The sequence below is a fragment of the Paenibacillus sp. Soil787 genome (assembly GCF_001429545.1).
Lineage (GTDB): Bacteria > Bacillota > Bacilli > Paenibacillales > NBRC-103111 > Paenibacillus_E.
Window position 1 is genome coordinate 1 of sequence record NZ_LMSP01000006.1, and the last position, 57671, is coordinate 57671.

Genomic DNA, 57671 nt, shown 5'->3' on the forward strand with positions numbered 1-57671 from the left:
ATGGGCTATTAAGGGCATTGACCCGTTGCAACCCCATCGTACAGGAGACGCTCCTTTTATTTCAAAGGCCAAATATTAGCGTCTACAGGAATGTTCTTATTGGCAATCGATCGGTAAGCCTACAAAAAAAGCAGCCGGTAGCAAAACGCTACCAACTGCTGCTGTTTCTTATTGCTGAGGCTTTTTCATGGTCAAGCCAACGCGACCTTTTTTCTCGTCTACGTTAAGCACCCAGACTTGGACGATGTCCCCAACGGACACCACATCCATGGGGTGTTTCACGAAGCCGTTCTTGAGCTGGGAGATGTGCACCAGCCCATCGTTCTTAATGCCGATATCGACGAAGGCACCGAAGTCGATAACGTTGCGCACCGTGCCGGTCAATTCCATGCCCGGCACAAGGTCTTCAAGCTGCAGCACGTCGGTGCGGAAGATCGGCGCGGGAACTTCGTCCCGCGGATCTCGCCCAGGCCGCTGCAGGCTGTCTAAGATGTCCCGCATCGTCGGGACACCCACGCCCAGCTTCGGAGCCAGTTCCTCTGGCTCCAGCGTCTGCAGCAGCGCTAGCAGCTGCTGCGAGCCAAGCTGCGCCAATTCCAGGCGCAGCTCCTTGAACAGCCGATCCACCACGTCGTAAGACTCCGGATGGATCGGGGTGTTGTCGAGCGGGTTCCGCCCGCCCGGAATCCGCATGAACCCGACACACTGCTCGAAGGTTTTCGCGCCAAGGCGCGGAACCTTCGACAGCTCCTGTCGGGAGCTGAACTTGCCGTTCTCCTCGCGATACTTGACGATGTTCTTCGCCAGTGTCGCGTTCACGCCCGACACGTACGAGAGCAAGGACGGGGACGCCGTGTTCAAGTCCACGCCGACATGGTTAACGGCCGACTCTACGACGGCCTTCAAGTTCTCGTCCAGTCGTTTCTGCGAAACGTCATGCTGGTACTGCCCGACGCCGATCGCCTTCGGCTCGATCTTCACAAGCTCCGCGAGCGGGTCCTGCAGCCTCCGCGCGATCGAGATCGCGCTGCGCTCGGCTACGTCGAGCTCCGGGAACTCCGTCTGCGCCAGCTTCGACGCGGAGTACACGCTCGCCCCCGCTTCGCTTACGATCAAGTACTTGAGCTTCTGCTCCTTGATCTCCGCAATCAGCTCCGCAACAAACTGCTCCGTTTCACGGGAAGCCGTCCCATTACCGATCACGATCAGCTCGACATCGTGCTTGCTGATCAACTGCTTGAACTTCGCCTTCGCTTCTGCCACCTTATTATTCGGTGGTGTCGGGTAGGTGACGGCGATTTCAAGCATTTTACCGGTGTCGTCGATGACGGCCAGCTTACAGCCTGTCCGGTAAGCTGGATCGACACCCAGCACCACGTGCCCTTTGACTGGGGCTTGGAGCAGCAGATTCCGCAGATTTTCCGCGAAAATCTTAATCGCTTGCTCCTCCCCCATCTCGGTCATCTCACCGCGCACTTCTCGCTCAATAGAAGGTGCTAACAGTCTTTTATATGCGTCTTCAACAACAGCGCGCAGCACATCCCGAACAACAGAATCGCCTCTAATAACATGCCGCGACATATAATCATGAATTTTATCAACGGCAATATCCAAGCCAACCTTCAGGATCTCCTCCCGCTCTCCGCGATTAATCGCGAGAATGCGGTGAGGCGGCAAGCGTTTGACAGGTTCTTGATACGCATAATACATCTCATATACGGATTCAGCTTTCGCATCTTTGGCCTCGGTACGCAAAATCCCCTGATCATGCGTATATCTACGCACCCAAGCTCGAATCTTAGCATCATCCGCGATATTTTCCGCAAGAATATCCATTGCGCCTTGAATCGCATCTCCGGCGCTTCCTACCTGCTTGTCCGCGTTCACATAACGCGCTGCTTCTTGCTCCAACGAGCCTTGACGAGGCTGCTTCCAGATCCATTCCGCTAGCGGCTCTAGACCGCGCTCTTTGGCAACGCTCGCTCTCGTTTTACGCTTTTGACGGAACGGTCTGTACAAATCTTCGATTTCCTGCAGCTTCGCAGCGCCTTCAATCGATTTGCGCAGTTCATCCGTCAACTTGCCCTGATCATCAATCAAACGAACAACCTCGATCTTACGATCCTCTAGGTTACGCAAGTATTGTAACCGTTCCTCGATATCTCGCAGCTGGTTCTCATCTAGCTCCCCGGTCATCTCTTTTCGGTAACGAGCGATGAACGGAATCGTGTTGCCCTCATCAAGAAGCCCCATCGTAGTCTTCACTTTGACAGCGGGCAGCTGCAATTCAGCAGAGATCTGCTTCAGGATACGCTCCTGGATCTCTGCTTTCTTTTCTTCAGAGACCTGAATTTTCTCCCTCGGCTCTTCATACTCACTAGCCTTTGTCTTCGTTCCTTCAGTATCGTTCACCTTTTGCTCTTCCATTTCATTCGCCTTTATCTTCAACTCTTCCGTATTTGCCACAATCAGTTCCCCCACTTCTATTCATTTCTATTCCTATGTATGTATACAAACCAAAAAACGAGGGAACCAATCACCCTCGTCCGTTCCTGATCCTATTCAAAATTCTATCAGTCCCACACTAATTTGCAAAGCGTCGTCCACCTTGCGCATCGTTTCTTCATCCAAATGCGTAATTTTGTCCGTCAGCCGTTGCTTATCGATCGTTCTGATTTGTTCAAGCAGAATCACCGAATCTCGGTCGAAACCATGCGTTTCCGCATCGATTTCCACATGCGTGGGAAGCTTCGCCTTCTGGATTTGAGCTGTAATCGCTGCAACAATCACGGTTGGGCTAAAGCGGTTGCCGATATCATTTTGGATCACTAGAACAGGACGAACCCCTCCCTGCTCCGACCCTACTACCGGCGAAAGATCTGCGAAAAATACATCACCACGTTTCACAATCACTGCTTACACCCCGCTTACTAAGCGATCAAGCGTACCGTCCGCTTCTTCCTCCGCTTGAAAAGCTTCAGATGCCATGCTGAGATTTATTTTCGCCATCTCCATATACCCACGCTGCATGGATTCGCGTAGACTGCGCTTTTTACGTTCAATTAAATACAGCTTCATTGCCTGGCGAATAAATTCGCTGCGATTAGAATTCTCCTTCTCGACAATACCGTCCACTTCTTGCAACAGATTGTCAGGCAAGCTAATCATGATCCTTTTCGTATTATGCGCATTGCTCACACTTTCGCACCCCCAGAAACGATACAAAGACAATATTACCAGTATGTCATTCCAAAAACCAATTTATACAATAGATATATGCAATCAGTATATCAAATATGTTACACACTTGGATATAAGAATTCTACTTACATAGTATTCGATAGCCTATTTTGAAAATCCTCTCCATGTACGACAAAAATTAAATGGTAAATTTTTAATAACGATGCCGCATGAGAGGATTAATGGCATCTATACGTTTGCCGTCACGCACATACACACGCGCAACACGATGTGAAATCATACAAATGATTTCATAGTTAACAGTACCGAGCTGACGAGCCACATCTTCAACCGTAATGCGCTCTCCGTCTTGCTCACCGATCACCACAACCTCGTCCAGAGACTGAACATCCGGCACATCCGATACATTGATCATACATTGATCCATACAGATTTTACCGACGATCGGCACTCTTTTGCCCCGAACAAGAACCTCAGCCTTACCCGAAAGCATCCGAGAATACCCATCCGCATAGCCAATCGGCAGCGTCCCAATTTGTTCTTCGCCCTTGGTGTGATAAATCGTACCATAACTAACTCCAGAGCCCGGAGGCAGCGTTTTAAGATGAACAATCGCTGTTTTTAGACTTAGCACCGGCTTTAAATTAATTTTCGTTTGATCGACATCCTCGGAAGGATACAAACCATACATCGAAATCCCCAAACGCACCATCGAATACGTCAAACCTGGCAAATCTATGGCCGCTGCACTATTGCCTGCATGTATATAAGGAAACGTAACATCTTTATCCGTAAAATAGCTCACAATTCGCTCAAAACGGCGATACTGCTCCATCGTATAGCTCTTATCTACTTCATCTGCATTCGCGTAATGCGTGAATAAACCCTCAACTTCCACATTCGGCAGCGTCAACGCTTCCTCAATGAATGGAATAGCATCCGCTTCCGTGTGCAAACCAAGTCTGCCCATGCCAGTATCCAGCTTAATATGGATCTTTAGCTTCTTTTGGAGTGTTCTGTCTTCCATTTGCCCCTGAAAACAAAGCTTTTCGAGAACATCTCTACTATAGACCGCAATCGTCACATCGAGTTCACGCGCTCTATCAACCCCTTCTGGAGGCGTATAGCCTAGTACCAGAATAGGTGCGGTGATCCCTGCATTCCTTAGCTCTAGCGCCTCATCAAAAAACGCCACACCCAAGTAATCCACACCCGCGGCGAGAACCTCTTTGGATACTTCAACAGCCCCGTGTCCGTACGCATCAGCTTTAACGACTGCCATCTGTTTCATTCCTGCCGGCAGTACCTTCTGAAAACCTTCAATGTTGCTTCGCAGTGCATCTAACGAAATTTCTACCCACGTGGGACGATAAAAAGCATCCACCAGCGTTCACCTCATTTATCCATTACAAGTAAACCTATGTTAAGCCTAATCGCGAAAAACTGTCAACACTACTTTTCCGGATGGACAGCTGCACTATCGCAGACTACAAACAGCATCTTTTAAATTTCTTGCCACTTCCGCACGGACATGGCTCATTGCGACCGGGCCGACTTTCAACCTGAATTGGCACCTGGCCATTCATACTGATAAAAAGATCACTAATTGGATCTAATCGCTTTTTACCACTTGATACTACTGCATGATTTCTCTGGTTTTGGAAATAACGAAACACACGTATTCCAGAATCCGTAACCGCCATTTGAGTCGGCGTTCTTTCAAACGTATATGTGATTTCTGTTTGTGGCTTAAACTGAGCTCGAACTAGCCCAAAACGCTCCAACACAGGAATTACAGAATGAAGAAACACGTCGGTACTACCGTTAAAGAGCTCCCCCTTTAATTTATTACGCATCCAATCACTATGGTTGTCTTGAGGTTCATCCACAGGCCATGAGCCAAGAACCTGGGCTATCCGAGCTCTGGAAGCTTGAGTGACTTCAGGTCGGCCTCCCTCATTGGTTTCCTGAAGCTTTTCCCAACCAATTTTGTTCCATAACATATCCAACATAACAACTGCTTGTTCCTTATCCGTTAGAGCAAGAAACCCGTCTGCTTGTTGCGTAATGATGCACTGCTGCTTAATTCCTGCTATTAATCCCAGTTGCTGAGCTGTATAGAAAAAAAACTGAAATAAAGGAACGTTATCTTGGTTTAAGGTCGGCTTATAAAAAAGCTCCCAGCCAAGCTTCTCATCAAGCTCTTTCCAAAACTTCCGCGGCAAATGTTGCCTGGACGGCGTCAGCTTGAGGCTCTTGGCATCCTGCAACGAAGCCAGAAACTTTTGAAAATCAGCAACGATTTGAGGTACAGCTGTTCTGTCATCCACCCACTGCTCAAGCAGCTTTTTATCTGCCAAAATAGGTCTCATCTCAACCATGATAGGTGCGGATTCAGACGCTTGAGCAGCCAAATAAGCCTCCATATCATTTGTGTAATGCCAATCTTCCAAAGACTCTTCGTAATCTGCATCCATATATTGTTCGAAACGCTCCATGAAAAACTCTTTATGTTTACATACCTCTAATACCTCAGCACACTGATTAGCCGAAATCTTTTCTGATTGCAGAAGAAACTGCACCCACTTTTTAATAGAAGGTAAATAAGCACTTATGTCGGATTTAGTACTACTCAACACCTTGCTGATGTAAAAACGACCAAGAAAATCTACGATCGTCTCGCCCTGCAGCTGTTCATAATCAATTTCGTAATTGATAAAATAAACCGTCGTCATAAATTGCATGCGATCCACATGCTTCTCAATTGTGTCAGCTTTTAATTTACCTTCCTCTGCAAGATACTTGCCGAACAAGACAATTTCATTTTCCCAGTATTGTTGCTGTTCTTCCATTGTTAATTCACCAGTTGTTTTCATCAATGACACTCCAATAACTATTTACTCCAAAGTTGCATTATACCAAAAAAACTCCCTTTCGGGGGAGTTGGTTAAATCTTCTTGCTTAAATATTTGCAAAAAAAGGGAAAACACCTACACAAATCGTGCAGGGCTTCCCTTTTTCAGCTTATATTTGACACTATATATTCATTCTTACTTCCCAGACTGCCCCTCAGTCGCCATAGCGACTTTGATCATTTCATTCGTAGGCAAATCGCCTGTCGCCAATCTGAACTCTACGCCGTCATTCGTCCAAGTGAGCGTCTTCTTCTCATCCCCCGTGAGCACGCCGATCGTGAATCCAAGATCAACAATCGTACCCGGCTGCAAGGATACTGATTTGGCCTGTGGTCTCACCTCGATGAGGCTGAAGTTGTACTTCCCTTTATATCTCAAAAGGACCGCTGCGTCCTCACTAAGCTTCATATCCGTTATATCCTGCTTCACCACATCTTTTGGCAGGTAGGACGGCTCGATGATACCGATACTCTGCGCTTTGCTTGCCGCGGCAGTCGGCTTCGTTGTATCCGTACCTGGTTTAGCCGCTGTTGCCTTTTGCCCATCTTGAGCTTGGCCTGCAGCTTGATCGGATTGGCCGCCTGTCGCTGACAGATTCTTATCTGTCACAGACTTGCCACCCGCTGCTGGGTGATCGGCATCCGCTGCTTCAGCCATCGTAGGTAAAGTCTTCAAATTCCAGCTGGTCATATTGCGCTCCATTTGGAAAAAATCCTTGTCGAACTTAGCATCGAATTCAAAGCTAGTAAAATTCACCTGAACCAACACATTGTGATTCGCATCCGACACCTGGACCTGCTTAGGCGCCAGCGTCTTCTTATTCAGCCAAATTTTTTGGCGTGACAGCTGCTCATTTTGATAATTGGCGGCAACATCGAACACATACGTATCATTATCCGTTGTAAACTGACGATCCTTATCGGCAATTATGCTCTTCGCAAGAGACTGGAACAGATACACCTGCCCCTGATTCTCCGGCCAATCACTTTGGAAGCGGAAGCTCTTCTTGAGATGCGGCGTCAGCACGAATACGCCCTCCTCATTACGCAGCACGATCTGCGTTACGTCCTTCCCTGCATTCGTAAGCGAAATACGGTAGAAATGATCCGGCGAGTAAGCCACCTCCACCTGATACTCCTGCGGCTGCTGCCCCGTGTTCAGAATCATGCTCCCCGAAGCCTGATAACTGCCCGACTTGCTGATCACATGATCCAAATCCTTTACGATAGATCCTGCATCCTTCTTGCCCATCCCGCATCCTGCGAGAACCAATGCTAAGCACATCACCACTGCTACCACCCATGTGACCCGGCGCATTCGATCATCCCCTCACTCATGATTAACATCAACATAGTACATGCATATGAGGGGACTTGGACGATTATGCAGACGAGTTGGGGCTTGGCCGTGAAAAAGGTTTTATAAAGGAATTATTAAACATATCAGCAGCCATTCAGAATGTATACATAATTTATTCATAATCTTCTGGCATGATGGTTTGTAGGATCAATACCATGAACCGGAGGGTTATTATTGAATAACAATCAAAGAATCGTGCTTCAAGCTTCACGAGGAGCGGCAGCATTTTTTGTGCTGCTGTTTCATACATCAGCCATGTCCTTCAAGTACTTTCAATACGACTTACTAGGGATTAGCAGCATAGGACGATCGGGTGGTGTAGATTTCTTTTTCATACTTACTGGTTTTCTACTGTACCATACATACGGCCATAAAATCGGAACCAAAATGAGTGTTCTTCCCTATCTATCGAATCGGCTAATACGTATCTACCCTTTCTACTGGCTAATTACACTCGTTGTACTGCCCGTTTATTTTCTGGTCCCGAGCTTTGGCTACGGATATGAGACCCATAAAGATACCATCATCAAATCATTCCTGCTGCTGCCTCAAGCTCATGGTCCAGTTCTCCCAGTCGCCTGGTCGTTAAGTTACTTTGTACTCTTTTACTTGGTTTTCAGCCTTCTCATGGCTCTAGGCAAAAAGCCAGCCTATCTCTTCCTTTCCATTTGGGTAACATTAACTCTTTGCCATTTTCTGCATGTACCTCTGATTGGTGCTGATATTGACCGTCATTTCTATCTAAACTTCCTCTTCAGTGATGTAAATTTAGAATTTATCACAGGCTGTTTATTGGCCAAATGGGCGGAGCATCATAGAAATAAACACTACAAATTGTTGATTGTAATCGGTGTGATTGGCTTTGCGCTAATATGGATGAACAACAAATATCTTTTTACCCCATATCACAATTACCTGCTTTACATCATTCCAGCTACATTTGCACTCATAGGCGCTTCTTCTGTTCCTGAACAACTTCGATTGCCTCATTGGGTGAAAATCCTGAGCAAGCTTGGGAATGCTTCCTATACGATTTTGCTAACGCATCTTCTATTTATTTCAATCTTAATGAAGTTGAGTGTGGCGACACATGTGGTCAACCATCTTGGATTTCTACTTACTGATCTCATTATTGTGGCGATGGTCGTGCCCCTATGCTACTTGGCTTATAAGCTTGGTGAGAAACCGCTTGTTACTGGGCTCAAAAGCACAATGAAATTTAGTCCTTCCAAATCAACTAATCCTGTTTCTTAGGTAAAAAGGCTGCATTGGCTTTAATTAGCCCATGCAGCCTCTTTATGTGTTAACAAAAGCAAATGTAAATTAGTTGCTCTCGTCTTGTAGTAGTGTAGAGAACTGAAATTTCTTTACGAGCGCGTAAACGAAAAAAAAGCAAGATTAGGTTAGCTAATCTTACTCATTTATTTGACCAATTTAAGTTTGCGTATACTTGCCGGATGCTCCATCATCTGAACAGCAATACCAGCAATCTGCTCACCTTGTTGTATTTGAACTTTTTTGATATATTGTAAAGTTTCTTCAATTTTTATCAAGTGATTTTCCACACCTGAGAGACAATCCTCTATACCAGTGAGATGATTCTCCACGCCAGTGAGCCGATCCTCAACATTGCCCAATCGTCTGTCAATACTGTCAACCCGATCTTTAATGGCCGTTACATCTGCGCCTATCTCATTAATTCTCCTGAGTATCACACTTAGAAATTCACGGTCTATCATTTCACTCATCAAGGTTAACCTCCACACCAGAAGCTATATACATTTCATTATACCCGAGAATTAATTCAAACGATATCCTTTCTTCCTTCTTCAAAACCATCCATAAACAGACTTCAATATTTTTAAAAATTGATCTCCGCATCATTAAGCAACGGGTGCTTCTGATCCTTATCCGATAAAATAGGATTAGCTGTCGGCCAATCAATGCCAATAGCCGGGTCACTCCATAAGATTCCCCTGTCATGTACGGGAGAGTAATACTCATCCACCTTATATAACACTTGAGTTTGGGGCTCAGTCGTACAAAACCCGTGAGCAAAACCTTGAGGAACAAGCAGCTGGCGCTTATTTGCCGCACTAAGAGTGACACCCACCCATTCACCGAAGGTAGGAGATTTTTCACGTATATCAACAGCCACATCATAAATAGCACCTGAAACAACTCTAACTAGCTTCGTTTGTGCTTTTGGATTCAACTGGTAATGAAGCCCTCGCAAAACTCCGGTTTCTACAGATAAAGAATGATTATCTTGAACAAAAGGAATATCTATTCCTTGCTCCACCAATTTCGCATGATGGTAACTTTCCATAAAAAAACCCCGATGATCTCCATGAACATCAGGCTCAATAATAAATAATCCTGGCAGCTTTGTGGTAATAACATTCATCAGCTAGATCACCTCTATAACTAACGTATGCATGATTATTGAGAATTGTCTCTATCTTGCGCTATCAATGGATATACGCCGTCAGCACTTCAACTTCCAGGTTCCGATATTTTTTAAACAAAAAAAGAGACTGCTTGGGGCTATAATAGCCTCAGCAGCCTCTTCATTTATGAGTTACGTCTACCACATATACACAACACCGGCAATAATGGCCGCCCAGATCAGGGAGCCGAACACAACACCAACAATCAACCCTTTGCCAACCGACAAATGTTCATCCTGGTAAGCGTCTTCATGATCGATCATACAATAACCTCCCCGCATATTAAGTATATGCATAGTATGGGGAAGATGTTGACGAATCATGCGGTTAATATGAAAAAATTTTTAATACGCATTTTTATTAATAAAACCATTAATAATCGTTCTCCAAATAATTTTAATATCGAATAAAAAAGTCCAATTTTCAATATAGAAAATGTCGTGCTTGATGCGTTCTTCGATCGAAGTATCCCCACGTAAGCCGTTACTCTGCGCCCAGCCAGTAATCCCAGGACGAATATGATGCTTCACCATATACTTCGGAACTTCTTCCTTGAATTGATCCACGAAATAAGGGCGCTCGGGCCTTGGACCGACGACACTCATATGCCCAAAAAGCACATTAAAAAACTGAGGCAGCTCATCCAGACTCGTTTTGCGGAGGAAGGTACCGACCTTCGTTCGCCGCGGGTCATTTTCAACCGTCCACTCCGTATTTGATGCACTCTCTGAGAGCACATTCATACTGCGGAACTTATACATCATAAACCTTCTGCGGTTTAGACCTACACGCTCTTGCTTAAAAATAACCGGACCTGGAGAACTAAGTTTAATAGCAATAACAGATCCAATCATAACGGGCAGCGTAATAAGAATGGCCGCAGAGGCGAAAACAATGTCGAAAGCTCGCTTGAAAAGTCGATTCCGGAACTCATCCAGCGGAATATCACGCACATTAATCAGCGGCATATCAGCAAAATTATCAAAATAAGGACGGGACGGCAAGAAATCATAAAAGTCCGGTATGATAAGTGTTTTGACACCAATTTTTTCACAGACATTGATAATGCTGCCGAACTTGCGATGCGCATCTAACGGTAGAGCGATAATAACCTCATCGATGATGAGATCGTTTAATATGGACTCAAGATCGTCAATCTTCCCGATGATTGGCTTATAGCTCTGGTAAGTGATTTCGTGTTTCTCCTGATAATCATCTAGGAAACCGACTACTTCGTAGCCTAGCTCTGGATGCTGCCTCAGCTTAGTGTAGAACTGACGGCCCAGTGAGCCTGCACCGAGAATTAAAATGAATTGCTTATTATAACCCTTTTGCCGGACACGCTTTAACGAGATTTTAATCATATAGCGATAAAAACTGATGAAAAGAATATTGTTCACAAGGAATAATAAGAGATAAGAACGTGAAACGTCGACCTCTTTTAAAATGAACAAAACACTTAACAGCAGCAGCAAGCTGAATATGTGGACTTGAATAATTTTTAAAACCTCATAAGAGAACTGCTTCCTACGCTTAGGTGTATAGAAGTTCATCATATAACTTAGAAAAATGGCTATAATCGCGTAACTGACACTCCACATTAAGTAATGCTTGATCGGAAGAGGAGAATCGTATGGAATCCAGCCGCTTCTAAATTTCAGCCACCATGATAGTAAGAACACGAGCTGAATACATATGAAGTCGGCCAGTGCATAAAGTTGTGTCAAGAAACCCTGACTCTGTCGAATCAATGTAAATCACCTCGCTGGACGTAGTTTATTTCTTGCTAAGGAGAGTATGAATTTTAAGCTAACACCTGCATAGATCATCGAGTTCGTTAGCCAGGAATACTTTTTACGATAATGCTTATTATGAAATAGGATCATTGCCCTGTGGAACTCATATATGATCTTAAAAGGCTTCCTACGACTGCTTGCGCCTTTGTGATGGACAATTTGAGTGCGAGGGTAATAATAATTTACCCAACCCGCTTCCTTAATTCTATAACACCAATCTATATCCTCACCATACATAAAGAATTCCTCATCAAGCAACCCTACTTGCTCAATCGCCTCGCGGCGGATTAACATGAAAGCACCGACGAGCGAGTCAATAGGATATTCATCGTCAGGACTTAAGTAGCCTAATTGATATTGATTGAACCGAGGTGAGTCCGGGAATAGTTTAGAGAATCCGAACGCATAGTAAAAGGACGCTGAGGGCTTAGGAAAGCCCCTCTTGCAGGCTTTGTCGAGTGATCCGTCTGGAAGTACGATTTTGCAGCCGCTAGCTCCTACGGTGGGGTTCTCGTCCATGAAACGAAGCATCACGTCTAGTGTGTCGGGTTGAACGATAGTGTCAGAGTTTAAAAGTAGGACGTAACGTCCTTGGGCGATGCGGATGCCCTGGTTGTTGGCTCGCGAGAAGCCTACGTTATCTGTATTGGCGATGCAAACCACTTGTGGGAACTGCTGATTCACTGATTGTATGATGCCATCATTCGAGGCATTGTCGATTAAGATGACCTCGTATATGTAAGATGTAGCTGACGAAAAAACAGATTGTAAACAAGCCAGTGTCAGGTCGCGTGTTTTATAATTTAGTACAATAATACTTAAATCCACTAGAAAACCTCATTTTTATTGATTTCATTACACTTATTATAACATGGGTTTATAAATTTTAGATTAAAAAAAGACTAGCTTCTTTTAGCTAATCTTCCATGGGCTATTTTATAAACCATCTGTTGATTTCAGACGTCACTATTTTTTGCTTTTTTTGAATGATACCGCGCTTTTTCCTTAACTCTGAATACTTACGAAAAAAGCTGGACCAAGCTCCAAGAAGCTTTGGTTCACGCATAAGAGCGTAAGCAAAGCTGAGACATTCATAGACCAACAGTGGAATGCTATGCTTCAGTACCATTGAAATTCGATCGTTTTTCACCATCATTTTATATCGATTAATGTACGATAATCTCCTGACAAAAAGTGGCTTACTGCTCCTACCGCCTTCCTTCCAACCACGTTCGTGGTACGCAATAGCCGTTGGCTCATAATAAGCCTTCCAGCCTAGCAGCTGCGCACGCCAAGCAACATCCACATCTTCTTTATAAGCAAAAAAGTCCTCATCGAAAAATTCGCCATTCAGGCTAATGTCATTAATCATTTCGCGAGAATACATGGCAGCTGCGCCAGAAACACCAAAGACCTCTTCAGCATGATTGAACCGATCGCCTGTCTGATGTGCGCCGCGGTCAAAGGCTCTGCGTGCCTTGTTAATGACTAATCCAGTACTATCAATGTGAGTAGGATCTGCTTTGAGTAGCAGTTTACCTGTGGCACTACCCGCTTGAGAATGATTATTTAATAATTTTACAGTGTTAAGAACATAATCAGGTTCAAGAACTACATCCGGATTTAGAATTAGACAATAATCCGTGTCTGTCATCCTTATTGCCTGATTATGGCCACCAGCGAATCCATTGTTTATAGAATTCTGAGTAATACTGCACTTCTCCGACCATTTTACTAATTTCTCTTGTGTATTGTCCTTAGAAGCATTATCAATCACTACGATTTGTTCAATTGGATGGGACTGACTAAGCACCGCTTCCAAGCAATCGTCGATATGTTCAGAGCTATTGTAAGTAACAATGTGGACACTAACCGTTTTCATCCATAATCTCACCTAGCTCCTTCAAAAATGCTTTAAGCCCTTCACGCCAAGGTCGTAAATCCTCAAAACCATTAGCAAGGATTGCTTCATGCTCCATAGCTGAATTTCGTGGTCTTGGAGCAGGTCGCGGAAATTCTTCCGTTGTACAAGGATCTACCTTAATCTTCAAGCCACTCTCCTCAAAGATCGCACAGGCAAAATCATACCACGAGCAAACTCCGACATTTGAAGCATGATAGATGCCATACAGATCTGTCTCTACGAGTTTTTCTATGAATATGGCAAGATCAACAGTGTAAGTCGGTGACCCAAATTGATCACTTACTACCTTTAAGGAATCACGGGTTTGAGCCAAATTCAACATTGTTTTGACAAAATTCGAACCATAAATACCATAGACCCAAGAAGTTCTCACGATGAAATATTTAGATGATAACGCTTCTACATGCTGTTCCCCAGCTCTTTTGGACTTCCCATAAACACTCTGAGGATTGGTCTTATCGTTCTCTCTGTATGCATTCGTAGCGGTACCATCAAACACGTAATCCGTGCTAATATAGCAAAATTTCGCTCCTATGCTCTCTGCAGCCACGGCAAGATTCTTAGTTCCATCAGCATTAACTTGATAAGCAATTGCTTCTTCCGTTTCGGCAAGGTCAACAGCAGTGTACGCAGCACTATGAATGATAACATCTGGCTTCAAAGCTTTTAGAACCTCTAGACATTGACTTTCATTGGTAATATCTAGTTGCTCTCTCCCAAGTCCGTGAACCTCATGCTTAGCTCCTAACAGTTTTACAACATCTTGCCCCAGTTGACCATTAGCCCCGGTAACTACTATTCTCATTATCTAGCACCAAGCCGTGAGCCATATTGTTCAGCAAAATATTTTTGATACTCACCCGTCTGAATTCGTTTCCACCAGTCTTGATTATCCAAGTACCAACGAATTGTTTCATGAATACCTGTCTCAAAATTATGCTTCGGCTTCCACCCAAGCTCCTCCGTAATCTTAGTCGCATCAATTCCGTAACGACGGTCATGACCTGGCCGATCTTTCACAAATTGCATCAAAGATTCTGGTTTACCCAACTCTCGAAGAATAGTTTGTATGATTTGAATATTCGTTCTCTCATTATTACCACCGATATTATAAACTTCTCCGTTAATCCCTTTATGTAGAACGAGATCAATCGCGCTGCAGTGGTCCTCAACATACAGCCAATCCCTAATATTAAGACCGTCTCCGTATACAGGAAGAGCTTTATCGCTCAAAGCATTTGCAATCATTAATGGGATTAACTTCTCAGGGAACTGATAGGGTCCATAATTATTGGAACAACGAGTAATATTAATCGGAAGTCCAAATGTCTCATGATAAGCGCGTACAAGAAGATCCGAACCTGCTTTACTAGCTGAGTAAGGACTATTTGGTGATAAAGGAGTTTCTTCCGTGAAAAGACCTGTTTCACCAAGTGTCCCATAGACTTCATCCGTGGAAACATGAACGAACTTCTTAACCGCATATTTTCTAGCGGCTTCAAGCAAAACCTGCGTGCCTAATACGTTTGTCTTAACGAAAACATCCGGTTCCAGAATACTCCGATCCACATGGGATTCCGCGGCGAAATGGACAACCGTGTCTACACCATTCTCGAATAAACTGTTCACTAATTCTGGATTTGTGATATCACCTTTAACGAAAGTATAATGGCTATTGTTTTGAATGGAAGTTAGGTTCTCTAAATTCCCAGCATATGTTAATGCATCGAGATTAATAATTTCGTAGCTAGGATAGCGATCCAGCATATAATGAACGAAGTTGCTACCGATAAATCCAGCTCCGCCTGTAATAAGTATTTTCATATGCTTATGACTCCCATTTTAAAAGTTTATTTCCGCATCTTTAAGTAGCGGATGTTTTTGATCTTTATCAGAAAGAATTGGTTTAGATGTTGGCCAATCAATACCAATAGCCGGGTCGCTCCAAAGTATGCCTCTATCGTGTTCAGGGGAGTAGTACTCGTCCACTTTGTAAAGCACCTGCGTATTAGGAACAATCGTACAAAAGCCATGAGCAAATCCTTGGGGAACCAGTAGTTGACGCTTATTAGCCTCGCTTAAAATAACCCCTACCCACTGGCCAAACGTAGACGAATCCTTGCGTATGTCTACCGCGACATCATAAATCGCACCGGAAGCTACACGTATAAGTTTTGTTTGTGCTTTGGGATTCAGCTGATAGTGCAGCCCACGCAAAACACCGGTTTCTACAGATAAGGAGTGATTGTCTTGAACAAAGAGAAAATCAATACCGTGTTCAACAAATTTCGCACTACTATAACTCTCCATAAAAAAGCCCCGATTGTCTCCGTGGACATCGGGTTCCACAATATATAGACCTTCCAACTTCTTAGATATAATATTCATCAGTATCGGCACCTCTTACAATTTAAGTTTCCCAAACTCTTCTCCAAAAAACAATTCTTTCGCCAATTCATTGGCTTTAGCTAAAGAGGTATGTGTTCCTGCATCCGTCCACCAGCCTTGAAGAATATCGTAAGTTAACTCGTTTTTTTCGATGTATGCATTATTGACATCCGTTATCTCAAGTTCACCGCGGCCTGATGGCTTAAGTTTCTTAACAATTTCAAATACAGTACTGTCATACATATAAATACCTGTTACTGCATAGCTACTTTTCGGTTGTTTAGGCTTTTCCTCGATAGAGATGATCTTCTCTCCCAGCAACTCTGGAACGCCGTATCGTTGAGGATCTTGAACTTCTTGGATGAGAATCTTGGCCCCATCTCGTTGAGTTCTGAAGTTGTCTACAAAAGGAACAATACTCTCTTCAAATACGTTATCGCCAAGAATTACGACCATTTGGTCATTGCCAACGAAGTGCTCAGCGAGGTCTAGCGCTTGTGCGATTCCTCCAGCTTCATCTTGGACTTTATAAGTAAAGGTTACTCCCATTTCTCTACCGCTTCCTAAAAGGTTAACCACATCACCCATATGATCTTTACCAGTGACGATGAGGATATCGTTTATGTCTGCTTGCTTAAGCTTTGCAACGGAGTGAAAAATCATTGGGTATTTACCTACAGGAAGTAAATGTTTGTTCGTTACTTTTGTTAAAGGAAACAATCTTGAACCTGTACCACCTGCTAGAATAATACCTTTCATTTAGAACCTCCAATTAATTTGCCTATTAATTTACCTCATATATGAATAAATTATTATTAGAGCTAGAATATATCTTTTTTAGTGTATTTGGTTCATATGCGTCTAAATTTCCTTGTGATAGAACATATCTTATATCTGCTTTCTTCAAATCATTTTCATTCATATAAATTTTAAAAACATCTCCACCTTTTAACTCAAATGAGGTGCTATTTTGTGTAAGCTCAACAATTATATGAGCATATCTATTGTACACATCACTAAATTTTTTGGTTTCATCCAATTTTTCCCACATATTAATGTCTGGATAATATTGCACACTATTAAAAGACTTTACACCTAAAGAAATTAAATATTGTCCATTAACAAGGCTATTCATAGCAGCCCACTTTGCAGATGGATTAAGTTCTTTAATACGTATTATCTCTTTTGAGATATCGTGTCTATAAATACTATCTGTTCCTCTAGCAATTGGATTTACAGCTGCACCTGAAATTATAACTGGAATAATTACAAAAATTGCTAGAAACTTCTTTTTGCCCCTAAGCAATAAGTAATTTAATAATAAATAATAAAGTAAAGTGACCCAAGAAAATGTGTTCCCTAAATAGGTATACATTTCTGATTTAAATAAGGATATATAGGATATAAAAGCAACAATAATACAAATTAAAAATGTATTATATCTACTTAAAGCCTTATATTTTGTCAAAATAGATGCTAACCAAATAAATAAATACAGAGATGTAAGACCCGAGATCATAGTTGCTAATCTCTTTTCCGGAACAAAAGAAAATAAGGTGTATTTCCCAACAAAAATAGGATACTTAATAACAAACCAAGAAATTTGAAAAATTAAATAAATAAATAATGTTAGCATTAAATATCTATTATATTTTTCCTTTTTATAAACTAGGAAAAAAGACAAAATAATTGCTGGTGAAAAAATTATAAAGTTACTAACTTCACTATTATTCCAAAAGTTCACATCTTTAAATGGCACTAACCAATCAATTAAAAATAATGATAAATATTTCGGATTATATTCCCCACCTGTAGTTATTCTCTGGCCAGGATATACTGTACTTAACATTATTTTTATGCTGTCATATGATTGATATATAAATAAGAATATACATGCACAAAAATAAAATATACAAACAAAGAACATGATCCATTCTAACTTGTTTGTTATTAACTTCTTATAATTTGGAAGTAATATGAATCCTAAAAATATTAAAACTAAGTAACCTAACGGAACTTGAACTGGAGGGTATATACCCATCACAAAGCCTATCATTGATAAAAACATCAGTGACATAAATAAAATTCTTGCAGGTTGATTATTATAATTTTTAATATAATAAAGTGCTGAAACAATAATTCCTTGAGAATAAATTATAGTATCAACAAATGACGTACTGTACCACCACTGAATTACTGGAGAAAAAACAATAAGCACAACGCCAATTATCGAGATCAGTAAATTTCTATTAGACAAAAATAGTGCCATCTCAAAAGAAAGTAAAAGCAATAAAAAAAATCTAATATTCCAAAACCATGATAAGCCGTAATCCTTCCCAAATAATAAGAAGCCCCAATATTGAGGTTTCGCTAATAAATCAATACTAATTGTCGGAGTATTACTAAGCAACATATTTTGTCCATCCGAACGAATATTATCATTTATTATAGGAAAATTATCTTTACTCTGTGTTTGTGCTAGCAACCAAGGTGTTTGAACTAGCCATTCATCACTTCTAATAGCACGAGGTTTACCTTCGATTACTATTGAATTTTGGGCTTTATTGGGTTCAAGATAACTATCCCACATACCTATTGATGATCCATGAATTTTCCCTAAAACCAAAATAACAAATAATAACAAAGCAATTAAATATCTATATTTAAAAATAAATTCTTTATATCGATTAACAAACAAAGTAATCAAAACAATGAATAGTATCCCGAGAAATATTTTCAAAAGTCGAGTAACCTTAAAATCGAAACTATACAATGGATTTATTGTAAGTTTAGAAATTGACAACGTTTCACCTGGTCTATTCGTAACATCAATTCTTAAGCTATTAATATTCAAGTGTTGCTTTAATTTTATTTTAAACTCTTCTTGATTTTTAGAAATATTAAAGATAAATGATTTTTCTTCAGAGTATTGTAAATCCTCAGAAGTTGTATAAAAAACTTGAAATAAACCTCCTGACTTTAGATACTCCATCTTAACAGCAATAGCTCTTGAATCTATATTCAAATTCTTTATTTCAACCCAAGGATCATTGGTAATTGATAAATAATTCGAATTCGGGAGAGATTCAAGATCTTTAACAATAAATTTATTCGATTCGATATCCTGGGTAATAAAATTGGAGTTATTCATAAAAAAGAACTTATAGTTAAAAACGAATAACTCAGCAATGATAGATACTAATAGCAGTAAAATTAAGAGTATGCTTTTTCTTTTTTTGAACATAAGTATTCACCCACAACCTCATAATTACAATACTAATAGAATTAAAAATTCTCCTCTATAGAACCTTTTTCATTCCTGTTTATTGGGATTTTCTGAATTCTCCTCGGTTCTTTATGAAGGAAATTAGTTAAATGAGCTAGCAATTTATTTTTTTCAAAGTTTTCTAAGTAATAATCTCTGGCATTATTACCCATTAACTTTAATCTTTCGCTAGATAAAGCACTCATTTGGATAGCATTATCTGCTAGAAGTGAAGCATTTTCTGACTCACATACATAACCAGATTCACTTTCCCTGATTATATTAGCACCTTCCCCATCTAGAGAAGCAATTATAGGTTTTCCCGAAGCTAAATAGGATTGTATCTTGGATGGTATCGTAATTCCGAATAAATCGCTTTTCACTAGTGATACTAAAAGTGCATCAGCAACATCATAATATTCTGGCATAGAAGTGAGAGGTTTTCTACCAAGAAAAATAATTACTTCTTGAATCCCTAGTTCCGCCACCTTATCTTCGGCCCACTTTCTAGTCATACCATCTCCAACAATAATCCATTTTATATGGGTATAGCCTTGATCAAGGCAAATTTTCGCTGCATTAATAATTGTTTCAAAACTCTGGGCGGGGCCAATATTACCAGCAAAGATAATATTGAACGTGTTTTGATATTTTTGTTTTAATACTCTATTTTCTCGTTTTTCCTCATAAATTTTTTCAGCCCAATTAGGTAAATATAAAACATTACTATTGTCAATACCATAGGTTTTTTCAATTTTTTCTTTTATGCCTTTTGATGTAGTAAAATAAAAGTCAAATTGTTTATATATATAATCAGAAATTTTATTAAAAACTTTTTTATATAATTTTGATTTGAAATTAAATACAGAGTATAAGCTTTCTGGCCATAAGTCTTGTATATAAATGAAAATAGTTTTATTAAGAATTTTTTTAGCAAAAATAGCGGGAATAGCCATAAATACAGGTGTCAATTGATAAACTAGAACTTTATCGTAATCCTTTCGAAGTTTCCAGACGTGATAAAGACTAAAGAAGGGAAAGGATACATAGTTTAATAGGACATGGATTGGATTCCCACTTCCTCTGGGAATTACAAAGCTTCTGTGAACATTAACCCCGTAGAAGTTTTCTTTTCTTTTTTTCAATAACGAATACCCTTCAAAATATTTACCGAAAGGATAATTCGGAATACCACATATAACATCAACTTTATGTCCCATTTCCACCAAGGAACTACAAATATCATTAATTCGGAATTCTTCCGGCCAAAAATGTTGACAAACTACAAGTATCTTTTCTTTGGCCAATTCAAGCATCTCCCTTATGTTTATGTTAATGCTTCATATAGTGTTCATATATAGCATGATTAGAATTAACCCATTCACTTATTTCATTGATCATTTCTATGTAATCATTAACTGAATAGTCAAAATCTTCTCTTGTATTAATTAAACTTTTATCTACAAACTGATTCTCATATTTAGTTATAATTACATCATTTTTATTGAAAATATCCTTTATTAACGTTAACAAGTCATGTTTATTAATTTTCTTCTTAGCAACTAAATGATACAATCCGCTTATATTTTGTTTCATTATTTCTTCAATACCTCTAGCGAGCTCGATTGTTGTTATTCCACTCCAATAAGCATTTGAATATCCTTTAATCTCTCCTCTAGAGTGCATAAACCAATTAAATAAACCAATTCCTAGAGGATTTATATCGGGACCGATTATTGAAGTTCTGATTGTAATGTCTTTTTCGTTATTGATTTCACCCAAGATTTTTGAACGATCGTAAAATGTGTCTCCATCTCTAAATGAGTTTTCCTGATACTCACCTTGTTTACCAGAGAAAACACAATCCGTGCTTAGATGAATAATCTTAGTTTTTTCTTTCATATATTTCTTCTCAAGATATCTAGGCAGATAGCTATTAAGCAAAATCGCTTTATCCTTGTTTTCTTCAGCAAAATGATTTAATACGCCAACACAATTAATAATATAATCATATTTATTTTGTTCAAGAAAATGTTCAAAATCTACCAAATTCGTCAAGTCTAGTTGGGTACTTTTATTATTTAATTTCATTGAATTACTTATATTATCAACGATATATTCATTCTTACTTTCAAAATACATGGTTATCACATGTCCAGCCATACCAGTTGATCCTAAAACTAGTATCTTTTGCAAATTAGTCACCGCCCAATATTATCCTTTTTTCCAAACTGTTCTATTAACATAATCGGTATAGCTCAATATAATTCTTACTATTTTTTGTGAGACACTCAATGTATCATAATCATTCACTATCTTAATATTATAATTCGTTGAACTAAATTGGCTTATAACCACATCTATTGATTGAAGAACCCTATCCTTTTTTAAACCACTCATAATCAAGGTTCCTTCGTCCATTCCTTCAGGTCGTTCATGTGCATTCCTAATTGTGATCGCCGGAAAATTTAGTATGGAAGATTCTTCGGTAATAGTCCCGCTATCGGAAATAACACATAATGCATTCTTTTGTAGTTTTATATAATCAAAAAAACCTAGCGGCTTCGAAAATACAATTTTATCATTTACTTTGAAATTAATTTGTTCCAACTTCTTCCTAGTTCTTGGATGCGTTGAAAATATAATTGGTTTGTTATAAGTTTCTACAATACTATTTAATGTTTCTAGCAAATCAGTAAAATTAATATCATAATCAATATTTTCTTCTCTATGAGCACTAACAACAAAATAATTATTTGGCTCTAAACAAAAATCATTCAAAATGTTTGATTTATCAATTTTTTCTAAGTTATAGCTTAGAATTTCTTTCAAAGTTGATCCACTTTTAATAATGGTATTTTCACTTATTCCTTCATTGATAAGATATCTTCTAGCATGCTCAGTTAAAGGCATATTGATATCACTTAAGTGATCAACAATTTTCCTGTTAATCTCTTCAGGAACACGCTGATCAAAACATCTGTTTCCTGCCTCCATATGAAAAATTGGAATTTTCCTTTTCTTAGCTGATATTACAGCCATACATGTATTTGTATCCCCATATAATAACAAAGCATCAGGATTTTCTAGTTCCATTACCTTATCAGATGATTTAATAACTTCTGCTATCGTCTCTATCGAAGAGGATTTTGCAGCATCCAGAAAATAATCAGGTTTCCTTATTTCCAAATCGTCAAAAAATATCTCATTTAATTCATAATCATAATTTTGCCCTGAATGAACAAAAACATGGTCTGTATACTTATCTAATTCTTTTAATATCAAGCTCAATTTAATAATTTCAGGTCTTGTTCCAACAATTGTCATTACTTTTAATTTTTTCAATGCCTAACACCTCAATTATAAAATATCAATTAATTCAGTAGATGCTCCGTTGAAATCCTCAAAATTCAACTCATGTTTAATAATATCAAGCTTTAATAATAGTTCTTTTACTTCTTCTACTCTTAATTGTGTTGTATTATTCGAATTATAATCTTCCTGTTTAGTGACCTCTTCTTGTCCTTTAGAAAAATATTTCTCATAGTTTAAATCCCTTACATCCGATGGCACTCTATAAAAACTATTCAAATCAGAAGATTTTATCATCTCTTCTCTTGTTAACAATGTTTCTGATTGTTTTTCCCCATGCCTTGTCCCTATTATTTTAATCTCTGATTTGGCATCAAAAAGTTCAATTAATGCCTTTGCTAAATCCTCTACTGTTGAGGCGGGTGCTTTTTGAACGAAAATATCGCCATTTTCCGCGTTATTAAATGCATATAAAACGAGGTCCACCGCTTCATCTAATGTCATTAAAAATCTAGTCATGATTGGATCTGTTATAGTAATATCTTTTTTTTCTTTAATTTGCTTTATGAATAACGGTATGACAGATCCTCTTGAGGCCATAACATTACCGTATCTTGTTACACAAAGGACTGTGTCTTCAACAGTGAGGTTTCTAGATTTCGCTACAATTATTTTCTCTGCTAAAGCCTTTGACATCCCCATAGCATTTATTGGATACACAGCTTTATCTGTACTAAGTAATATAAATTTCTTTACTTTATTTTGTATTGCTGAATTTACTGCATTATCTGTCCCAATAGTGTTTGTCTTTAAAGCTTCCATTGGATAGAATTCACAAGAAGGGACTTGTTTTAAAGCAGCGGCGTGAAATACATAATCTACACCTTTCATAGCATCATTAATACTATTAAAATCTCTAACATCACCTAAGTAAAATTTCAATTTATCATTCCTAAATCTATTTCTCATTTCATCTTGTTTTTTTTCGTCTCTACTAAATACTCTAATTTCTTTGATGTCTGTATTTAAAAATCTCCTTGCTACAGCATGTCCAAATGATCCGGTACCGCCAGTAACTAACAACACTTTATTTGAAAACATATGTCATCTTCTCTCCTATTTCAAGTTAACTCCAGCTCTTGGGAATATTCAGCAATACAACTCCAATGAGAATTATAAATAGTGCAATACCATTTAATAAACTAATTTTTTCATTAAAGATAAACACTCCACTAATTATAACCGCTATATAAGATATACTAGTTGTGATCGGTACGATGTACGATAAGTCATATTTCTTTAATAAAACAATCCACATTAAAAAGCTCAATAAATATAATATTAGTCCAAGAATAATATAAAGGTTCAAACTTATGCTTAAATTGAATTTCTCATAAACTATATTAGTGCCACCAGCACCAAGTTTCATAAATATTAATCCACCGACAGTAAAAAACAAATATATTACAATGTAAAAAGCCACTTAATAACCACCTTAGTTTTAAGGAGTAATTTTTTATTATTTATCCTTAGCCTTTTCAAACTGATCTATTCTACTTTCCAGTAAACCGACTCTCTGAATAAGTGTTTTGTTGTTTTCTGATAATCTAGTTAATATTATAGAAACATGTAATAAAAAAAGTATTCCAAAGAAAATAATAACTATAAATAATGCAGAAGGTGGATATGCTATTCCTACTATATTAGCAATAACTTCTATCAAGGATCTCCATAAAGACAGCAACAAAAACAATCCACTCGCTAATATCCATAAGATAGAATATTCTTCTTTTAGCTTTTTTCTCCTTACTAGATCAATCACAAAAAAAGTGAGTAATAGGCTTGAAATAACGGAAACAATTGTAAGCTTTAATTCCATGCTACCATTTCCTCCGATGTCTTCTTCGGATGCTTTCTTAATAAATTTATTAATATACTAAATGTTACTTTGACCATGTAATATATAGGTTTAAATCCATTTATTGATGAGCGTCCTCCTAATCTCTCTCTCATAGTGACGGAAAGTTCCTTTATGGTAAATCCTGCTTTTTTCATAATTATAATTGTTTCAACTTCTGGATAATCCTGTGGATAATTACTGGCAAGATACTTAATGGCTTTTTTATTATACGCTCTAAACCCAGAAGTGGTATCAGTTAATTTCTGCTTTAGTATCGTAGAATTAATAAATTGAAAGTACGTAATACCCAAACTTCTGAAAAATGATGGCTTATAATTTTTTGAATCTAAAAATCTGGAACCTATTACCATGTCAGCATTTAATATGAGTATTGGCTCTAATAATTTATTTAATTCAATTGCTAAATGTTGTCCATCTCCATCAAATTGAAATGCAATATCATAATTATTGCTATTTGCATAAATAAAACCAGTTTGTACTGCACCGCCAATACCTAAATTACATGGGAGAGTTATAACTTTTGCACCAGCTTTAATTGCGATAGCCGCTGTACTGTCCTTAGAACAATCATTAATAATTAAAACATCTGCCTTTACGAAATTTTCATTTAGGTCAGCTATAACCTGCTTGATCGATTCTTCTTCATTGTAAGCTGGAACAATAGCCAGTATCTTCATTTTTATATAGCCCCTTTAGATATTAAAATAAAAACTGGGCACAATCTTTGAAGCTATTATCTAGATTTTCAATCTAAAATCGCGGTGTTCTATAGACAGATTCACATTATAATAAGGGTCGTTAAATAGCTTATCTCCCCATCTATTGTTCATAAATGAAATCTCTTTATAAAACCTTTCCAACTTAGCAGGAGTATCCTCTTGTCCTCTAGATTTAGATTCATGATGATAAAGTTGAACATGTGGTAACCAAACTATATTGTAGCCTTTCTCTCTTATTCGAAGGCAAAAATCTATATCATTAAATGCTACCTCTAATAATTCATCTAACCCTTCAACTTCAAAGAATACTTCTCTTCTCACCATTAGGCAAGCAGCAGTTACAGCGGAATAATTATTCACAGTTTTTAATTTCGAAAAATATCCGGGACTGCTAATATCAAAATTTTTATGGCTGTGGTCAGCCACACCACCAATCCCAAGTATTACTCCACCGTGTTGAATTGTATTGTCTGGATAAAGCAAATTTACTCCTACTGCACCTATCGAAGATCGGACTGCCTGTCCAGCCATCTCATCAAGCCATTCAGGTGTTATTACTTCTATATCATTATTTAATAAAAGCAACAACTCACCGTCAGCTAGTTTGGCAGCTTCATTATTAATTTTCGAATAGTTGAATGGGATGTTTAAAGGATACACCTTAAATCTACTTTTTTCCTTCGTTTGCCACTTTTTGAATATTTCCAATGTTTCCTTTTCATCGCTACCATTATCAATTACAATGACTTCATAATTCTGATATGTCGTTTTATCGAATATAGACGTTAAACAATGATCTAAGATATTACCCATATTTCTGGTTGGAATTAATATGGATATTTTCGGATTTCCAGTTGGGTTATGATGAACTATATAAACATTAGGAATTTCAGACCTTTCAACCCATCCATCAATTCCTCTTCTAGTAATAGCATCTTGAAGTGACCGATAACCAGCATCTTTAGTATAATCTTTGGCAGCTCCAGTGGAAGCAGTAGATTCAGGAATTGTCCTCCAATGGTAAAGAATTTTAGGTATATGAAAAATTTTATTAGTTAACTCTGTTATTCGAAGAGCCAGATCATAATCTTGGCTTCCTTCATAACCTTTTCTAAATCCAGCTAATTGTCTTACTAAGCTCATTCTATATACGCCTAAATGACATACATACATGTGAGACAAAAAAGTATCAGGAGACCAATCTGGTTTGAAAAACGGTGAATGTCGCTCACCTTCCATACTGATTTTATCCTCATCACTATATATCATATCGGCATCTAAATGTTTATTAAGTAATCTTACATTTTCATATAAAGCATCAATAGTCAATTCATCGTCATGATCTAGAAGGGCAATAAACTCACCATTCGCAATTTCTAAAGCGGAATTAGAAGCTTCAGAAATATGACCATTTTTCTCTCGATAAACAACCTTTATTCTTTCATCCAGCTTCTCATACTTCTGAAGCACCTCACGAATATGAGGCTTTGGTGATGCATCATCAGCCGCACACAACTCCCAGTTTGTATATAGTTGATTTCTAACCGATTCGATACACTTAACCAACCATATTTCATTAACATTATATACAGGAAGTATTATTGAAATTAAAGGTTTATATGCGAAAGTGGACATTTCTTTAAGAATATCTTCTTTAATGTTATCAGTTATAGAATGGCCAATAATCCATGATTGGTAATCTACAGAATTAGTAGTTTGGTTACCACCGGTTACGCTATATTTTATTTTTATCCAAACTCCTCTTAAACCTTGTAATTTGTATACATCCCATGTTTTTCTTAGTAAGGATTTAAAAGTTACAAATGTAATGCCGCGTTGTTTAATATAAAATAATGCTGATTTCATAAAAACGTGGAATCGAGTAATTTTATACATTTCAATAGGCTCAAGTAAAAAGTCTGTTTCTATCTCGCCAGAATCAAGTCGGAGATTTAACGCTAAAGGACTTATAAAGACAACCGTTTCTTGAACTGCCTTATCACCTTTCTTTATATATCCGAAGATATGGCTATTAGTTTCTGAAAGCCCATTCCCTTCATCCCAGTACAACTTCAAAGGAAGATTAACATTACTATAAGAAGTCCATTTAATTTTGACCCAACCTTTTGGAAACTCCCCATGCAATTGAAAATACGGATCGTTTCCAATGCTTGCCCAATGATAACCACCGATTTCTTCAGTTAAATCTTTCATAGGTACCAATCCAAGAACAAACTTCTTTTGCATTAGCACCCTTAATACATCCCTTAATTTTCTTGCTATCTTTTTTAATAGTGCAAGTTTTCTCAAAGGTTTGGTAATTTTCCAAGAAACTGTGCTCTTAATTATTTCTATCTCTTTTTTTACTTGTGATAGCTCTCTTAAACAATCAATTTCATTTTTTTTTGAATTTTCCAACTCGTCTTGAAGTGAGACTATATTTTTATTACCTTCTGAAAGATTAGTTTCAAGTTTTTGTAACCATACTGCTGATTCTTCCAATAGCTTAGTCGCATTTATAAGGTTATCTTTTTCTTCTTTGTATACTGATTCGAGTTGAGTTAATTCGTCATTTGTCTTCTGTAATTCACTAGATTTAACTGCAAATGCATCTATGATTACACTTGATATATCTGGAGTACAGCACATTTCAATTGTAATACTAATCTTACTGTTTATATCATTTGTTTTTTCTGGGAGATTGATTATAATTTGAGGATCATTATTTAACGAAACTAACTTAAATGAACTTGGGTTCTCTAGCTGCAATAGCCCATTATTTACTTTTAATCGTTCAAAATTTATTTCTCTAGTTATTTCAAAAATATCATTTTCCATTAAGTTTATTGTTATATGGTTAATTTCTATTAAACATTGTTTATTACTTGGATCAAGCCTTATACTCTGACCAAAATGAGGGACATCCAAAACGTATCGATGAACCTCACCGTCTTCAATAACCATTAACTTCTTAGAATTATTTTCTGTATATTCATTATTTATTGACCAAAACAACTGCAAGTAAGAATCTCCATTTGCTATTGGAATAAGAGGCTCACTTGCTTTTATAAGTTCTTCAATCGAAATCCCCATACTGCTATTAATAATTTCTAAAACCTTCTGTTTATGTGGTTTAGATGAGTCTATGAAAGCCTTTGAATTTAGAACCTTATATTGTAATGTAATTTCGTTAAGATGAAATAACAATTGTAATAAATGTTCGTCCACATTAATATTCAGATTAAGCTCTTTTACTGGAATATTTGAATAATGACTACATCTGTAAATATCTAGCCAGAAGAAATGAGTTTTCCTGCTTAAATCAAAGTCTGTTATATAAGGCTTATTTTCCGCGAGTATAATATTACGCGATAATATATCTCTGTTTGTCCATAGTAAATTAGTGGTTAACGATTTAATATTGTTATTTAATAATTTATCCAACTTTAATTTAAGTTCTTTTAGTGTAAGCTCCGGTAAATCTAATAACTCTAATGCTTTAAAACACATTTTTATATCTTCATCCAATACTTTTTGATCAAAAGGATTAGGCGGTTGCATCTTAATACGATTGAGTACCAAATTTAAAATTTCAATGGATTCATTTTGCGAAAGGTCTCCTTGTTCCATAGCATCAAATAAGGTTGTTCTGTTTTCAAGAAATTCTTCAACGATATATATATGACCATCTTCACCATAATAAATCCCATTAATATACGGGGCTGATAAATCGGAGAAATCTCGGTACAATCTTTGTGTATACGAGATATTTTCTATATTAAATAAACCATTATCTGGTATTTTTTTTATAGAGCATAACTTTTCACCATTTGGATAGGATACAAAAAACCTAGCGCTAAAAGCATTTTCGTTCCTCATACCATCACTAAGCTGCAATTTAATAATAAGATTATTTAGATCTTTTGTCGTGCATATGTTCGAGTGAATCAAAGCATTAAATAGTTCCATTAGAATGACCTCTCTTGCGTAAAATAAATGCATATGAAGGACAGAAATATTGCGCAATCTTATTTTTTGCTAATACTTTATACATAGCGTTTAATTCCAGAGGCCGGTTAATGTCTTCTCCACTTATCCCGACATGTTCCGTAACAGGTGTACCATTAATCAATTCTTCGTTAATAAACCTTAAATCAATCATCTGCCTTATTAGTTTATAATCGGGGAAGCAACCATAAACCTTTTCTAATTCTAAGCCTGATTCAGATATCATTTCCTTGTATTCTTCTAAACTCCAAGTTTTAGAAGGAAGTTGCTCACCTCTACCTTGAGATTGGAAGTTGTTCTCAGCGATTCTTTCTTCTAAAAAAGTATGATATTGTAGACCTGTGTGATCATCTTCAGTACCTAAAATGTATTTCAGACCCATGCTATTTTCTATACCAATATAGATCATACCATCAGGTTTCAAAAGATCATTTGCTTTTTTCAAAGCATCAATTTGGACTTTTCTAATTGAAGTACCTTTTTCTCTACCTACACCAATCCATTCTAAAGACCCATTAAAAATGATTGTATCAAAACTTTTTTCAATAAACGGGAAAGATAGGAAATTCCCTTGTGCATACTGCAGAGAAACTTTTTCTTGATTGGCAATGCTTCTTAAAATATTAAGTCTATTAAACGTTAGATCAAGAGCTACTGAGTTACCTAAACGTCCTAATGGAATACATACTTGTCCCCATCCTGATCCAACATCTAAATAAAGTCCGTTTTTAGGGATATCCAGCATATCCAAAAACATAGGACGGCCTGCATCAGCAATAATTCGGTAAAGCCATGGCGACTTTTCTTGAAAACTTTCCGCGATAACTTCTCTCCAGTGTTTTTTGCTCATTAATGAGATCATTTCTGCTTCTTTTTCATCACTTAAATCAGCATATTTCCCTGTATAACAGCGCTCTACAACAAAATTATCCGATAAAATTTCAACTAAGTTTAAGTCTTTAATAAACTCGCTTGAATTCATAAATTTCACCTTATTTCTTCATTTCGGTTTTCAATAGGTAGTTTACTGAGATTTGAGAATTAAGATTAGCTATGCCAAAGCTCCGATCAGTGCCTTGAGGCAATATTTTTATCTCTTTGGCGTCATATCTTCGGTCCAAAGGAACAATTTCATCATTAATTAGTTCGACAAAACCAAATGAAATAAAATAAGTCCCTGGTGCTAAGGACATTTTATGTTTAAATTCGATGTGAATCGGCTGATTGGGATGAAGAACCTCAAAGGGCATATTTTGAAAGTATGTATTTGTGCCATACACTTCAAGCCCTTTAACGGACTTAATCGTTATTGCATATATCGGTTTAAGAACCTCTTTACTTGAAGTTACCTCCATACTAATCCTAACTTCATCACAAGTTGTCAGAATTTCTAGCGAGTTGCCCTCTAAGTCAGTTATATCAACATAATTTATGCTACCTTGACCGTTGCCGTAGCGATACTCTTTGGCATCAGCTATCCGTTGATCATTATCTATTGCATTAGCTCCTTGAAAACCAGCAGTATCTTCGTTCAATTCGTTATGTTCTAAAAGTTCTGAATCAGGACTTGAAAATAATATTTTAGTGTATTTATTAACAATATCATTAGGTTTACCTTGATCTAATAAAACACCCTTATCAAATAATAAACATTCATCACAAAATTGTCTGATCGATTGTAAATCATGAGTTACCAACAAGATAGTTGTCCCAGCTTCTTTCATTGTCTTTATTCTTTCAAAGCATTTTAATTGAAATCGACCATCACCCACAGCAAGAGCCTCGTCTACGATAAGAATATCAGGCTCAACGCTGATAGCTACCGCAAACGCAAGTCTAACATACATACCACTTGAATATGTTTTAACAGGTTGATCAATGTAATCTCCAATGTCGGCAAATGACACAATATCATCAAACCGTTTACTCATTTCTTCTCTACTAATGCCAAGAATAGCCCCATTCAAAAATACATTTTCTCTTCCAGTAAAGTCTGGATTAAAACCACTTCCTAGCTCTAATAGAGCCGCAACTCGACCTTTAACAATTACATTACCCTCAGTTGCCTGTAGGGTACCAGCAATAATCTGAAGTAATGTACTTTTGCCAGAACCATTTCTACCAATAATACCAACAGTTTCGCCTTTTCTTACTTCAAACGAAATGTGTTTTAATGCTTTAAACTCTTTATAGTACTGTCGCTTTCCCCTTAATAATGACTGCATTAGACGGTCTTGAGGGTTATTATATATTTTATAAGTTTTGCTTACATTATCAATTTTGATCGTTACATTTGAATCCACAAAAGAACCTCCAATTTCAAATGCTAAATTACATCTGAAAAACCCGATCTTGTTTTTTGAAACCATGCATACCCCATGTAGAAAATAACTAACCCTATTATCGTTTCGATACCCAAGGAGCTCCAATTAGGTAATTCTCCCCAGATTATTATTCTTCGCATATCCTCTACAACATAACCAATAGGATTAAGATAATATAAAAAGAGCAAATCCTTAGGAATTAAAGTTGCCGGGTACATAATAGGACTTAATAGCATCAGGGCTTGTACAGCTACTGTGACAATTTGGGCAATATCTCTAAGATATACTCCTAATGATGATAAAAACCAACCTAATCCCAACGATAGAAGCATCAATGGACATAGTACTAAAGGAATAAAAATTAACGTCCATTCTATCACGTGCATAAAAATACCAACACATAAAACTAATATGCCCATGCTAATAAGACTATTAATTACTGCAGATCCTAGAGCTACTACAGGAAGAATTTCTAAAGGGAATACGACCTTCTTCACATAATTGGCATTACTTAGTACTAAATAAGGAGCGCGACTGATTACGTCGCCAAATATGCTAAACGTTATCAATCCGCAAAAAATGATAATTGCAAATTCAACCTTACTATTACTTGCTGTATTCCACTTTGCATTAAATATCTCACTAAATACAAATGTATAAACAATTAACATCAAAAGCGGATTAATAAATGACCACATAATTCCGAGAAAAGATCCTTTATACTTAGATACTACTTCTCTTTTAGCGAAACTTTTGATTAGCTCCCTATGATTCCAAAGGTTTTTAAAAATATTTAAAGGATTTACAAACATTATTACTATCAACCTCTTCTGAAAATTTATTATATGAATAGATCACAAATGAACATTAAACTGGGATAATAAATAATAATCATTATTTGGAAACCCCCTTCCAGTATGCTAAAATAAAGTCGAACTTTAGCGAAGAAGGAGACTGTTTTTCATGAGTGCAAGTAAGAATGCCTACGCGGCTTCGCGTGCAAAAGCGAATGGAACGATAACGACAGAGAAGAGCTCTGTTATTTTTTGGATTTTAGTAGTGTTTACGGGCTTGTTTATGTTCTGGGCGCCGTTTCAGCGGGCGTTGTTCAATGGTGGGACTTACGATTTTGAGAGAACAATCTACTCGGCTTCTGTATGGTCCTCCATTATTTTGCTGCTAATTGCAATCCTTTCTTTCTTTGTATTTAAGCTTAAAGAACAGAAAGATGTTTTGACCATTCTTGTCTTACTGATGCCGCTGACATACGTGATTTCACTATCGAATTCGGCCTCTCATTATTTGGCAACGAATATGGTCTACATCCAAATGCTGTATGCAACCTTCTTCATTTTAGGTGTATTTCTGACAAAAAACAAGCTTGGCACGTCGATTCTTGCCAGTTTGTTAATTATTTCCGGTTACTTCGTTGTCCTCTTCGGACTTTTGTACTGGTTAGGTAACGGAAACTTTGCTGGGCACTTGGTAGGGTGGTTCGCTCTTATGGATGCAACTACACCTTACTTATACCGCGATGCGATTATGACTGACTCTAACGGGTTACGTTTAACGTCTGTTTTCCAATATGCGAATACGTATGCTGCCTTTTTAATCACATTATCCCTTGGGGCATTATTCTTCATTATTAAGTCTCGCAAATGGTATGTTGTTCTCCCACATGCAATCATGATAGTGCCTATTATTGTTTCATTCTGGTTAACGCTCTCTCGTGGTGCGATAGTGGTTATTCCGGTTGTTTTCTTGATTATGCTTTTCTTCTTTTCTATTAGTAGACAGATTCTAGCACTTATTCAATTTGGATTAGCTTTCGCGGCATCTTTGGTTATTCTAGAGAAAGTAACAGATATCGGAATCGGATTACAAAAACAGCCCAGTGCTTCAGAATCCTGGCACGGTTGGTCAATCTTGCTGATTGCATCTGTAGTTTTCTCTGTGCTAGCTATCGTTGTTCAACGCTTCGTTGCTCCGTGGTTAGAGCGTATAACTGCTCGTTTCGATTCTAAGAAATTTGCTACCTTCATTCTTCCGATCGCGGCAATTGTTATTGGGGTAGTAGGAGCCATTCTTATCCTAAGTGACACTGGTTTTAAAAACATTCTTCCAGACAACGTGAAAACGCGTATCGAAAATATTAACTTCCAACAACACAGCGTTCTGGAGCGCGGAACTTTTTACAAAGATGCTGTGAAGCTCTGGTCGGATTATCCGATTATTGGAGCAGGTGGTGGCGCTTGGGCTTCTTTATATGAGAAGTATCAAAACAACCCTTACACAAGTCGTCAGGCTCATAACTTCGCACTTCAATACTTGGTTGAGGCCGGCGCGCTAGGATTTCTTGCCTTTATCGGTTTCGTAATTGCTGTCATGGTGTTCTATATACGAAGCTACATCCGAAGTTCACAGGAGAAACGAGATCTCCACTTCCTATTCTTCATCGTGACGATTTCTCTCTTGGCCCACAGTATGATTGACTTTGATTTAAGCTATGTGTATTTGGGTGCTATTCTTTTCCTTGCACTAGGTGGGATGCTGAGTAACAGTACATCGGCTCCAATTCGATTAAAGTCTGATTCTCTTGCGCTTCACAAAATGTTCCCGGCAGTCCTGGCTGTCTTGTCGATCGTGATGTTCTATATCTCGGCTCAACTAGTCTCAGCGAATAGTTCTTATAAACAAACACTTGAGACTGTTAAAAAGAGTCAGGATTACAACCAAATCGTAGCTCCACTGGACAAAGCGATTTCTCTGCATCCTGCTCATCCAGACTATTTGTTAACTGGACAGGTCAGCCGAATCGGGATTCTACTTCAAGTATCTAATCAGATGCAGAAGGAAGACCCGAAGAAAGCAGAAACCTTTTTCAATCAAGCACAAGATCTTCTCAATCAATTGTTGAAAAAGGAACCGCATAACCGCATGGTGGCGATGCAGCAGCTCAATATGCTTCTAATCAAAGGGAACAAGCAAGAAGCGTTAGACTGGTCCAACGCTCAGATTCCTAACTATCCTTGGTATATTGATCTCTATGAAAAAAGCATGTCTTTAAACATAGAACTCGCAAACCAAGACATTCAAAAGAATAATATACAAGATACTAATAAAAAGCTCGATAATGTACTTGCCACATACAATGAAGTTCTGACTCGCATTGATTCCCTGAAGAATCTGCCTAAAGAACAAGCACAAGGACGAGAGTTCGCTGTGACGCCTAGTATGGCGCTCAATGTTGGTCAAGTTCACTACATGCGTGGTGACTATGTGGGTGCAGCTAATACGATTAAACCGTATGTCAATGATAAGTTCGATGATCAGACGAACCGGGTCGTCGCCAGATGGTATCTGGCTGCACTACAGAAGCAAGGCACGAAGGATCAAGCTCTTCAGGATAAGCTGATTGCCAAAGATCCGGCTGAAAAGCAGAACATTGACGCGATTGTTGCAACGAATTTTCAGTTGAAATAGAGTGATGATACTATTGATTTAAGAGCCTTGACATTATGGAGGGTACTGAAAAAGACCATGTTTTCTACAATGGTTTTTTATGGATTGTTCCATGGATAAACAGCTCAATCTTGGGCAATCAAGCTACTCGTACAGAAAGCGGCTTCTATGTTGAAACGTTTCCTGATTAAATCAAGATTTATTACTAGTATTCTTTAAGATCAGGCCTGATTCATTGGACTCTATGTCCTTTGTATCAGGTCTTTTTGTTTCTACAAATTCACCATTAATAATGTGAAATATCACACACTTTTACAAAAAATGTCGAATATTCACATGTCAAGTCTATAAATATTCCAAAAATGGTGATAATATGTTTAAGCTGATAGTAACTTTGGACTAGTCTTAATTTACTATTTATTATTCATAGGAGGTGAAGAAGAACCATGCTGTTAAAAAGAGAAGAGTCTAACTATTCAAAGAAAGGAGGAGAATATACCTTGCTAAACAAGAATGCAATGAAGAAGACATCGCAAGTACTAGCTTTAACTATGCTACTTATGGTATTTATGCCGATTATCGCTTTTGCTAGTAACATTTTTTCAGGTATAACCTACGATGGCAACAACGTGTCAGGTTCAGTTTACAGCAATACATATACTCCTGATGGAGTGACAATTAAAGTTTATGGACCTGATAAGTTACAAGTTATTGGAGCAGCAACTGCAACTTACAGTACATACGATGTTACTAGTGGAGTTTATAAGTATACTCTTGCTCCGTTTCTGCTAGGCAGTACAGTGTACAGCCATGTATACTTAAATGCTCCTAGCATCTCAACATCGGTATACGAAGATGCAGTATATGACATCACTGCACCAATTTGGACTAGTGGTACTTTAACCGCTACAAATATTGTGGCAACGTCGCTAACCTTAAACTGGTCTGGTGCATCTGATAACAAAGGAGTAACAAGCTACAATGTCTATCAAGATAGCGTGCTTATTGCATCCAATGTCAGCGGAACCACTTATACAGTCTCAGGACTGCAAGCAGGGGTTACTTATCCCTTTACAGTTCAAGCTGTGGATGCTGCAGGTAACGTAAGTGTTGTTGGGCCTTCCGCTTCTTTTAGTACTGCAACTAACCAAAGCAGCAATATGCCAACACTCGATCGCATTTACTTTAAGTCGTCTTCGAGTTCAACCGATGCTACGGTTAGCAGATACGGAGTTACTGTTGGTGGTAGTGTTTCCGCCCAGGTTTACGCCGTTTATTCGGATCTCACTAAGGTGAACGTGACGTCTTTCGCAAGCTATTCAAGCGATAATACGTCCATTGTAACTATCAACAGCTTGGGTAAATTTACAACATTAGCTCAGGGAACTACCGTCATTAATGCTACATATGATAGTAAATCCGCGAGCGTTGGACTTGATGTATTCCCTGTAGTATCATCGATAGCTGTCGATTCGAGTTCATACAGTTTAAATGTGGGAGGCACACATAATACTACTGTAACTGCCACTTTCCCGGATCAAACAACTGCTAATGTTACTTCTAATTCATGGTACTTTACTAATAATAGGAGCATAGCAACTGTGTCAAGCGCTGGTGTTGTTACTGCTGTTGGCACTGGTTCTACAGTAATTGATGTCATCTACGGCAGCAAAATAATTAGAGTTGCGGTAGCTGTAACAACTAGTGACAGTACTTGTACTAGTGGTTGTGGTAGCAGTACACCTACTGGACCGCCTAAAGAAATTGAGATTACGGTAGGCAACCAAATTGCGAAAGAAGCTCTTGAGAAAGCTTTTGCAGGAAACGATAATGTTACTATCACTGTAAAAGGTGATTCCGCTTCTCTATCTGCAGCTGGGTTAATTGAAGCAGCTAAAAAAGCTGGTACATCTGTAACAATCACATCTGATAACGGTACTTATGTACTTCCATTATCCCTCCTGAAGCTTGAAGATCTTGCTAAATCACTTGGTATTGCTGTAACTGAACTGAAAATCAAAGTTTCGATCACGAAAGTAAGCGGCACAACAGCAACAGCAGTTGCTGATGGAGTGAAGGCAATCGGAGCTACTTCTTTGACTGATGCTATCGACTTTAAAGTCACAGCAGAAGACAAAGACGGTAAGTCGGTAGAGATCAACGGCTTCGGAAACACTTATGTTTCCCGTAACGTAACTATCGGCAAATCCGTAGACATGAAGAAAGTGACAGGCGTTCTTTACAACGAAGTTACCAAGAAATATAGCTTCGTGCCTGCAACGTTCGAAACGAAAGACGGTAAAACTGTAGCTACACTGAAACGTAACGGCAACAGTATCTATACTGTAGTTGAAATAAACAAGAACTTCACAGATATTGCTTCCCACTGGTCTAAGGATGATGTAAGTCTCCTTGCAAACAAACTGGTAATTGATGGCGCAACGGATACTACTTTTGCTCCTGATCGCAATATCACTCGTGCTGAGTTCGCTGCTCTGGTTGTTCGTTCCCTTGGACTGAACACAGATACAACTTCAACTACGTTTACTGATGTGAAATCCTCTGATTGGTATGCAGGTGCTGTTGCTGCCGCTGCAGGAGCGAAGATCATCAACGGATACGAAGACGGTTCCTTCAAAGCCAACGCTCAAATCACTCGTGAAGAGCTTGCTTCTATGGTAGTTCGCGCTTTGACATTCGCAGGCGTGAAATCCGATCTTTCCGCAACGCAACAAGCAGCATTGTTAGCTAAATTCACTGATGCTAGCCAAATCGTTTGGGCAAAAGGCGAAATTGCTGCTGCTATCAACGCTGGTGTCATCAATGGCTTAACTGACACAACAATCGGTTCCAGCAAGCAAGCTACTCGCGCAGAAGCTGCTGTTATGCTGAAACGATTCCTGACTAAAGCTGGATTCATCAATTAATCCAACCGCAACTTATAAAAAGGGACCTGATACACTGTATCAGGCCCTTTTTTTTACTATTTGGCGAAACTACCGCCCCGTCCACATATCCATCACACTGTCCGGATCCTGAAACATTTTATAAGGAATATAGCAGTAACCATGATCTCCCCAGTCCTCACCCCAGCTGTTGCGCACGATGACATAACCTGACTGGCCACGATCTACATAGCCCACTGCTAGCAGAGCATGTCCGCCTAGTACCCGTTCACGCTTTTTCTTCGGAACCGAAATTTTGCCTGTTTGGGCTGCTTCAGGGGATTGAAAACTCTCGTACAACATCATACCGATAACAACGGGTGATTGCTCAGCCAGCGCTGCCTTAAGGGCATATAAATCCGTGATCCGGTGGTAGTCGCTGATTTTGTAATTAGCTGCATCCCGTTCTGCTTTGGGATCGGGAGTATCTCTGAAATCTGTAATATGATATGGATAATCTTCCTCTGGACAAACGCCAATCTTCTGGAGCACTTTCATCCCATCTCGGATATAGGCGCCTGAATCTTCATCCACATGACCCTCAAGCTCGCGTTCGTGCCAATACAAGAAAAGCCGGGAAAGGGCTGTCCATTTCTCCTTACTGCTTACGAGCAAATACTCTCGAAGCCCGCTAGCTATGGCGTTAGCCGTACAGCTCCCGAGTGCACCTTGATCGACAATGGGGGACATGTCTGAGCGCAAATCGACTTTCTTGGGCAGCTCGCTCGGGGACTTAAACGAAGTACTCATAAAATGATAATCTCGTAAGTCACGCTTTTCTCGTTTCAAAGGGAACACACGATTCGACATAACTACACACCCTTTCATATATGATACATAATTATACAATTTGATACCAAAATATGTATATAGTCCAATAGACTAATAGAAGCCACCAACCGTTATCCTACAAATGAATATTAGTTGATGGCTCCCCATGCAAGATCTGCACGGGTTCAATACGCTCCAGCTTGGAGGAGCACACCCCTCTCTCGGGGGTACCAACCGAAGGATTTTCGTTATATAAAATGTTTAATTTTCATTTTTCGTGGTATAATGTTAATTATACTTAACATTATTCAGGAAAAGGTGTTAATATGGATTTACTTTCACAAGAAAAAATATTAAAAGTTTTACTTGGATATAATCCATGGTGGGCTAACGGTCATGTTCCAAAAGAGTTTACCCGCCCAGTTAAACGATTGGCCTTCTATGAAGCCAGCAAAATTTTTCATCACGCACAAATACGTCGCGAAGTTATTTTATCTGGTCCAAGAAGAGTCGGGAAAACGACTATTCTTTATCAAATGATCGAGCAAGAGCTGAATGAAGTTCCGCCGAAAGCAATTCTTTACGTTTCATTTGACCACCCTATACTTAAACTGGTTGATATCGGAAAAATCTTAGAAATATTTCAGAATAATATCGCTCACGATCAGACTGCGCTTTTCTTATTTTTCGATGAAATTCAATACGCGTCGGATTGGGATTTATGGTTAAAAACGTTGTACGATAGTCAACCTAGTTATAAAATTATGGCTACAGGATCCGCCAGTCCTGTTTTGGCAGCAAAAGCGACTGAAAGCGGTGTTGGCAGATGGACATTAATACGAATACCAACCTTATCTTTCTATGAATACATTGAGATCAAGCCGCTGCTGCTTACCCGCTTCCTTCGCAGGCTCGTTAGCCTTGCCGCTTCGAATTACTTTCTGCTCGCTCATTGTCCCACTCCTCCCTTCTTAGCACTCCTTGCCTCCTGGCATTCTCCGGGGCTTAGAGGACAAGGCCCTGCCTGTGTCCCATTCAAGCTGGTCATACGCCTGATCACTTCTCCACCCACTCCCGCCGCAAAGCAAAAAGCTCGCGAAGCTCACCTGTAGACATCACGGTAACCCAGTTCTCGCCGGTGCCGACGATTTGGTCGCTGAGACCTTTTTTGCGCTCGATCATCTCGTCGATGCGCTCTTCGAGTGTGCCAAGGGTGACGAACTTGTGCACCTGCACGTCGCGGGTTTGGCCGATGCGGAAAGCACGGTCCGTGGCCTGGTTCTCCACGGCGGGATTCCACCAGCGGTCGTAGTGGAAAACATGATTCGCCGCGGTGAGGTTGAGGCCGGTTCCTCCTGCTTTCAGCGAGAGGACGAAGATCCTGCAGCGCTCCGCATCCGGGAGCGCGTCGTCTTGGAAGCGCGCGATCATTTCATCGCGCTTCGTCTTCGTAAGCCCCCCGTGCAAGAACTGCACGGGTTCACTCCGCTCCTGCGAGATTACACGCTGCAGGAGGTGGCCCATCTCGACGAACTGGGTGAAGATGAGGCAGCTGCCTCCTTCGCTCCTAAGTTCGTCGATCATTTCAAGCAGGCGCTCCAGCTTGGCTGAGCGCACCGCCCTCTCGGGGGCATCCACCGCCCCCGCACTATCCCCATCCTTCAGGAACAACGAAGGATGATCACAGATCTGCTTCAGCTTCATAAGCGAAGCTAGAATCAAGCCTTTTTTCTCCATGCCCGATAGGCTGTCGATCTTTTCCATCAAGCTCTGCACGACGTTCTCGTAAAGTGCCCCCTGCTCAGTGGTCAAGGCAACATAAGCCTTGGACTCGTACTTATCCGGCAAATCCAGCTGAATGGCCGGATCTTTTTTAACCCTTCTCAAAAGGAACGGACGAATCAAACGCTGCACACGTGCGGTCAGCTCAGGTGAGCCATTATCACTCTTCTCAATAGGTCCCACATACTGATGATTGAAATGGCTCAGTGTTCCCAGATACCCAGGATTAATAAAGTCAAAAATCGACCAAAGCTCGGTCAACCGATTCTCAATAGGCGTCCCGGTTAAAGCAATGCGCTGGCGAGCATCTAAGCTCCGAATAGCTTGAGATTGCTTCGTATAAGCGTTCTTGATATTTTGTGCCTCGTCCAAACAGATAGCATTCCAAGTCACGCTTGACAACTCTTTTTCATCCAGCTGAGCGATGTTGTAGGAAGTCATCACGAGGTCTGCATCTTGAACAGAGGCTTCGAAATCTTCAGCTTTTGCTCGCTGCGCCCCGTAATGGAGATGAACTTTAAGAGTTGGCGCGAAACGCGCAAGCTCTTTCTGCCAATTGCCAAGTACGGAGGTTGGACAAATTAATAAGGAGGGTACAGATTCCTGAGATCTGGTCGTTGAGTTTGTGTCTTTGGCTTGGTTCGACGTTTCAGCTGTCGGATTCGGCTCTTTCGCCGCCTTCTTTGCCGCCAACAAATAAGCAATAAACTGAATCGTCTTTCCAAGCCCCATATCATCCGCCAGACACCCGCCTAGCCCGATCTCACGCAGAAAAAGCAACCAAGACACACCCTCAACCTGATAATGCCGCAAATCCGCTTCCAGACCTTCAATCCGCTCAACTAGCGGAATGGATTTCGCCTGTTTCAGCTGCTTCATCAAGCTCCGCAAGCTGCTATTCAGCTCAACGCTGACCCTAAGCAGCTCCCGCTTTTCGTCCTCAGCTCCATCTCCAGCTCTCGCTTCTTCTCCCTCAGCCCCCGTCTTCCTTCCATCAGCACCTGTCTTTTCATCCTCATCTGTTCCGTCCCCCTCCAAGAGATGCATTTCTAATACATCGCGGAAAGAAAGTCCTTTCTTCTTCTCTACCTGCCGCATCGCGGCCTTGATCTGCTCCAAATAGGCAGGATCAAGCTGTATCCATTTACCGCGAATATAAATCAGCCGTTTCTTCTGTTCAGTGATCTGGAGAAATTCCTCCTCCGACAAATCCACCCCGCCCAAGGCGATACGCCAATCGAATTGGATAATCTGATCCATGCCGAACATGGTCTTGCGCGAAGCACCAACCGAGCTCCGCAGTTTAGCTTTTAGCTGAGGACGCAGACGCTGCAGCTCCTCCCACCAGGAAGGCAGGAACACCGATAGGCCAGCTGCAACGAGCTGCAAGCTCGATTCAGTAAGGAACTCCCAAGCTTGATCATCCGACAACTGCTCTATCATCTTCCCTCTCTGAAATTCACTCTCCAGATATGGTAGAATTCGCAGGATACGGTCTATTTGCTCCTGGATTTTAACCTCAATGTCATCCAGCCAAGCCGCAGGGATTTGACCCGTTAAACAGTTTCCCGTCGTACTAAACTCAACGAATCGGTTAGGATCCTTACGATCCTGAGCAATGAACCTGAGCCGCCAATCTGCCCCGTTATCTTTGGCCGATGTCGTCCCGTCCACATATGCTTCTGCATAGGGCTCCACAAGCTGCACACAAATACGATACGGCGCATCGTCCTGCTTCCAACCAATCGCAAGAAGCCAATCGTCCTCCTGCATCCAGCTCAAATCAGCTCTAGCGGCCGCGGATGCTGGGTCATCCACCTTCAGCAAGATATTCTCCTCAAGCAAGCGGCTCCAAGCCGAGCTGATCTCCGAATCAGGATCTAGGCTCAGCATCTCCCCGACTATGGTATTGAACCAGTCCTGCCAGAGAGCTTCACCCAGCCGCTTCCCTTGTAAAAGCTGCAGAAACTCTTCCTTCTTCTCCTCGGGCAGCTGCAGCTTCCACCCCGTTGTTCCTTCTCGCCATTGTTCATACGAGGGCATGTACCAACCAGCAGCCAAAGCCTCTCTAAACAGAGAGGCCCCTCTCTTCATCAACAGGACATCCTCATCCCACGATAATTTCCCGTGCAACAAAACACCTGGATCTGCCAGGTAATCCATCGCCATATAAGGCGTCAGAACCAAGCCTTCACCCTGTGCGGACTGAATGCTTTCGAGCTGCGTCCCATAATAGGACCGCTCATGCCAAGCAAAAAGCAGCTTTCTCAGCGTATAGCCAGGAACCTTGTTGGCCTGCTCCGTTTCTCCGAAAAAAACGAAGCTCCCTGAAGGGAGTCTCTCCATTCTGATATGTATTTGTGACATGCTGATCATGTAATAGTCTTCCCTTTCCGCAATTCCTCTTGAAACGCGCGGTAACGCGAATATTGTTTGCTTAGCTGCTGAACATACGCCTCGAAACGGGTGGATTGCTTGAGCTTTTTATAGGCAGCCGCCAGCTTCTTTAGCAGCTTGACAGCTTGTCTGTAATCTTCCCGATTTTTACCCTGAATGCATTCCTCAGCCGCATAGTGATATATGGGGAGAAGTACGCGTACATTGGCTTGTTCGACTATTTTCAAATGAGCAGATTCAATATGAATCGGTAATAAATTTAGCAGCAGGCACAAGTCTGCCCATGCTTGGTATTCCTCTTTTTCAATTAAAAAACGAGAGTAATGCTGATAACTAGCGGGCAAAAGTGCCACCATGGCCTCTCTGTGCTCATCTTCAACTTTTATAGAGGCAGACGCCTTTTTCCATAAACCGAGATACTCACTCGCATAATGCACAGCATCCTTGCGGACCACGGGCCCTAGCCAGCGCAGCCATTTTAAAAGACGATCCCACTGCTCCGCCGCAGCAAAATTGTGCAAATAACCAAACCAATCCTCCGGTTTGAGTACATCTATCCCTGTTGTAATCCGCTCCCAAGCGTTCTCGTCATCTTCACTCATCATGTCAAAATGCGCTAACGCTGCAACTGCTGCTTCACGCGCACCCTTGTCCCTATCTTTATCCTCAGCAATCTTCCGCAATCTAGTAAGCTCATCCGCCACTAGACCCTTTTCATACAGTAAATCCGACCACAGCAGCTTATTGACCTCCGACCATTTCAAATAGGAATAGATTGACTTCCTAGTAACATTCTTGGCTAGATAAGCCGCGAGCTCTTTCAAATGCCCGGAGTACTTCATCTGTGCTTTGTCCACATCGATCTCTCTAAGAACAGAAGTGAGCTGTTCACGGCTGTGTTTCGCTATTTTAGAGAAAAAATAACCACCATTATAAAAGAAATCATACATACCGGACTTCGCCTCAGCCAAAGCATCACAAAGCTGCTTGAGATACAGAACGACTTGAATGTCGTAAATGCTCCTGATGGTCGGTTCCCAGTCATCCGCCAGCTTATTTAGCTGCCTCCAGGCACGAACGTACAACTCCTCCACACTAAAAGCATTATAAACCTTGGAATTCGCATATTGCTTTTCAAAATACGCCAGCCACTCTTCACAGGTATCTGTCGCTTTGGGCAGCTTAACCGCCTGTTTTGGCGTGAGATTGATCTGTTGCTGTGTTACCGCATCGCTCCGTCTGCCTGTCAAAAACTCCTTCGGATCAAATCCCATTTGCTCTGCAACCTCAAAAAGAACAGCAGCCATATGCTTACAAGAAGAGCCATAAGGGCAACTGCATTTGCTTCGCATAAATGAACTCAAATCAATATGAACCTTATACGTGCTGGATCCGGATACTTTAGCTTTAATAATGCTTGTTCCCTCTGTTGTAACTTCCCTAACGTGACCGTCCCCATAATACGCCCAACCCCGCTTTAGAATCGTCATATCAAAATAGGACCGGATCCAATTTCTCCAATGATCCCAATCCATCACTATCTTCGACATCAGTGGCCCTCCATGAATCATAAATTATCTATCCCTCTATTATACAGGAAAGAAGGTCCTCATAAATAACAAAGCCCTAGCCGAATCTTTACAGATTCAAGCTAGGGTCTCGTAAACTATTCGCGGAGCATGCCTTGATGCGGATGCGGGTGAGTGCCGCAATACTCATCTGTCTCCTCACAAGTGTACACATGCTCATAGACGGGAACGCAGTGGTGTCTGTTCACAATTTGAATAGGATGAATAACTTGAACTCTCTGCGGGTGGTAGAAGTCTCTTACTATTCTTTCTGGATCTGTCATGATCGGGTCAGTTGGTGGACACTGATATGGTTTGCCTGGGCCAGGTTGACTAGGTTGGCTAAGCGGGCTGAGTTGGCTAGGTTGAAACGGTTGGCTAAGCGGGCTCATTTGGCTAGGTTGGAACGGTTGACTAATCGGGCTCATTTGGCTAGGTTTGTATTCCATTAGCGAGTCAACTCCTCTATAGGTTTGTGTTAGTATACGTTTAGGCCTAGTCCAAGGAATGTACCAATGCCTATCTTACCAATAATTGGGCTGATTTTGGTGGGCAAGCAGGTAAATGTCCAAGCAGGATCGAAATAGCCGGGCTCCCCAAGCCATTACCTTAAGTTAGTTCCATACTCACCTGTATAGGTGCACCCTTTAAATGCACACAATATTAGTGCTTAAAAATGACTCTAAGGGTGGGAGATAAGATCATGTCAACACACGACAAACAACAAGAAAATCACGCTAAAGACCAAAGTGATAACAAACCAAATCATGGCAGCAGAAAAAAGAAGAAGCGGAAATAATACAGCATTGATGATGTAAACATAATTCAGGTGGTTAACAAAAGCGCGAAAAAGCCCGGGGTACTTTCCCTCGGGCTTTTTCTTTGTCCGGCGCTTTCGGTACACTCTTCTGGCTCAGGCAGTATAGAAGATCTTACATCATGCTAATCATAGTCATCATTTTCTAGATGAACTTGAATCAGATCACCTTTCCTCAGCAGATCCTTAACCATTTTCATTCCTCCATTGATGCACAAAAAAAGGAGCTTTAAGTGATCTCAAAACAGAATTGACATTCGATGGACTCGCTCATTTCCTTACGGGTCAGCAGCAGACGATAAAACATTCTTTCGATGGCAGGATGCGCAACCGTCAATTGTTCTTCCACTTCAACATGCCACTCTTTTGCTTCAAACGTCATCATTACTACTCCAATCGAGACTTGGCCCGGCCCCTGCTGCTGCGGCTCAACACCACAAATGAATACTTCCTGGAAGGAGGATGAAGGTTCATGCAACGTCACTTGATCTGTCAGAATAAGCTGCGAGTTTTCGTTCGTCGGACGGCGCCATAGGAACTGGCGAGTAAATCGTTGTAAAGATAGGCACTCGTAAGCTTCCGATAAATCTAGCTCAAACAACAGCTCATCTTCGGTTCTGTTTTGATTTATTATTTCTGTCCTGTACTTTTGGCCAAAACCTTGTCTGCAACCGTTAATGATCGGCACAGAATGTCCATGAGAACCTGGTTGAATCATTTCGTACCGATGTTCTGGCTGAAAATACTGCCTGGTATATACGCCAATTCCAATATCAGCGAGCACGTTAACTCCGCCTGCATGCAGGATGAAATGCCCCAAATCGTTATGGTTGTGCGGTTCTTGGTTATGCCCGCCCTTCGCTGCGAATGCGGCTACGCTCCCATCCGTCTGCAATACCTTCGAGATGACCCACTGATTTCCAGCGAAAACCCGCTCTTCCACCCTTTCTTGACAATCGGAAGCATGAGTTGCTTCAGCAGCGGGTTGATCTGACGACCAAAGCATTAGTCTTGATGCATCGATCCATAAATCCTTGAATTGGTTGGCTTGTTGGTACTCTTCCGGCGGTAAGGAAAGGGAAGGGATCGTTTGGCGCAAACGATGGAAAAGCCCGGTATGGAAACGAATTTCTTCTGCAGCGTCGGAGAAATTGACCACCTTGCCGTTCGACAGCATGCAGTAATGCGGGAATTTCGCAATCTTCTCTATTTTCGGTTCAGCAAGCAGGTTTATGCGTCCACCAGTACGCTCCTTCAGCAATTCGGCAAAATAGACAAGGCGCGAAAAACCGTACTGCCAGTATACTGGGCCTTCAGGGGTCGCTCCCTCCGCGTCAAAGCCCGACAAATATTGGCGCAAAGCTCCAATTACCCGCCATAGCATGCCAGCCAGCCGTTCGCTGTCCTGAGTTAAATAAATGGCTGCGGCGCCGATGTTGCTTGCGCAAACCGCCGGCCAGTTATTCGTCTTCAACTCCCAGTTTTGCGGAACAGGATCATGGAAGTAAACCTGAAAGATGCGGCGCTCGATCTCCTCTTTTGCGCGGAAGACTACCCAAGGATGCAGACGGTGACCTACATGGTAGATGATTTCAGCCAGTGCAAATCCGATTGCAGCTGCCTGCAGATCGATCGTTTCACGGGGCGGAGCCGGCTGATCCCAAATTCCTTTCGGATATTCATTGACATACAGCCCGGCATGTACCGGCGGTACCCAGGAATATTCATTGCACACGGACCAAATCGCATTCTCAAGCCCTGTCTTCCATTCTGGACGGTCGTCCGTCATGGCAAGCAAGCTGAAAGTGTGCAGTCCCGCGTACAGCTTATCACGTATTTTCTCAAAGTTAATGTTGTCGCCTGTCTCGCCGAATACGGTATAATCGGAAAATTGAGGTAGACAAGCTGGATTTTCCTGGATGCGTACTGCCTGTTCCTCTAGCCCTTCCCAGAACTCCGAATAGCGTTCATCCTTTCTAATTTGCATCCACCGTTCGGTGGAACCGGCTTCTGGAAACAGCCTGCGCGCTTCCGGCTGTGATTGTTCCAGAGCAAACTTCAATTCGCGGAGCGTTAATGTGCTAAGCATAAAATCAATCCTTTGCTTTTATGGTGTGCGGATTGTTGCAATTAACGGCTAAATGTTACTTGCTATTATTCGGATTAAGCCGACCAAGAGTTTCGATATTGCATGGGAGTAACCCCGAACTTTGTCCTGAATTTTGTAATGAAATATCCCGAGTTACGATACCCGACCTTGGTGGCAATATCGGCAACGGACAACGATCGGTCCGCTTTCAGAAGCTCTGCAGCCTTGTCTAGCCGAGCCTTCGTTACATATTCTGTAAAAGAGACGTTTAAGACATCTGCGAACAAAGTTGAAATATAAGATGGTGACAAGGATACAAGCTGTGACAATAAATCCAACGACAAATCCTCGTGCAGATGCTCATCGATGTAATCCTTAACCCGGTGAATTAATTCAGAATGCCCCTTAGTCCTCCCTGCCTCGATATAATCAGCCATCTGGACGACTAATCCTCTAATCCAAGTCATCATCTCTAGAATAGATTCCGTCCTCTCGGTTCGAAACAATTCAGAGCTTGGGATAATGTGATGAAGATTAAGCTCCATGACAATTTCAGACAGTGCCGTCAGCAACTGCATTTGCGACAATTCCACGACTTCGATTTTAACAGGTGCCGAATAGCTGATCTCCAGTTCTTGCAAGATTTTCTCGCTTTCACCAACACTTCCTGCTCGGATTGAATTTTTTAAAGCTTCAAAAGACAATACGATAGGTTCACCGCTAAAACCGCTAATCTGAGAATGGGATACAACGGCTGAATGGCCATATAAGTAAATGTATCGAAGATTACGCGCGGCTTCCCGATACGATGTAGGTATATCTTCGATCATGTGAACGGAAGGACCGATTGATGCGGCAAATTCAACCTGACTTGCTTCTCGAATTTTTTCCAGTTGAATTTTTATCCATTCATCCGGTTGTTCTTCACGCAAGCTAGCGAAGATCAATAATGCAACCTTGCTCTTGCTTATGGGAGTCCAATCCATTCTGAACGAAGGATTCTCATCCTCTACGTCTATTTGGTTGCAGAATATGTCACTGCTTGCATTCATTAATTGCAAGTCTACAGCAATGTATTGGCAGTGAGTTGGAATCTGGTCAATACCGCTTAGCTCGAACAGGTTGCCCATTAGAAGATCCGTTAGCTGGTTCTTTTTAACTTTTGTTTCCAAATTGATGACTTTTTGACCCAAATTATGAATCGTACGATTAATCAAATTATATTCATTTTCAGTTGCAGAATGATTAGGATCTATAGGATTTAATCGCCTTATCGTATGCAGTACGGATTTTAAAGGGAAATAAAATCGTTTAGACAGCAAAAAAGCGATAATAATTCCTAAAAAAAAGATAAGGAAACAGCTTGATATGATTTGTTTCTTGAACTTATTTCCAAACAAAGAAAATGAATCTAAAGGACGAATGATTGCGTATTGAAACGACTGCAGATCACCGCCGTTTAACGTCGCAATGATTTGACTTCCCTGCTCTGAACGTTTTACATTCACGGATGATGGAGCAGAAGAAAAACCGAGTTCGTTTGTAATCGCTTTCAAACTATCGTTGTCTATTTGGCTTGTAGCAATAATGGGCTGATGGGCTGAATCAAGCACATATAGCTTTTCATAAGGTGTGTTCATAACCTGCTTCAACAACTTCGTTAAATGGTCAATCTCCACATCTATATACATATAGCCCTTGGCCTTATCATCCGGAAAACCTAAAGGCAATGAAATGACATAAGTTAGTACCTTCTTTTGTCCAGGCGTCGTACGAATGTACCATTTATTTTTGGGAATTGATTTCAAATTGCTCAATAACGTGCGATCAGGCGATTCCTCAATGCTAGGATAAAAATAAATTCGGTCAAAGGCAAAGCTGCCTTCGTTCACATATACCGACATGTTAGATATACCATCATTAGCCACATTGATAAACGCAATTTGCTTAATCAGGTCCACAATTTCGGTCATATTGGTTTCCCAGCCTGTGTCCAGAATACGGTATAACATATCCTTTGGATTTGGCTCCACACCGCTAAAATATTTAGCCATCATTCCTTCCACATATTTCGGTAGAACATTCTTTTCAAGCAAGTCTTGCGCCGTATTCAGCCTAGATTGACTTTCCTTCGTTAATTCGTCCAGCATCATGGTGTTGGCTTGAGTGAATAAATACCCGCCTATTCCAGCTATTAACAAGATAGCAAGGATACAGTAGGATAACACTAAGTTTATGAAGTAGCTGCGTCGGAATCTCCAAATCAGTCTCATATCTGGTCCCCTTTATATTTAACAACTCCAGCTATTATATACGATTTAAGGTTTACTAACCATCAGATGCAAATTCATATTTTCTGCTCTATTCATTCACTAGCAGCTTCAAAATACGAATCGCATGCCCACTGCTCGTTTCATGCTTCTCACTGGAAATGCGTATGTTTACAGTATGTGTGCCGCGATCAAGCTGCTCCGAAAACACGATTATGATTGGTCGATAAAACATCAAGCAGTATCGATCAAAAAGGGGTATGGTTCGAAAAGCTCCGCCATCAAGTGAAACCTCAATGTCTCCAGTATCCATTCCAGCCAACAAGGAGATGCCGACTGCCGTTCCAGTAAAGCTGAATTGAAACTCATCTCCAGGTGTCTCCCCAAAAAAGATGTCTGCAGTAGGCGCCCAGTTGAAGATTTGCTCGGTTGTCCAACCTTCAATCATTCGCCAATTGGAACTCGTATTGACTATTAAAGGTGACAATTGCTTTCCATTCTCATAACAGAACGAATCCAGCGGTGAAGGGAGTGCAAATGGATCTTCGTACTTCTCATTGGGTACGATTAACTCTTTGTCCAAGAAATCTTCTATTACCCTTGCATACAATGCATAACCGAAATCATTCGGATGCACTTCATCACCGCTAATATCTTCCCATTTTATCTCTCCTGAGATGATCTTATTATAAATGGCACCAGCAATATTTACGGATGGAAGTTGGTAATATTCAGCGACTTCTTCGTGGTTATAAATATTGTCCTGCAGCCTGCGGTTCGACGAATAGCTTTCGGAGCCCGATCGCCGTGCCGTATAAATAAAACAAATGTCTATTTGCGGATTGCTCCGCTTAGCATGACGAACGATGCCTTCCATTGCCCGGATGGACTCGGTTCTGTTTCCTGCATCATTAACGGCAAACTCTACGAAAAGAAGGTCGACAGCGGCATGATCGAGTACATGATCCTCCAACCGAAACGCCCCGTAGGTAGAGGTGGTTCCCCCAATGGCTGCGTTGATGAACGTGAACGCCACTTCAGGAAAGCGACGCTCTAATTTTTGACACACCAGTGCACGATAGCTTGTCGCGTTTGAATCCGAAGCCCCTTCTCCCGCTGTAACCGATCCACCTATGAAAGCGACTGTCACCTGATGTCCGTTCGTTAATTTATTTGCAATACGCTTTAGGCCGTCGCGGGTAGAATAATCTTGAGAAGTCTCCATTCCAGCCGCTAGACGATAGATTTCGGTCGCATCTTTCCAAAAATCGGCGAAGCAATTTCCTGTCAGCCTGTTCCATTCACTTTGGATTGCCTCATCGATCAATCGGTCCTTCTTCTCCATATCAGGATCTATATCCACGATCATAACCAAAGTTGAACCTTCTCGAAAAATTCGAAGCGAGGTAATACCCTTCTCCCTTAGATTCTTTTCAATAGCTGCCGGAATATTTCGATGCAGTTGTTCATATTGTTCAATCTGACCCGAATGCAGTTTGGCAATCTTAATCTCTGTTTTCCGCATGGATGTCAACCTAAGCGCCCCCATCATGTGTCCGAAATGAAAACTACTTCTTCTTACGTTCGTTGTACACTTGATTTGCTTCATCGGTTAATTGCTGACCGCCTGCTTTCATCCATTGGGATACGAATTCATCAAAACCTTTGTCCGTATCGACTGTTCCCATGATGAATTTGATCATACACTCGTCAACCATCTTATCCAATGTAGCTGCAACCTTAGAGGCGGAAGGCAATAGAGCTGGATTAAGCGGATCCTTCGTCGTCTCGATACCAGCGTTCACTTTCGTCTTGAAATCCAATCGGGATTTCGCAAGGTCATGCTTATACATGGTTGGAGAGCCAAGGTGAGCATACCAAATGCCCGCACCGGATTGAGCACCTAGCTTAGCAGGATCCGTAAACTCACCTTTCGGAATGGCTGCTTCTCCAATCAAATCATAATGAACGCCTTTCTCTCCATATCTTGTCATTAAATAGGCTTCATCGTTCATCGCCATATCGTCAAGGATTTGCAAGATTTTGATACGCTTCTTTTCATCCTTCATTACACCTACGCCTAGCATTTGAGGTGGTTGAGTAATCGTGCTAGCCGCCAATAACAAAGCCTTGCCGCTAGGTCCCTTTAATCCTTTACCGATTACCAATTCTTGCCCTTTCGCTTTCCACTCGGCTCCAACCGTACCTAGTTCGTCCAGATAGTACCATAAGCCCGAATCCATTTCTCCAGTACGTCCCCTCAAGAAGTTAGCACGAAGGCGAGTCCAATCGTCGGTAACGAATTCAGGATCGATTAAACCATCTTTATACCATTTGCTTAATAGCTTGAAGGCTTGCCTTGCTTGTTCGGATACCATCCCGTAATACACTTTGCCGTCACTGCCCAAGTTCCAACCACGGCGTTGAATCCCATAGGAAGCAAAAATGGAATTGAACATTTGACCAGGTGCATCTTTTCCCCGTCCAGATAGTCCGAATGTATCCTTCTTATCGTTACCGTCCGGATCATTATTGCTGAACTTAGTCAATAGATCCTCGAGCTCTTGTAGCGTTTCAGGAGCCTTTGACACGCCTACCGCCTTCATCCATGCAGCATTGTAGACAGGCACGAATGGGCTGTTTCCTTCCAAGTACAACCTTGGAATTCCCCAGTTCTTTCCTTTATATAATCCATAGCTATAGATGTTTGGATCCAGCTTTTCCACTTCAGCAGAATACTTAGGCATATACTTCTTGATTTCATCTACGGAGATACTGGCAAGAACACCTTGATCCGCCCATTGCTGCATTTGATCCATTTGAGCATCGTGTGTAAAGACATCGGGAATTTCGCCTGCAGCGATCTTCACGTTCAACTGATCTTTCCAATTAGCAGGGTCTAAGTTAATATTCTTTATTTTCACATTGTATTTTTGTTCCATATATTTCTGTACAGCGCTTTCAGAAGAGGTCGGAGGATTGCGCCCCGTCCAAGTAATTTCAATCGGCGCCTCCGAATTAGGTGCAGCACTTAGTACAGCACTTGCTGCAGGTGATGCTACATCTCCTGACTTATTGCTTGCGCAGCCTGCCAAAGTTCCAACAGCCATCAATGCGGAAAGAAATACAGCAACATTTTTTTGTGTAAGCTTCATTGATAGACCCTCCCTTTGTATAATGAAAATTATACGGGAAGCGAAGGTTATTTTGAAGCTGATACCAAGATTTGAATAATAAAAGAGCGACTAACCTTTAATAATCCAATACCGAAAACGAAGTGTATGCCTCTTTCTCAATCTTTTCAATATCAATATGGTTGGACAATCCTGGCTTCTTGGACACATGAACATAACCGTCGGCATCAACTTCCGGGCAGTTATTAATCGGATTGTCCCAAATGAATGCTTCATACATCGATGTGTTTCTGAATGCTGCGATCAGCTGCATGCACAATTCTCCGCCGCCATGTACTTCCGCACGAAGATTAAAGGATTCAGCCATGTGTGCAATTTTCATCGCTCCTGTGACGCCGCCTTTTAACCCGGCACTTATACGAACCATATCTCCTTTACCAAAATGCACAAAATCCGCAGAATTATAGAAGCTTCCAGGTGAAGTCTCTGCTACGAGAAGCGGTATGGACAATTTATCTGCCAGCTTACGATAAGCGTAAATGCTATACTCACGCATCGGCTCTTCATACCAATGATAATTGGCCTCTTCTAACGCTTTGCCAAGGTAGTAGGCATCCTGGTAATCAAATCCGGCCGAGCCGTCATACATCAAATAAATATCTTTGCCTACCTTGGCCCGAAGAGCTTGGCACAGCTCCGCATCTCTACGTGCATCTCCCCATGCATGCAGCTTAATCCCCTTAAAGCCTCTTTCCAGACATTGGTCAGCAACATCCATAAATTCCTCAATGGTGTTATATGTCGCAGTACTAGCATAAGCCATTGCTTTTTCCCGGAATCCGCCGATAAGCTGATACAATGGAATTTGCGCTTTTTTAGAAGCAATGTCCCACAAAGCAATATCAACAAGTCCGAAGAAGGGCAGCGGTAAATAATCAAGTCGGTCGATCTCCCAAATTTTGTGATAAATCAGTTCTTTTTGAAGAGGGTCTTCTCCAATTAGCAGATCTTTAAAATACTTTTTGGCAATATAAGCTGTATAATCCGCATTGCTGTATGAAGCATAGCCGTCAATTCCTTCATCTGTCATGATTCGAAGATCAGCATGGCTTGTATTGCCATAAACCTCAGGTCCTGCTAAACCGTCTCGCCAGTTGAATCTCCTGGTATCCTTCTCTTGTTTGCGCAGGTATATTTTAACGTCAGTAATTTTCATATCGAATTTCCTCCATTATCTTAATTGGCTGCCACCATCTGCTACTAGGCAAGTGCCCGTAATAATTGAAGCTTCAGGTCTAAGCAGCAAGGAAACAACGCCTGCAATTTGCTCGGATGTCTGAATTTCCCCCTCTTCGATGCTTGTCTCTAGCTTCCGCAAGGCTTCTTCGGAATTCACACCCACTACTTCTCGAAACAAAGGTGTGTCTACACCAGCTGGAAGAACCGCATTCACACGGATCCTATCCTTTAGCCATTCCTTGGCAAGTACTCGAGTAAGGTAATTGACTCCGGCTTTGGATATGCCGTAGGCTGCATTCCCTTCTGCGAGACTTTGAGACTGAATGGATGATATGTTTACTACATTGCCACCGTACTTCAACAGTGGATAGGCTAGTCGGCAACATGTATAAACCCCTTTTAGATTCACATCCATAACGGCATCCCATAATGCAGGCTCAGTGTCAACCAGCGGCTTAGGCTTGCTCATGGCAGCATTATTTATTAGCACATCTAATCTACCGTAATTGGCTGCCCAATTCTGAAAAAGTTGACTAAGAGCCTCTTCATTCGTTACATCAATCTGTTGCTTGTATGCTCGACCTGAGTTTCTGGTTATAGACTCGATGACATCATCGATTAGCAAAGAATTTCGGTCTACAATAACTACTGTATACCCATCCTCGGCCAATCGTATTGATATCGCTCTTCCGATGCCCGATGCGCCTCCGGTCACCAAAGCCACTTTTTCTGGCATATAGATCCTCCCTGATGTGGATTCAAATTCAAACTTTCTCAATTAATGCCATGAAAAATAACCTAGATCATGATGGAGGCTTTCTCGCGAGCATCTGCTGCGCGAGAAAGCCTATTCTGCCTAAGTTTACATTGAATTACTTCTTCTTACGCTCTTGGTACACTGCATTTGCTTCATCAGTTAATTGCTGTCCGCCTGCTTTCATCCATTGGGAAACGAATTCATCAAAACCTTTGTCTGTATCCGTTTGTCCCATGACGAATTTGATCATATACTCGTCAGTCATCTTATCGAGTGTAGCTTGAACCTTAGATGCGGAAGGCAGTACAGCTGGATTTACCGGATCCTTAATCGTCTCTATATCAGCGTTAACTTTAGCTTTGAAATCCAATTTTTCTTTCGATTGATCATGCTTATACATCGAAGGAGCGGCAATATGACCAAACCAGAGTCCCGCACCAACTTGCGCACCAAGCTTTGCCGGATCCGCAAAGTCGGGTTTCATAACGGCTACATCTCCATTCAAATCATAATTAACGCCTTTCTCACCTTTAGTTACCATCAAGTAGGCTTCGTCATTCGTTGCGATATCATCAAGAATTTGCAAAATTTTGATACGTTTCTTCTCATCCTTCATAACGCCTGCGCCTAACAATTGAGGTGGTTGAGCAATCGTACCAGCCGCCAATAACATGGACTTGCCGTTAGGTCCTTTTAATCCTTTACCGAAAGTCAATTCTTGCCCTTTCGCTTTCCATTCGGCTCCAACCGGACCTAATTCGTGGTCATGAGCCCATAAGCCCGAATCCATTTCTCCTGTACGACCACTCAAGAAGTTAGCGCGGAGACGGACCCAATCATCCGTAGCGAATTCGGGATCAATTAAACCATCTTTATACCATTTGCTTAATGTCTTGAACGCCTGTCTTGCTTGTTCAGATACCATCCCGTAATAAACTTTGTCGTCACTGCCCAAGTTCCAACCACGGCGGTTAATACCATAGGAGGCAAAGATGGAATTGAATACTTGACCAGGAACATCTTTACCCCGTCCAGATAATCCAAATGTATCCTTCTTGCCGTTGCCGTCCGGATCGTCATTACGGAACTTCGTCAATAGAGCCTCCAGCTCCTGAATCGTTTCCGGTGCCTTTGTCACGCCTACCTTCTTCATCCATGCCGTATTGTAGACAGGCAAGAATGGGCTGGGTCCCTCCACGTACACCTTTGGAATACCCCAGTTTTTCCCTTTATATAAGCCGTAGCTATAGATGTTTTGATCCAATTTTTCTATTTCGGCCGAATACTTAGGCATATACTTTTTGATCTCATCAACTGAAATACTGGCAAGAACACCTTGATCCGCCCACTGCTGCATTTGGGGCATTCCAGCATCTTGGGTGAATACATCGGGAATTTCCCCAGCAGCGATTTTCACGTTTAATTGATCTTGCCACGTAGCTAGGTCTAAGTTAATGTTCTTAATTTTCACGTTGTACTTTTGTTCAAGATATTTCTGTACAACGTTGTCAGAAGTGTTCGGCGGCCAGCGCCCCGTCCAAGTAATTTCAATCGGTGGCTCTGGCTTAGGTGCAACACTTGGCGCAGCAGTTGCTGCGGGTGATGCTACATCTGCTGACTTATTGCTTGCACAACCTGCCAATGTTCCAACGGTCATCAATGCGGAAAGTAATACGGCTACATTTTTTTGCGTACTCTTCATCGATAAATCCTCCCTTTTCGTATAAAGACAAGTTATATGATGAAACGAAGCTGATTTAAGGCTGGTACCAAGCTTCGGATTATCCAATAGCGATTAACCTTTCAGTGATCCGACCATAACGCCTTTAACAAAATATTTTTGAAGAAATGGATACACGATTAGGATCGGCATTGTGACAAACATGATGACCGCTGCTTTAATGCTTTCACCGGTGACATACGGATTCATGAGTGTCTGCAGCGAAGTATCCTCATTGCTAACGACAAGCTTGCGAAGATAAATCTGCAATACTTGCTTGGTGGGATCTTGCACATAGATGAGGGAATCGAACCATGCATTCCAATGAAAGACTGCGGACCAAAGAGCAATGGTTGCTAGAATAGGCAACGACAGAGGTACGATGATCCGGGCGAGCACTATAATATCATTGGCTCCATCCATCTTCGCGGACTCTTCCAGCTCTTCCGGAATGGCCATAAAGAAATTTCGCAAAATGAGCATGGAGAACGTATTAATCAAGCAGGGCACGATCAAAGCCCAACGGGAATCAACCAAATGTAAGGATTTAACTAACAGATAAGTGGGGATCAAACCGCCGCTAAAGAACATGGTAAACACAATGAACATGGTGTAAAAATTACGATGCGGCAAATGCTTTTTAGATAAGGGATAAGCCCCTAACATCATGAAGAATACCATTAAGACTGTACCAATAATTGTCCGAAACAGTGAGCTTCCCATCCCGTTCCATATATCCTTAGAGGAAAACACCTCTTTATACGCACCAAACGAAAATTCTTTGGGAATAAGATGAATACCTTGACGAAGTGCTTCCGTCGGAGAACTGAGGGAAACAGCAAGCTCATGCACGAACGGATACATCATGACGATACAAAGTAAGGAAATTCCTACTAACAAAAGTACTTGAAACAATTTCTCGCCTGTTGTCATTTGCATTTTAAATCACCCCTTTCCATTTAAATTAAACCTTCCTGTCCGGAACGCTTAACAAGGTAGTTGGTTAATAAGACTAATGCGAACGCAATCACATTCTTGAATAAGCCCATGGCTGTCGTTAGACTGAATTGCATTTGCGAAATACCCATCCGATAGACAAAGGTATCAATGATATCTCCTACCGAGAAAACGCCCGGCG

45 protein-coding genes (1 of these 45 running past the window's edge) are annotated in these 57671 nt (G+C 40.8%); 4 read left to right on the top strand and 41 right to left on the bottom strand.

Annotated features, from left to right (window positions below; genetic code table 11):
• Positions 1–168 precede the first annotated feature (168 nt).
• The 6 genes from ASG93_RS08645 to ASG93_RS08670 form a co-directional block, all read right to left on the bottom strand.
• Positions 169–2427, bottom strand: a complete 2259-nt coding sequence (locus ASG93_RS08645) for a Tex family protein (RefSeq protein WP_082614812.1) — start codon at positions 2425–2427, stop codon at positions 169–171.
• Between the two features lie 135 nt (positions 2428–2562).
• Positions 2563–2913 (bottom strand): type II toxin-antitoxin system PemK/MazF family toxin, encoded by a 351-nt coding sequence (locus tag ASG93_RS08650; RefSeq protein WP_028553893.1) that lies wholly within the window; start codon positions 2911–2913, stop codon positions 2563–2565.
• 3 nt (positions 2914–2916) lie between these two features.
• Positions 2917–3198 (bottom strand): CopG family ribbon-helix-helix protein, encoded by a 282-nt coding sequence (locus tag ASG93_RS08655; RefSeq protein WP_028553892.1) that lies wholly within the window; start codon positions 3196–3198, stop codon positions 2917–2919.
• A gap of 196 nt (positions 3199–3394) precedes the next feature.
• Positions 3395–4585 carry an alanine racemase gene (gene alr, locus ASG93_RS08660; protein ID WP_056830893.1) on the bottom strand — a complete coding sequence of 397 codons (1191 nt, stop codon included), beginning with the start codon at positions 4583–4585 and terminating at the stop codon, positions 3395–3397.
• A 103-nt stretch (positions 4586–4688) separates the two neighbouring features.
• Positions 4689–6077, bottom strand: a complete 1389-nt coding sequence (locus ASG93_RS36940; RefSeq protein WP_056830895.1) for a YecA family protein — start codon at positions 6075–6077, stop codon at positions 4689–4691.
• A 174-nt stretch (positions 6078–6251) separates the two neighbouring features.
• Complete coding sequence (locus tag ASG93_RS08670) at positions 6252–7433, bottom strand: outer membrane lipoprotein-sorting protein (protein ID WP_056830896.1); 1182 nt, start codon at positions 7431–7433, stop codon at positions 6252–6254.
• Positions 7434–7649: 216 nt separating this feature from the next.
• On the opposite strand from ASG93_RS08670, the gene ASG93_RS08675 reads away from it, so the two are divergent.
• Positions 7650–8729, top strand: coding sequence for an acyltransferase family protein (locus ASG93_RS08675; RefSeq protein ID WP_056830899.1), 1080 nt, complete (start codon positions 7650–7652; stop codon positions 8727–8729).
• Positions 8730–8896: 167 nt separating this feature from the next.
• Here ASG93_RS08675 and ASG93_RS08680 read toward each other — a convergent pair whose 3' ends face one another.
• The 22 genes from ASG93_RS08680 to ASG93_RS08780 all read right to left on the bottom strand — a co-directional run bounded on the left by ASG93_RS08680 (position 8897) and on the right by ASG93_RS08780 (position 32394).
• Positions 8897–9223 (bottom strand): hypothetical protein, encoded by a 327-nt coding sequence (locus ASG93_RS08680; protein ID WP_056830901.1) that lies wholly within the window; start codon positions 9221–9223, stop codon positions 8897–8899.
• Between the two features lie 113 nt (positions 9224–9336).
• On the bottom strand, positions 9337–9882 hold the full coding sequence (gene rfbC, locus ASG93_RS08685) for a dTDP-4-dehydrorhamnose 3,5-epimerase (RefSeq protein WP_056830903.1): 546 nt from the start codon (positions 9880–9882) through the stop codon (positions 9337–9339).
• Between the two features lie 180 nt (positions 9883–10062).
• Positions 10063–10188, bottom strand: coding sequence for a hypothetical protein (locus ASG93_RS36775; RefSeq protein WP_268795999.1), 126 nt, complete (start codon positions 10186–10188; stop codon positions 10063–10065).
• Between the two features lie 81 nt (positions 10189–10269).
• Positions 10270–11676 (bottom strand): undecaprenyl-phosphate glucose phosphotransferase, encoded by a 1407-nt coding sequence (locus ASG93_RS08690; RefSeq protein WP_056830905.1) that lies wholly within the window; start codon positions 11674–11676, stop codon positions 10270–10272.
• A gap of 6 nt (positions 11677–11682) precedes the next feature.
• Positions 11683–12549, bottom strand: a complete 867-nt coding sequence (locus ASG93_RS08695; RefSeq protein ID WP_056830907.1) for a glycosyltransferase family 2 protein — start codon at positions 12547–12549, stop codon at positions 11683–11685.
• Between the two features lie 103 nt (positions 12550–12652).
• Positions 12653–13603, bottom strand: a complete 951-nt coding sequence (locus ASG93_RS08700; protein WP_056830909.1) for a glycosyltransferase family 2 protein — start codon at positions 13601–13603, stop codon at positions 12653–12655.
• On the bottom strand, positions 13590–14450 hold the full coding sequence (gene rfbD, locus ASG93_RS08705; RefSeq protein WP_056830911.1) for a dTDP-4-dehydrorhamnose reductase: 861 nt from the start codon (positions 14448–14450) through the stop codon (positions 13590–13592). The genes ASG93_RS08700 and rfbD overlap by 14 nt, the downstream gene beginning before the upstream one ends.
• Positions 14450–15469: a dTDP-glucose 4,6-dehydratase gene (gene rfbB / locus ASG93_RS08710; RefSeq protein WP_056830913.1), complete on the bottom strand. Its 1020-nt coding sequence runs from the start codon at positions 15467–15469 to the stop codon at positions 14450–14452. Before rfbB ends, rfbD begins: the two co-directional genes overlap by 1 nt.
• A gap of 18 nt (positions 15470–15487) precedes the next feature.
• On the bottom strand, positions 15488–16033 hold the full coding sequence (gene rfbC, locus ASG93_RS08715) for a dTDP-4-dehydrorhamnose 3,5-epimerase (protein ID WP_056830915.1): 546 nt from the start codon (positions 16031–16033) through the stop codon (positions 15488–15490).
• A gap of 15 nt (positions 16034–16048) precedes the next feature.
• Positions 16049–16792, bottom strand: a complete 744-nt coding sequence (locus ASG93_RS08720; RefSeq protein WP_056830918.1) for a sugar phosphate nucleotidyltransferase — start codon at positions 16790–16792, stop codon at positions 16049–16051.
• Positions 16793–16817: 25 nt separating this feature from the next.
• Positions 16818–19277, bottom strand: coding sequence for a hypothetical protein (locus ASG93_RS08725; RefSeq protein ID WP_056830919.1), 2460 nt, complete (start codon positions 19275–19277; stop codon positions 16818–16820).
• A gap of 41 nt (positions 19278–19318) precedes the next feature.
• Positions 19319–20605, bottom strand: coding sequence for a glycosyltransferase family 4 protein (locus tag ASG93_RS08730; protein WP_056830921.1), 1287 nt, complete (start codon positions 20603–20605; stop codon positions 19319–19321).
• A 25-nt stretch (positions 20606–20630) separates the two neighbouring features.
• Positions 20631–21494, bottom strand: coding sequence for a sugar nucleotide-binding protein (locus ASG93_RS08735; RefSeq protein ID WP_082614796.1), 864 nt, complete (start codon positions 21492–21494; stop codon positions 20631–20633).
• An 18-nt stretch (positions 21495–21512) separates the two neighbouring features.
• Positions 21513–22643 carry a non-hydrolyzing UDP-N-acetylglucosamine 2-epimerase gene (gene wecB / locus ASG93_RS08740; protein WP_200984465.1) on the bottom strand — a complete coding sequence of 377 codons (1131 nt, stop codon included), beginning with the start codon at positions 22641–22643 and terminating at the stop codon, positions 21513–21515.
• A gap of 15 nt (positions 22644–22658) precedes the next feature.
• Positions 22659–23711, bottom strand: a complete 1053-nt coding sequence (locus ASG93_RS08745; protein ID WP_056830923.1) for an SDR family NAD(P)-dependent oxidoreductase — start codon at positions 23709–23711, stop codon at positions 22659–22661.
• Between the two features lie 25 nt (positions 23712–23736).
• Positions 23737–24093, bottom strand: a complete 357-nt coding sequence (locus ASG93_RS08750; protein ID WP_056830925.1) for a hypothetical protein — start codon at positions 24091–24093, stop codon at positions 23737–23739.
• Between the two features lie 36 nt (positions 24094–24129).
• Positions 24130–24489 (bottom strand): DUF2304 domain-containing protein, encoded by a 360-nt coding sequence (locus tag ASG93_RS08755; protein WP_056830927.1) that lies wholly within the window; start codon positions 24487–24489, stop codon positions 24130–24132.
• Positions 24480–25208: a glycosyltransferase family 2 protein gene (locus ASG93_RS08760; RefSeq protein WP_056830929.1), complete on the bottom strand. Its 729-nt coding sequence runs from the start codon at positions 25206–25208 to the stop codon at positions 24480–24482. The genes ASG93_RS08755 and ASG93_RS08760 overlap by 10 nt, the downstream gene beginning before the upstream one ends.
• A 60-nt stretch (positions 25209–25268) precedes the next feature.
• Positions 25269–29219, bottom strand: a complete 3951-nt coding sequence (locus ASG93_RS36265) for a glycosyltransferase family 2 protein (protein ID WP_235550788.1) — start codon at positions 29217–29219, stop codon at positions 25269–25271.
• Positions 29206–30240, bottom strand: a complete 1035-nt coding sequence (locus ASG93_RS08770; RefSeq protein WP_056830931.1) for a class I SAM-dependent methyltransferase — start codon at positions 30238–30240, stop codon at positions 29206–29208. Before ASG93_RS08770 ends, ASG93_RS36265 begins: the two co-directional genes overlap by 14 nt.
• 10 nt (positions 30241–30250) lie before the next feature.
• Positions 30251–31561 carry an ABC transporter ATP-binding protein gene (locus tag ASG93_RS08775; protein ID WP_056830933.1) on the bottom strand — a complete coding sequence of 437 codons (1311 nt, stop codon included), beginning with the start codon at positions 31559–31561 and terminating at the stop codon, positions 30251–30253.
• Between the two features lie 23 nt (positions 31562–31584).
• Positions 31585–32394 carry an ABC transporter permease gene (locus ASG93_RS08780; protein WP_056830935.1) on the bottom strand — a complete coding sequence of 270 codons (810 nt, stop codon included), beginning with the start codon at positions 32392–32394 and terminating at the stop codon, positions 31585–31587.
• A 151-nt stretch (positions 32395–32545) separates the two neighbouring features.
• Here ASG93_RS08780 and ASG93_RS08785 point away from each other — a divergent pair, with 151 nt between their 5' ends.
• Both ASG93_RS08785 and ASG93_RS08790 read left to right on the top strand, forming a co-directional pair.
• Positions 32546–35065 carry an O-antigen ligase family protein gene (locus ASG93_RS08785; RefSeq protein ID WP_056830937.1) on the top strand — a complete coding sequence of 840 codons (2520 nt, stop codon included), beginning with the start codon at positions 32546–32548 and terminating at the stop codon, positions 35063–35065.
• A 425-nt stretch (positions 35066–35490) separates the two neighbouring features.
• Positions 35491–37971: an S-layer homology domain-containing protein gene (locus tag ASG93_RS08790; protein ID WP_056830939.1), complete on the top strand. Its 2481-nt coding sequence runs from the start codon at positions 35491–35493 to the stop codon at positions 37969–37971.
• Between the two features lie 69 nt (positions 37972–38040).
• On the opposite strand, the gene ASG93_RS08795 is transcribed toward ASG93_RS08790, so the two are convergent.
• Positions 38041–38799 (bottom strand): C1 family peptidase, encoded by a 759-nt coding sequence (locus ASG93_RS08795; protein ID WP_063891822.1) that lies wholly within the window; start codon positions 38797–38799, stop codon positions 38041–38043.
• A gap of 287 nt (positions 38800–39086) precedes the next feature.
• On the opposite strand from ASG93_RS08795, the gene ASG93_RS08800 reads away from it, so the two are divergent.
• Entirely contained in the window at positions 39087–39872 is a 786-nt protein-coding gene (locus tag ASG93_RS08800) for an ATP-binding protein (RefSeq protein ID WP_056830941.1), read from the top strand.
• On the opposite strand, the gene ASG93_RS08805 is transcribed toward ASG93_RS08800, so the two are convergent.
• From ASG93_RS08805 to ASG93_RS08860, 12 genes are all read right to left on the bottom strand, one after another.
• A complete protein-coding gene (locus ASG93_RS08805) occupies positions 39817–42918 on the bottom strand; it encodes a DEAD/DEAH box helicase (protein ID WP_056830943.1) in 3102 nt (1033 codons plus the stop codon). The genes ASG93_RS08800 and ASG93_RS08805 overlap by 56 nt on opposite strands.
• Positions 42915–44489: an SWIM zinc finger family protein gene (locus ASG93_RS08810; protein ID WP_056830945.1), complete on the bottom strand. Its 1575-nt coding sequence runs from the start codon at positions 44487–44489 to the stop codon at positions 42915–42917. Before ASG93_RS08810 ends, ASG93_RS08805 begins: the two co-directional genes overlap by 4 nt.
• 116 nt (positions 44490–44605) lie before the next feature.
• Positions 44606–44956 (bottom strand): hypothetical protein, encoded by a 351-nt coding sequence (locus ASG93_RS34015; protein WP_056830948.1) that lies wholly within the window; start codon positions 44954–44956, stop codon positions 44606–44608.
• A gap of 597 nt (positions 44957–45553) precedes the next feature.
• Entirely contained in the window at positions 45554–47413 is a 1860-nt protein-coding gene (locus ASG93_RS08820) for a heparinase II/III family protein (protein ID WP_056830950.1), read from the bottom strand.
• 74 nt (positions 47414–47487) lie between these two features.
• Complete coding sequence (locus tag ASG93_RS08825; protein ID WP_056830952.1) at positions 47488–49686, bottom strand: helix-turn-helix transcriptional regulator; 2199 nt, start codon at positions 49684–49686, stop codon at positions 47488–47490.
• Positions 49687–49774: 88 nt separating this feature from the next.
• Entirely contained in the window at positions 49775–51208 is a 1434-nt protein-coding gene (locus ASG93_RS08830; RefSeq protein ID WP_235550793.1) for a GDSL-type esterase/lipase family protein, read from the bottom strand.
• A gap of 43 nt (positions 51209–51251) precedes the next feature.
• Positions 51252–52838: an extracellular solute-binding protein gene (locus tag ASG93_RS08835; RefSeq protein ID WP_056830956.1), complete on the bottom strand. Its 1587-nt coding sequence runs from the start codon at positions 52836–52838 to the stop codon at positions 51252–51254.
• 97 nt (positions 52839–52935) lie between these two features.
• On the bottom strand, positions 52936–54033 hold the full coding sequence (locus ASG93_RS08840) for an enolase C-terminal domain-like protein (protein WP_056830958.1): 1098 nt from the start codon (positions 54031–54033) through the stop codon (positions 52936–52938).
• Positions 54034–54048: 15 nt separating this feature from the next.
• Entirely contained in the window at positions 54049–54792 is a 744-nt protein-coding gene (locus ASG93_RS08845) for an SDR family NAD(P)-dependent oxidoreductase (RefSeq protein ID WP_056830961.1), read from the bottom strand.
• 136 nt (positions 54793–54928) lie between these two features.
• Positions 54929–56515 (bottom strand): extracellular solute-binding protein, encoded by a 1587-nt coding sequence (locus ASG93_RS08850; protein WP_056830963.1) that lies wholly within the window; start codon positions 56513–56515, stop codon positions 54929–54931.
• A 93-nt stretch (positions 56516–56608) separates the two neighbouring features.
• The gene (locus ASG93_RS08855) at positions 56609–57472 is read right to left on the bottom strand and encodes a carbohydrate ABC transporter permease (protein ID WP_056830964.1); all 864 of its coding nucleotides are present in this window, start codon (positions 57470–57472) and stop codon (positions 56609–56611) included.
• Between the two features lie 20 nt (positions 57473–57492).
• A protein-coding gene (locus ASG93_RS08860) for an ABC transporter permease (RefSeq protein WP_082614800.1) crosses the window boundary here: on the bottom strand, positions 57493–57671 show its final stretch. Its footprint extends 811 nt past the window's final position; 179 of the gene's 990 nt are visible here — the last part of the coding sequence; the start codon falls outside the window, past its right edge; it ends in the stop codon at positions 57493–57495.

Bases quoted from the DNA above. Each gene is read 5' to 3' on its own strand.
- ASG93_RS08725 (WP_056830919.1), bottom strand. From the start codon at position 19,277: ATGTTCAAAAAAAGAAAAAGCATACTCTTAATTTTACTGCTATTAGTA.
- ASG93_RS36775 (WP_268795999.1), bottom strand. From the start codon at position 10,188: ATGATCGATCATGAAGACGCTTACCAGGATGAACATTTGTCGGTTGGC.
- ASG93_RS08795 (WP_063891822.1), bottom strand. From the start codon at position 38,799: ATGTCGAATCGTGTGTTCCCTTTGAAACGAGAAAAGCGTGACTTACGA.
- ASG93_RS34015 (WP_056830948.1), bottom strand. From the start codon at position 44,956: ATGGAATACAAACCTAGCCAAATGAGCCCGATTAGTCAACCGTTCCAA.
- ASG93_RS08820 (WP_056830950.1), bottom strand. From the start codon at position 47,413: ATGCTTAGCACATTAACGCTCCGCGAATTGAAGTTTGCTCTGGAACAA.
- ASG93_RS08835 (WP_056830956.1), bottom strand. From the start codon at position 52,838: ATGAAGCTTACACAAAAAAATGTTGCTGTATTTCTTTCCGCATTGATG.
- ASG93_RS08780 (WP_056830935.1), bottom strand. From the start codon at position 32,394: ATGTTTGTAAATCCTTTAAATATTTTTAAAAACCTTTGGAATCATAGG.
- ASG93_RS08805 (WP_056830943.1), bottom strand. From the start codon at position 42,918: ATGATCAGCATGTCACAAATACATATCAGAATGGAGAGACTCCCTTCA.
- ASG93_RS08825 (WP_056830952.1), bottom strand. From the start codon at position 49,686: ATGAGACTGATTTGGAGATTCCGACGCAGCTACTTCATAAACTTAGTG.
- ASG93_RS08845 (WP_056830961.1), bottom strand. From the start codon at position 54,792: ATGCCAGAAAAAGTGGCTTTGGTGACCGGAGGCGCATCGGGCATCGGA.
- ASG93_RS08800 (WP_056830941.1), top strand. From the start codon at position 39,087: ATGGATTTACTTTCACAAGAAAAAATATTAAAAGTTTTACTTGGATAT.
- rfbC (WP_056830915.1), bottom strand. From the start codon at position 16,033: ATGAATATTATATCTAAGAAGTTGGAAGGTCTATATATTGTGGAACCC.
- ASG93_RS08840 (WP_056830958.1), bottom strand. From the start codon at position 54,033: ATGAAAATTACTGACGTTAAAATATACCTGCGCAAACAAGAGAAGGAT.
- ASG93_RS08770 (WP_056830931.1), bottom strand. From the start codon at position 30,240: ATGAATTCAAGCGAGTTTATTAAAGACTTAAACTTAGTTGAAATTTTA.
- ASG93_RS08680 (WP_056830901.1), bottom strand. From the start codon at position 9,223: ATGAGTGAAATGATAGACCGTGAATTTCTAAGTGTGATACTCAGGAGA.
- ASG93_RS08720 (WP_056830918.1), bottom strand. From the start codon at position 16,792: ATGAAAGGTATTATTCTAGCAGGTGGTACAGGTTCAAGATTGTTTCCT.
- ASG93_RS08790 (WP_056830939.1), top strand. From the start codon at position 35,491: ATGCTGTTAAAAAGAGAAGAGTCTAACTATTCAAAGAAAGGAGGAGAA.
- ASG93_RS08830 (WP_235550793.1), bottom strand. From the start codon at position 51,208: ATGCGGAAAACAGAGATTAAGATTGCCAAACTGCATTCGGGTCAGATT.
- rfbD (WP_056830911.1), bottom strand. From the start codon at position 14,450: ATGAGAATAGTAGTTACCGGGGCTAATGGTCAACTGGGGCAAGATGTT.
- ASG93_RS08645 (WP_082614812.1), bottom strand. From the start codon at position 2,427: ATGGAAGAGCAAAAGGTGAACGATACTGAAGGAACGAAGACAAAGGCT.
- ASG93_RS08785 (WP_056830937.1), top strand. From the start codon at position 32,546: ATGAGTGCAAGTAAGAATGCCTACGCGGCTTCGCGTGCAAAAGCGAAT.
- ASG93_RS08855 (WP_056830964.1), bottom strand. From the start codon at position 57,472: ATGCAAATGACAACAGGCGAGAAATTGTTTCAAGTACTTTTGTTAGTA.
- rfbC (WP_056830903.1), bottom strand. From the start codon at position 9,882: ATGAATGTTATTACCACAAAGCTGCCAGGATTATTTATTATTGAGCCT.
- ASG93_RS08670 (WP_056830896.1), bottom strand. From the start codon at position 7,433: ATGCGCCGGGTCACATGGGTGGTAGCAGTGGTGATGTGCTTAGCATTG.
- ASG93_RS08810 (WP_056830945.1), bottom strand. From the start codon at position 44,489: ATGTCGAAGATAGTGATGGATTGGGATCATTGGAGAAATTGGATCCGG.
- ASG93_RS08745 (WP_056830923.1), bottom strand. From the start codon at position 23,711: ATGTTTTCAAATAAAGTGTTGTTAGTTACTGGCGGTACCGGATCATTT.
- ASG93_RS08700 (WP_056830909.1), bottom strand. From the start codon at position 13,603: ATGAAAACGGTTAGTGTCCACATTGTTACTTACAATAGCTCTGAACAT.
- ASG93_RS08760 (WP_056830929.1), bottom strand. From the start codon at position 25,208: ATGAAGATACTGGCTATTGTTCCAGCTTACAATGAAGAAGAATCGATC.
- ASG93_RS36265 (WP_235550788.1), bottom strand. From the start codon at position 29,219: ATGGAACTATTTAATGCTTTGATTCACTCGAACATATGCACGACAAAA.
- ASG93_RS08755 (WP_056830927.1), bottom strand. From the start codon at position 24,489: ATGGAATTAAAGCTTACAATTGTTTCCGTTATTTCAAGCCTATTACTC.
- rfbB (WP_056830913.1), bottom strand. From the start codon at position 15,469: ATGAAAATACTTATTACAGGCGGAGCTGGATTTATCGGTAGCAACTTC.
- ASG93_RS08850 (WP_056830963.1), bottom strand. From the start codon at position 56,515: ATGAAGAGTACGCAAAAAAATGTAGCCGTATTACTTTCCGCATTGATG.
- ASG93_RS36940 (WP_056830895.1), bottom strand. From the start codon at position 6,077: ATGAAAACAACTGGTGAATTAACAATGGAAGAACAGCAACAATACTGG.